This is a genomic window from Yersinia massiliensis CCUG 53443 (assembly GCF_000312485.1).
Taxonomy (GTDB): Bacteria; Pseudomonadota; Gammaproteobacteria; order Enterobacterales; family Enterobacteriaceae; genus Yersinia; species Yersinia massiliensis.
This window is the reverse complement of record NZ_HE997644.1, coordinates 57672-115342: the sequence shown is the minus strand read 5'-3', so window position 1 is coordinate 115342 and position 57671 is coordinate 57672. Positions and strand designations below refer to the sequence as shown.

The window sequence follows — 57671 nt, the reverse complement described above, 5'->3', positions numbered from 1 at the left end:
CGCTGATACGCGGTCAGAGTGTGGCGATCATGGGGGAATCGGGTGCGGGGAAAAGTACGTTGCTCAAAGTGATAGCAGGCTTGATGCCACCTCAGGAAGGGCAAATATTGGTTGATGGCGAGCCGGTTGATTTTCAGCAGGCCCATGCGCTGTTCTTCCTACAAAGTCAGGAAGATATTCTGTTCAACGCCTCCGTCTTGAACAATATCACGCTGTTTGATGGGCATATGGATGCGGATAAACGCCTGCGTATTGAACGCTCACTGCAAGGGCTGCAATTAGCTTCTGTCATCGATAAGTTACCAGGTGGCCTCAGTGCACTGGTGCGTGAAAGCCACGCGGCGCTCTCTTTAGGTCAGCGCCAACGGCTATTACTGGCGCGCGCGATGTACAGCGATTGTCCGGTATTGGTGTTGGATGAACCCACGGCCAATCTGGATGAAGACACTGCCCATCAGGTGATGCAGACCATCGTGTCCCATTGCCGCGAACACCACAAAACGTTGATCACCGTGACGCACAGTGAAACGGTATTGTCGATGTTTGACCGTGTTTTCCGCTTGAACGACGACGGCCAAATAGTACGTTTTGCTCACCCCTTGGTCGCAAACCACCTGACACCCGTGGCGGTGAACTGATGCGTATCAACATGACGAAAAAAACGCGCCGTATCTCGCTGTTTCTGCTGCTTGCCCTGCTCATTGTGGCGGGTATTGGTGTGGCATGGTGGCTATCGGATAGCCAACAAGACGCGCCACCGTTAACGGAAACCATCGGTCGTGGTGATATCGAAAGAACGGTCATGGCGACTGGCAGCTTAAAACCGTCATTGCAGGTCAATGTCGGTGCGCAGGTCAACGGGCAGCTCACCAAGCTATACGTCAAGCAAGGTGATCGGGTGACCCGAGGCCAATTGCTGGCAGAAATTGATCCCACGTTACAACAAACCGAATTACGTAAAACCGAAGCGGAGCTAGAGAGTGCGCAGGCGCAGAAACAAGCCGCGCAGGCATTGCTACGCCAATATTTACTGGAGCTGCGTCGTCAGCAAACCTTAGCCAAAGAACGCTCAGGTGTGCAGAGCACGTTAGAAAAAGCGCAAGCTCAATACGACAGCCAAGTCGCGCAGTTGCGGGTTAATGAAGCCTTAATCGTGCAGAGCCAGATGGCATTAGAGACGGCAAAAGCCAATCTGGGCTTTACCCGCATCATGGCACCGATTGACGGTGAAGTACTGGGCATCGTGACCAAAGAGGGGCAAACCATTGTTTCCTCGCAGACTGCGCCGACCATTTTGGTCTTGGCCAATGTTGATACCATGACGGTGCACACGCGTATTTCTGAAACCGATATTCTCAAAGTCAACGTGGGTCAACCGTTATGGTTCTACGTGGTGGCCGATCCTGAACGTCGCTACGAAAGCCAAATGGATGCCATCCAAGAAGCGTCAGCCGAGAGCTTGCGCGAAGAGACTAGTGGGCAGCAGGCTAACCAACAATCCTCCGCTGTCTATTACAACGGCATGTTCAACATCGCTAACCGCGAGCGGCTATTACGTACCTCGATGACCGCGCAAGTGTTTATCATCACCGCACAGGCCAAAAATGTGTTGCGAGTCCCGTTGTCTGCGCTGGGGAGGCAACAGCCGGATCAACGCTATCAGGTACAGGTGATCAACGGCAATCAGACCGCCACGCGCTGGGTATTGCTTGGTCTGCGCAATGGGCAATATGCCGAAGTCAAAGCGGGGCTGGATCAAGGCGATCAGGTGGTGCTCATGGGCGCACCATCGGGAGTGAAGCATGAGCCATAATGCGCTTCATGCCGATTCGCCTCCGCTGATCGAGCTGAAAGGAATATATCGCCATTTTGCCTCTGGTACGCAGTCGGTCGCGGTACTGAAGAACATTTCACTGTCGATTCGCAGCGGTGAGATGGTGGCGATTATCGGGGCATCAGGTTCCGGTAAATCGACACTCATGAACATCATTGGCTGTTTGGATAAACCAACGCAAGGTGAGATGTCGATTCATCACATCCCCACGCGCGAAGCCAATAGCGAACAACTGGCGCAATTAAGAAGCCAGTACATCGGTTTTATTTTTCAGCGCTACCATTTGATGCCGTACTTATCTGCCACCGAAAATGTGGTGATCCCGGCACTCTATACCGCTATGAGCGCCACCGAACGCCAAGAACGCGCGACTTACCTGTTGCGCCGTTTGGGGCTGGGTCAGCATTTGTTGCACCGACCGGCGCAGTTATCCGGTGGGCAACAACAGCGGGTGAGTATCGCTCGTGCCCTGATGAATGGCGCAGGCATTATTTTGGCCGACGAACCGACCGGTGCTTTGGATAGCGCCAGCGGGCAAGAGCTGATGGGGATCTTGCATGGTCTGCATCAGTCCGGTCACACCATTATCATCGTCACTCATGACCGCAAAATCGCCAATCAGGCACAACGTATTATCGAAATCAGTGACGGTGAGATAGTCGCTGATCGTCATAACGACATCGCTGACGTGGCTGCGGTACATGCCGCATTACCGGCCACCGTGGCGACTGGCCGCCCCCACTGGTGGTTGAGTGTCAAAGAAGCCATCAAAATGGCTTGGCGCTCACTGCTCGGGCACCGTATTCGTGCATTTCTCTCCATGCTCGGCATTATTATCGGCATCTCTTCGGTGGTGTCATCCATGGCGGTAGGCGAGGGCGCGCGCCAACAAATCCTCAGTGAAATCAGTCAGCTTGGCACCAGCACGCTGGATATTCGCCCTGGGTTGGGCTGGGATAAACCGCGCCCTGATTTTGACCGCTCCCTCACGCAGGCCGATGTGGCGCTGCTGAACCAGCAACCTTATACCGACAGCCTGTCGCCAGTGATCAGCAGAATGGTGACCGCAGTACGCGGTGATAAGAAAGTGATGGTCAATCTGGCGGGGGTCAGCAGTGGTTATTTCCGTGCGCAAGGGCTGAATTTTATCAATGGTGAGGGATTAACCCCAAACCATGTGAGCAACAATGAGCCGGTGATTATTCTACAGCCTGAACTCAGTAGCACGCTGTTTGCTTCTGGAGAAAACCCGATTGGCGAGATTGTGCAGCTCGATGGCATCCCATTACGCGTTATTGGCATCGCCAAACGATCAGGCATGCAATTTGGTGGCTTGCTGAATGCATGGATGCCTTATACCTCATTGACGGCACGTATTTCCGGTGAAACTCCGCTGGAATCGATCACCGTGCGTGTCAGTGACGGTTACGAACTGAATGCAGTCCAGCGCGAGGTTGAGGCGCTATTGGATCAATCCCATGGTCAGCGTGACTTCTTTATTCTGAGCAATGACGAGATGAGCAAAGCGATTCAAAAAACCTCTGATTCGATGACGTTGCTGATCACGGCGATCGCCGCCATATCACTGCTGGTTGGCGGAGTAGGGGTGATGAATATCATGCTGGTTTCGGTGACTGAACGTACCCATGAAATCGGGATCCGGCTGTCGGTCGGCGCGCGCCAGAGCGACATCATGCTGCAATTTCTGATTGAAGCGGTGGTGATTTGTACCCTCGGCGGGTTGATCGGTATTGCCGGATCAGCACTGGCAGGGGTGGTTTTCTCGTGGGTAACCCAGACGTTCACCATGATTTTCACTTGGCAGCCGTTAGTGTTGGCTTGCAGTTTCTCTGCGCTTATCGGATTGGGATTTGGCTTTTTCCCTGCTCGCAATGCCGCACGTTTGCACCCAACAGAGGCATTGGCTCGAGAATGAATAAACGGATCCATGCAGGGCCTACCACTCTGCTCTTTATTGCACTGCTGCTAACCGGTTGCGGTTCGCTGCTGAAAAGTGATTATCAGCGGCCGATGTTGTCGGTGCCTGATGAGTGGCGGGTTAAGGACAGCGGCGCAGGCTATCTGCATCACAGCACGCATTGGTGGGAAAATTTCGATGACCCGCAATTGTCTGACAGCATTAATCGTATGCTGGTGAGCAACAATGACTTGGTGACCGCTGGGCTGACGCTACAAAAAGCCCGCTTAACGGCGGGGCTGACCAATACCAATTTAACCCCTGATATCACCTTGACCGGTGCAGGCAGTAATACGCGTTCGCTGAATGAAAATACGCAGCCGCGCGAGAGTTACAGCACCTCACTTGCACTGAGCTATGAATTGGATCTGTGGGGCAAACTGGCCCGCGCCCGTGAGCAATCAGCTTGGGAAGTGAATGCCACCGAACAAGATCGCCAAGAAACGGCGCTCTCGCTGATTGGTACGACGGCTGATCTCTACTGGCAGATCGCCAAATTTAATCAGCAATTGAGCTATCAACAAGCGGCATTGGTCATCTCGCAAGATACGCTCAAGATTTTGCAATCACGGTATGCCGCTGGGGATGCCAGTGAAATTGAACTGTTGCAAGGGCAGCAGTCATTGCTGGAACGTCAAAACCAATACCAAAATCTCGAACAGCAACGGGAAGCAGCACGTAATGCCATGGCATTGCTGTTTAACCGTGCGCCTGATTATCGCCGTGCAGAACGCCAGTCTCTGGATTTGCAGCAACAGGTGCCGATCGCCCAAAGTTTGCCGCTACAAGTGATTGCGCAGCGGCCAGATGTGCAGGCCGCTGAGTGGCGGTTACGTGCAGCATTGGCGGGTTCAGATGTCGCCAAACTCAATTTCTACCCGACGCTGTCGCTGGGCGCCTCGTTGGATGCCGGAAGCGCGGTGTTCTCACAATGGTTTAGTAACCCCAGTCGCACCTTGAGCATCAACAGTGCATTGCCTTTCTTACAGTGGAATACCGTGCAGCTCACCATCGACCAATCAAAGGTAGATGTGCAATTAGCCGCCGTCGATTTTCGCCGCAAAGTCTATAGCGCGCTCAAAGATGTGGATGACGCAATGACACAGCGGCTGAGTTACCAGCAGCAAAAACAGAATCAATGGCAGAACCTGCAACTGAGCCAACGCCGGCTGAGTTTGGCTAACAGCCAATATCAAGCGGGTTCCGTCTCATTTCAAACGTTGCTGGATGCGCAGGATGCCTTGCTAACCAGCGAAACCAGCTTACTCGAACTTCAATATAACTACCTGAATGCCACCATGAAATTATGGCTAGCTCTCGGCGGCGGGGTGGCTAACGCTGACGTGGATAACAGTAAGGACAGTCAAGGAATCAAATCATGACCAATACAGATAAACAGCGCCGGGTTGTCGTCACCGGTTACGGTAGTGTGACCCCGATGGGCATGACAGCGGATGAGAGTTGGGCTGCCATTATGGATTACCAATTGGGTTACCGTTATTACGATAAGTCTGAGCAAGGCGTTAAGTCGCGCTTTTTTGGCTTGCTTGATGCTGAACCCAATCTGAAATCGGTCCCTGCGGCGATCCGTCGCCGTTTACCGCGCTATGCACGACTGGCCTTGGCGGCTGCTCGTGAAGCGATGGGGATGGCGTTCGGTGAACAATCGCCAGAAGATTATTATGATTTGCTCGATTGCGGCACCATCATCGGTAGCGGCTGGGCGGGTCAGGATGAAACCCACGATAACTACGAAGGTTATTTAGAAACAGGGCTAGGCACACCTTTTGGTTGTTTCCTGTCGATGCCAAACGCGGGGACTGCCGCATGCAGCTTGTACTGGGGATTACGAGGTTACCAAAACTCACCGATTGCGGCTTGCGCCACCGGTACCATTGCCATTGGTGATGCCTTCGAAATTATCCGCAGTGGCCGCGCCGCGATGATGCTGGCCGGTGCCGGTGAATCATTGCGCAGCGATGCGGCGATATGGAATATCGATATTTTAGGGGCATTGGCGCGTGAGCAAGATGATGTCACCAAAGCCAGTTGCCCGTTTAGTTTGGATCGTAACGGTTTTGTGTTGTCTGAGGGCGCGGCTGTGTTGTGCCTCGAAGAGCGCGAAGGTGCCATTGCGCGCGGTGCTAACATCCTCGGCGAGATCAAAGGCTACGGTAATTATTCCGATGCGTTTGATTTTACTGCGCCAGCAGAAGACAAAGTGGCACGAGTGAAAACCATTCGTCACGCCTTGCTGCAGGCGGGGTTGAGTGCCGATGATATCGACTACGTCAACTTGCACGGCACCTCGACTCAACTTAACGATCTCAATGAAACGCAATCGATCAAGCTCGCATTTGGTGATGCAGCCTATTCCACACCCCTGTCGAGCACGAAATCTTACTCGGGTCATTTGATTGCGGCGGCGGGCAGTTTTGAATCGATTATCTGTCTACAAGCATTGAAGCATCAGATTATGCCGGCGACCTGTAACCTGAAAAACGCTGATCCAGAGTGCGATCTGGATTACATCAGCGAAGGGCATCGCCCCAAAGCGCTGCGCAATACGCTCAACCTTAGCTTCGGTTTTGGTGGGGCCAATGCGGCATTGGTTATCGGGCTGGATTGAGCATGATATTCAACTACACCGTTAACGATGCGGAACGTTGGGCGAAGTTTTCCGGCGACTACAACCCGATTCATTTTGATTTGCGCCATGCGCAACATCTGGGTCAGGAACAACTGACTGTTCACGGTATGCGGGCGATGCTGGATATTAAATATCAGCTCAGTGCGGCACTTTTATCCGCGATGCCCCAAGCCGATTTTCTGCGCTTTAACGTGCGTTTGCGCCAGCCGGTGTTGTGCCACACCGCCTATCAGTTACAGCTTAACCAAGCGGTGGGATTGGTCAGCGGTGAATTGCGGGATATGGCCAACGGTGAAAGCTGCTTTAACAGCAAACTACGCAGCGGGCCGACGCTAGAACCGGTTGAGAGTAGGAAATGGGTGACGCTATCGGCAGCAGAGGTTTATCAGTCTAGTCAGCAATTCCCCGGCAATGCCGCTGAACCCACTGAGTGCTGGGGGTTTTTCGACGCGTTACTGTTCAAGCAGCTCGTGGCTGCGCCTGAAACCTTGGCATCGGCCAAGCAAGTGTTACCGGGTATTCAAGCGGACTCTTTGATTGATATTTTCAAGCACGTGCCCGTTATTCAAACCCATCACGACGTGCATTTTAGTGCGGATTTACTGCGCACTGACGCGCATTTATTTATCCGTCGTGGGCTGCAATACACCATCGAACCGACATTAATCGTCGGCAATGCCGAAGACGGCTGGGTATTGCGTGCCGCTATTCAGGCTCGGTCAGACGCTGGGCCATTAATCACCACCGCCGTAACATTAAAAACGTGGCCGTTAGCCACGCACTAACTAAGGATTTGACCATGGAAAAGTATCAACACGTTTATGACACCGTTTGCGAAATGCTGTGTGACGCCAAAGATTTGGAAATGTCAGCATTATCGCCTGAGATGCCACTACATCAGCTAAAACTCGATAGCTTGGATTACGTCGAACTGATGGTGCTGGCAAAACGCGAGTTTGGTGCCACGATGAATGCCGAAATGTTTATGGAAAACCCCGATATGACCTTAGGCGAGTTATGTCAGAAACTGGCTGAACAGAAGAAGTAATATGATGAGCAGGAAGTGGGTATTAATTACCGGCGGTAGTCGCGGCATTGGCCGCGCATTGGTCGAAGAACTCGCTAAAGAGTGGGATGTGGTCTTTACCTGGCGCAGTGGCGAGCAACAGAGCAACGAGGTTATCAAAAGTTGCGAAGGGCTGGCCGGTTCGGTCACTGGCTACCGTTGTGATGGCAGTAATGAAGCGGATGTTGACCAACTGGCACCGCTGCTGCTGGAGAAGTACGGCCCACCAGGGGCGGTTATCCATAACGCGGGCATAACTGGTGATAGCTTACACATTCAGCAGAATGGCGATAACTGGCGCAATGTGCTGGAGACCAATCTGAATGCGGTTTTCTACTGGAATAAGCATGTGCTGCCGTCAATGATGATGCAGGGTGAGGGCGCAGTGCTACTGATGTCGTCGGTCACTGCCATCAAAGGCAACATTGGGCAGAGTGCCTATGGTGCCAGTAAAGCCGCCATGATTGGCCTTGGCCGTTCGCTATCGCTAGAGATGGGGCGTTTTGGCATTCGGGTGAACTGCCTATTGCCGGGGATCATCGACAGCGACATGACGCGTGCAATGCCTACCGACGCCTTAAAAGCACTGCGTAAACAGATCCCGTTACGTCGCTTAGGGGATGCACAAGAAGTGGCGCGCGTGAGTGCCTTTATGATTGGCGATGACAGCCGTTATATGACCGGCCAGACACTGGTGCTAGACGGTGGGTTAACGGCTTAAGTGAGATGCCAATCAATCACGGTTTTTTCATTCAATAGAAAAATCGGTTATGGGGAGTTCATCGGCAACAGACGGATCTTTGAGATAGCGATCTGAAATCCCCTTTTTTTACTTGGTCGAGACCCACTAAAAAAGGCAGTATATATTATACGTAAAAACGTATAATATGGACAAGGAATGACCAAGCCGATCAGTTTTGTTGAAAATAGTCTGGATGATTTACGTCAGTTTCCTGACGATGCCAGAAAGGAAGCTGGTTACCAGCTCGATAAAGTGCAGCATGGACTGGAGCCTAATGATTGGAAGCCTTTTACGTCGATCGGTTTCGGGGTGAAAGAAATTCGAATCAGGGATAAAAACGGTATTTATCGTGTGATGTATGTTGCCAGATTTGAAGAAGCGGTTTATGTGCTTCATTGCTTTCAGAAGAAAACGGAAACGACCAGTAAGAAAGACGTGGATCTAGCCAAGGTGAGGTTCAAAACACTTATTCAGGAGAGGAATAAATGAACATTCAGACTTTTGACAGTGTATGGGATGCCATCAGTGAAACCCCTGAGCAAGCTGAAAATATGAAGGTGCGCTCATTACTAATTCAGGCATTGAATGCTTGGATTGAGCGGAAAGGGTTAACCCCAACAGAAGCGGCTGACGCACTCGGGCTGACCCAGCCCCGAGTGTCTGAACTTATGCACGGCAAAATACAGCTTTTCAGTATCGATAAGTTGATTTCTATTATGGCAAGGGCCGGCCTACATATTGGTCGTATCGAGATCAACGAGTCTGCTGCCGCTTGATTTAACTCGTGATACTTTTCTCTCGCACTACTTTTATCTCGTGCTACTCAGAGATCTGCCACTGATGGGCGAGGGTAGATTTTGTCTCCCCACTTAGCCACTGGTTCACTTGCTCTAACAGTGGCTGGTTATCTTTCGCCATCATATAAACTTTGTAGCTGCCCGTGCCGGGTAAAATTTCCGGTGTCGCTACGCAAAATACACCGGGCTCTTTGCTCTGGTAATAATCCCCTTCAATCAAATCGGTGAACATAATATCTGCGCTTTGATCTCGGACACCCTGCAAGTTCGCGACGTTATCTTTGGTGCGGATAATTTGCGCTTTTTTGATATTGGCATCGACAAATGATTGGTTGGTGCCACCAGGGTTGACAATGACTTTGACGGTTTCACGGTCAATGGCATCCAGCGTGGGGAATTTTTTGGCTTGCTGGCAGTTGGCTAAAGCAATTTTGCCGTTCTTAACCACGGGGCTGGATAACGCAAACTGCGCCGCACGTCCCGCCGTCTCGGTCACTCCACCCATAGCGATATCAAACTTATCAGCCACTAAATCTTCCGATAGCGTCGGCCAACTGGTTGCCACGAAGGTGACGTTAAGTTTCAAACTATCCGCCAGCGATTTTGCCATATCAACGTCATAGCCCACCAATTGGCCCTGTTTATCGTGGAAGGCTAAAGGTGCGTAATCCCCCGGAACGCCGATACGTAGCTCTCCGCTTTGTTTAATGTCTTGCCAGCTTTTAGCGAAGGCGTGCTGACTGCTGATTAATGCCAATGCCATGATACCCAGTGATAATTTCTTCATAGCCATTCCTATTATTGTTATTAACCTATGCGTAGGGCGCGTAGGGCCATTTGGGAGGAGATTACCCCTCCCACTCACTTATTTTTCGACTTTATCAATCAAATGCCACCACGGCAGGCGCTTACACCCAGCCTTTGCTGCGGAACATTTTTAACACGGTGACAAAGGCGGTCATCTCTTCTGGCGTACCCAACGTTAGGCGGTTCCAACCGACAGCAGGTGGGAACTCACGGCCAACAAACACGTGATATTGCTTCATCCGGTTTTGGTAGGTTTTCACATCGCCAGTCACTTGGTGGAAGACAAAGTTTGCCTGAGACGGCACATAAGCCAATTGCAGTTGATCCAGTGCTTCGGTCACGATACGGCGTGCATGATCGGTAGACTGGCGGCTGTAATGCACAAAAGGTTTATCTTGTAATGAGGCCAATGCGGCCACTGCCCCAGCAGTATTGGTGTTATCCAGTGAGACAAAGTTTTCGACTTGGGCGATCAGGGCCGGATGAGCGATACCATAGCCCACTCTCAGCCCTGCCAGTGCGAATATTTTCGAGAAAGTACGGGTCACCAACAGATTTTTATGGCCCGCCTGAACCAGTTCAATCGCGCTGCGGAACGCAGGATCACTGACAAACTCCGCGTAGGCTTCATCAATAATAAACAGCGTATCCGGTGAGGCACTTTTAACCCATGCATCAATAAGATTGGCGGGGGTGATGGTCGCCGTTGGGTTATTGGGATTGCACAGATAGACGATCGACCGCCCGTTAAAATTCGCCACTTTCTGCTTCATGGCTGGCAGATCGAACGTCATTTCTGGGGTGAGAACCACTTTCTCAATGGGGATACCAAAGGGCTTGGCATACAGTTCGGCATAGTTAAATGTCGGGTCCGGTACCACCAGTTGAATCGGCGTATGGTCTTGTTCAGCTTGGCGAATCACCGCTTGGATCACCGCCTGAATGGTCTCAGATGACCCATTCCCCAGAGAAACATTTTCGGCTTTGAGTTGATACTCGGCGGCGATATCGTTAATCAACTGTTCACGAGCGGCATCAGGGTAGCGAAAGGCGGTAGGCAGGGCATCAATAATGGCTTGATGGGCTTTCGGCGACATCCCTAACGAGTTTTCATTAAAATTGAGGAGCAAAGGTTGTTGCTCACTCGGTGTCATTTTTGGGGGGATAATCTCAATACTTTTTGCTTGAGCCCGAGAAACCAAGCCACCAAAAGTTAAACCACCCAGTAATAACCCTGACGATTTTAAAAGTGTACGACGATCCATGCTCATTTCCTCGGTCTCTCCCGCCGATTCAAGGGATGAAACGGCGAGAGAAACCTATTCGCTGCCGTCCAATGGCTTGAAATCTGTGGGGGGAGAGAACCTCTGTTACATTTTGTTATAAGTGAGATTGAGCATAGCCCGAGGTCTTATTTGTAATCAATATCTTTTAGCCTAAATCCATTCTTTTCCAGTGACTTACAAGATAATTCTTATCTGCCTGATATCCGCGCAGTGCGGTTTTATCCTTTGACGGATCACTGCACTCATACCGCCTTGTGTGATGGCAAAGCCTAGTTTTAAACCACCGTTGAGGTACTCGCGGCGCGGCCGTGTTTTGTGACGTCCGACACTCTCCGCCAAATTCATCGTGATACTGCTCACAATAAACTGGGCGTTTGCCTAAAAAAGTGCGTCTTTATTACTGCTTTTGCAGCGATTCTCCTAATGACTATTAGATGGTTATCTTCAATACTGAGTAAGTGAAATAACATTCCATTTTAAAAGATCCGACGTTCTAGTATTTGAAGTGGATAAATCATTAATAAAAATAAGGGATTAGTCTTTCTTGTGCCGAATGAAAAAAAACCTGGCATCAGAATAGGCTAACGATTGACCCCGTTTCGATTGCAAACGAGATGAACCATAAAGGCAGGTAATCAGGTGAAAATAATTTCAGTAGAGGTAACCGTTTTTTCTCATCCCACTCGGCGCGTGTCTGATACCGCAGGGCACTCGCATCCCGGTGAGGAATCGCAGGCCAAAATGGCCATGCTGACCTTGACCACCGACGAAGGTGATTGCGGTTATGCTTTCGCGCCCCCTGAAGTGATCCGTCCGCACATTATTAATAGCTTCTTTAAAAAAGTCCTGATTGGGCAGAATCCTTTTGATCGCGAGCGGCTGTGGAATGATTTAGTGCATTGGCAACGGGGCAGTGCGAATCAACTCACTGACCGAGCACTGGCCATTGCAGAACAAGCTATCTGGGATCTGCTGGGGCGCAAGTTAGGTCAGCCAGTCTATAAATTACTCGGTGGCTACCGCGATAAAGTATTGGCCTACGGCAGCACCATGTGTGGGGACGAATTGGCTGGTGGTTTATCCACGCCAGATGAATACGCCCGCTTTGCCGAGCAGCTGGTCGCCAGAGGCTATAAGGGGATTAAGCTGCATACTTGGATGCCACCGGTGTCCTTCGCACCTAGTCCACAGATGGATGTCCGTGCTTGCGCTGCCGTCCGTGAAGCGGTAGGGCCAGATGTCGCGTTGATGCTTGATGGCTACCACTGGTATAGCCGCAGTGACGCACTCTATATTGGCCGCGAGCTACAAAAACTGAACTTCAGTTGGTTTGAAGAGCCGATGGAAGAGCAGAGCATGGCCTCTTATTGCTGGCTGCGTGAAAACCTACAGATTGACATCATCGGGCCTGAAAGTTTGGCGGGTAAATACTTTAGCCGTGCCGACTGGGTGAAAGCCGGTGCCTGCGATATTTTACGCGCTGGTGTGCAAGGGGTGGGCGGCATTACACCTTGCCTGAAAGTGGCTCATTTGGCGGAATCTTTCGGCATGGACTGCGAGATTCATGGCAATGGCGCGCCTAACTTGGCGGTGGTCGGTGCTATCCGCAACTGCCGCTGGTATGAACGCGGGTTGCTGCATCCGTTCCTTGATTACGATGAACCTGCTGCCTACCTCAACAGCATTATCGACCCGATGGACAGTGAAGGTTATGTCTCACTGCCGACTCGCCCAGGTTTAGGTGAGGATATTAATTTCGATTATATCCAAGCACATACCTTACGCGCTGAATAACGTTTAGCTTGCTTGCTAACTGACAACACCAATGTCTTTGGGTCATGATAACCCGTTGTATCGACTATAAAAACAAGCATTCAGATCTAGCCTTTTCTTACCGGAGATGGTCCATGAACGCGATAATAATAGTTAGAACACTCCTCCTTACCCTTATGGTCACCCTGACGTCAGCTGGCGTCAGTGTGGCTAAAACACCCGATGACCAACTGATTGTTGGCATGAACATGAATAACCTGCTGTCCCTCGATCCTGCCGCCATGACCGGCAATGATGCGGTGGCTATCATCGTTAACCTGTATGACTCCTTGGTCGAACTGGACCCGCATACTCCGAGTAAAGTGCTGCCCGGCGCAGCCACGGAATGGAAAATCAGCGATGACGGCAAATTAATTACTTTCACCTTGCGTGATGGCATGAAATTCCACTCCGGTAATCCGGTGACGGCCGCCGACTTTGCTTGGTCGATGAATCGCCTGATGAACCTCAATCTGGCGCAAGCCACGACATGGAAATCCTACGGTTTCACCGCTGATAACGTGGCGCAACTGATTCGTGCCAAAGACCCCTTAACGGTGGAAATTGAACTGCCAAAACCGACCGACCCCAAACTGGTGATCTACTCACTGGGCACCTTGGGCAGTGGTTCGATTTTGGACCAAGCCACCGTGATGCAACATGAGAAAAATGGCGACTGGGGTAACGGTTGGCTAACCACCAACGAAGCGGGTTCTGGCCCCTTCAAACTTGATGTCTGGCAGGCAAAAGATGTCTTGCGGATGAGCCGAGTCGAGAATTACTGGCAAGGCGATGCCAAAATTAAGCGGGCGATATTCCGCCATATGACAGAGTCGCAAGCACTGCGCTTAATGATCGAAAAAGGGGATATTGATATTGCCAGTGGCATGTCAGTGCCAGATATCAATGCGCTGAAAAACAACCCTGATATCAAGGTCGATGAAGTTCAGCGTGGCACCATTTACTATGTTGCTATGAGCCTGAAAGAGCCGCATTTTGCTCATCCAAAAGTGCGCGAAGCGGTGCGTTATCTGATTGATTATGCTGGTATCAATAACACCATCATGCCGGGCTATGGCATTTTCCATCAGCGCCCGATTCAGAAAGGCATGGATGTCACGCTACCTGATCCCGGCTATCAGCTGGATGTGGCGAAAGCCAAGGCGCTGTTAGCCGAGGCTGGCTATCCAGACGGTTTCACTACCACATTGCGTGTTCTGTCTGATCCTCCGTTCATCAATGTAGCCACATCGGTGCAATCCACACTGGCACAGGCAGGAATACAAGCCAAGATTCTGACCGGTACAGGGAATCAGGTTTATGGCGCGATGCGTGACCGCCAATTCGACATGTTGGTTGGCCGTGGTGGTGGTGGTGTCGACCCGCACCCACACTCTAGCCTGCGTTCGGTAGCCTACAACCCTGATAACAGTGATGCCGCCAAACTGACCAACTTCCAAGGCTGGCGCACCTCTTTCTACGATAAAGAACTTAACGATCTGATTGATAATGCATTAATCGAAAAAGATCCGGTTAAGCAAAAGCAAATGTACGTGGCCGTTCAGGAACGCTACGACGCGCTTTACCCGGCCATTTTACCTATCTCACAAATGGTTGACTCCGTTGTGGTGCGCAAGGACGTCATGGATTACGTGCCGCATCCGTCCACCACCACCCGCCTGCTACAGGTGTATAAGCAGCGATAAATTCACTGCACGCAACCTAACGGGCGGGGCATGAGCATGCCTTGCCCATGACGGGAGGATAGCATGAAGGTTTCAGACTGGTTTGCCCCCCATGGCATTGCACGGCGCTTATCCAAGCGCCTGCTGCAAGTGGCGGTGACGTTATTCGGCTTATTGATTCTGACGTTCATAATTGGGCGAGTGATGCCCATCGACCCTGTTTTGGCGATAGTGGGCCAAGATGCGGACCAAAGCACCTATCAGCAGGTTTACTTGCAATTGGGGCTGGATAAGCCGTTATGGACACAATTTTTTATCTATTTCAACTCGCTCATTCACGGTGATCTCGGCAATGCCTTGCTCACTGGACGGCCGGTAGTGGATGACATCATTCGCGTCTTCCCTGCCACTATTGAGCTTGCCACCATGGCCATTTTGGTCGGGGCCGGTTTGGGTATCCCACTGGGGGTGATGGCGGCGGCCCGCCGTGGCAAATTTGCTGACTATATAGTGCGTTTCATTAGCTTGGCAGGCTACTCAACCCCGATCTTCTGGGTCGGCATGATGGGGCTGCTGGTGTTCTACGCTTGGTTAAACTGGGTTGGCGGCGCAGGTCGAGTGGATATGGCCTATGACGGTTTGGTTGATCGCCGCACGGGCTTATTGCTGATTGACTCCGCACTGGCCGGTGAGTGGGAAGTGTTCCGCAGTGCGGTTAATCACTTGCTGCTACCGGCGACGATCCTCGGCTTCCATTCGCTGGCGTACATCAGTCGTATGACCCGCAGCTTTATGCTGGCGCAACTGTCGCAGGAATACATTATCACCGCCAAAGTGAAGGGATTATCCGAGTTTCAGGTGCTATGGGGACATGCATTCCGCAATATTCTGGTGCAATTACTGACGGTGGTCGCACTGGCCTACGGCTCACTACTTGAAGGGGCGGTATTGATTGAAACCGTCTTCTCATGGCCGGGGTTTGGCTCCTATCTCACCGGCAGCTTATTACTCGGTGATATGAATGCGGTGATGGGGTGCGTGTTGCTGGTGGGGCTGATCTTCGTTTCACTGAATTTACTGTCTGACATGCTGTATCAGATCTTTGACCCGAGGACGAATCAATGATGCTTTCCTCTGAACCTGATAACACCGTGGCACGCCCTGAGCGCAACAGTCAGGGCTGGAAACGCGGCCTACGGCGGGTGCTGAACTTTATGCGCACCTTAATGAAAAACCCGCTGACGGCGATCGGCGTCGCGATTATTGGCTTGCTACTGGTGGTGGCTTTCTTTGCCCCTTGGTTAGCCACGCACAACCCATTGACGCAAGATCTGGGCAATGCTTTACAGGCACCGAGCAGCCAACACTGGTTTGGTACCGATGAATTCGGCCGCGACCAATATAGCCGGTTAATTTATGGCGCGCGCACCACCTTATACATCGTGGCACTGGTATCGGTGACGGTGGGGCCAATCGGGCTGTTACTGGGCGTGGTCGCGGGCTATTTCGGCGGCAAAGTCGATAGCGTGCTGATGCGCATCACCGATATTTTCATCTCCTTCCCCAGCTTAGTTCTGGCGCTGGCGTTCGTGGCAGCTTTAGGCCCCGGTTTAGAGCATGTGGTTATCGCGATCACCTTGACGGCGTGGCCGCCCATTGCCCGTTTAGCAAGGGCTGAAACCCTTTCATTACGCAACGCCGATTTTGTCTCAGCGGTGAAATTACAAGGTGCCTCGCCACTGCGTATTTTGTCACGTCACATCGTGCCGCTGTGCCTGCCCTCGGTGATCATCCGTATCACTATGAATATGGCCGGTATCATTTTGACTGCGGCGGGGTTGGGTTTCCTCGGTTTAGGTTCTCAGCCACCGGACCCAGAATGGGGAGCGATGATCTCCAGTGGCCGACGTTACATGATGGAGTGCTGGTGGCTGGTGACTATCCCCGGTTTGGCGATTTTGCTCAACAGTCTGGCGTTTAACTTCCTAGGAGATGGCCTACGTGACATCCTCGATCCCAGAACAGAATAAAGCAGTGCCCTTGCTGGAAGTGGACGACCTGCGGGTCAGCTTCGTCAATGGTAAACAGGTGACGGATGCGGTGCGCGGTGTCTCCTTTGCACTGGGCAAAGAGAAGCTCGCCATCGTCGGTGAATCCGGCTCAGGTAAATCCACCGTCGGCAGAGCGTTACTCAAACTACATCCAAACAGCGCGCAAATACATGCCAACACGCTACGTTTTGCTGAAGTGGACTTGTTGCGCGCCAGCGAAGCCAAAATGCGCGAGGTACGCGGCAAACGGATGTCGATGATTATGCAGGATCCGAAATACTCATTGAATCCGGTGGTGTGTGTCGGTGATCAGGTAGCGGAAGCCTATTTGGCCCACCATAAAGTCTCACGCCAAGAGGCAAGGGAGCGAGTGTTATCCATGTTTGAGGTGGTGCGTATCCGCCAGCCGCAACGGGTCTATCATCTCTATCCCCATGAAGTCTCTGGCGGCCAAGGGCAGCGCATCATGATCGCCATGATGTTGATCACCGGCCCAGAAATGGTGATTGCCGATGAGCCAACGTCTGCGCTGGATGTTTCGGTACGCTTACAGGTGTTGGCGATGCTGGATGATTTGGTGCAGGAGCGCGGTCTGGGGCTGATTTTTATCAGCCATGATATCAACCTCGTACGCAGCTTCTGCGATCGGGTGCTGGTGATGTATGCCGGACGTGTGGTGGAGTCCATTGCGGCTTGCGACCTCGACCATGCGCAGCACCCCTATACCCGTGGCTTGCTCAACGCATTGCCTGATCTGAATAATCGCCGAGATCGCTTGCCCGTCATGGTGCGTGATCCCGCTTGGATGAATGGTTAAGGAGCCTGCTATGTCTGCAAATGCGATGATTGAAATCAACAACCTTAACCTGATCTTTGGCGAGGGTAGCCAGCAAAACCAGGTGCTATTTGATGTCAATCTGGCGGTCAACGATGGCGAAATATTCGGTTTAGTGGGGGAGTCGGGTTCTGGTAAAACCACCGTATTGAAATGCCTTGCGGGGCTGTTTAACCACTGGACGGGGCAGCTCACGCTCAATCAAATTCCATTGGCACACCGCATTGAGCGCGATCGTTGCCGCCACGTTCAAATGGTCTTCCAAGACCCCTATGGCTCGCTGCATCCGCGCCACACCATCGAATATATTCTTTCGGAACCCTTGAGTATTCATGGCATCGGGGATCGCGATCAACGGATTGACAGTATTTTGGAAAAGGTGGGCCTCAACAATCAGTTTCGTCAGCGTTATCCGCATCAACTTTCTGGTGGTCAGCGCCAACGCGTGGCGATAGCTCGGGCGCTCATTTTAGAGCCGCGTGTTTTACTGCTGGATGAACCCACGTCGGCGCTGGATGTGTCGGTACAGGCTGAAATTCTGAATCTGTTGGCAGAGCTGCAACAGCGGGAGAAGCTCACCTATCTGATGGTGACCCATGATTTAGGCGTGATTGCGCATCTTTGCCATCGTGTGGCGGTGATGCAACATGGCCGAATTCTGGAAACGCTGAACACCGCAGACCTCACCACTGACTGCGAGAAAACTGCCTATACCCACATGCTGGTGGATGCCAGCCGCCAATACAGCCGTGATTTAGCCCAAAAAGCGGCGCAAATGGCGTGATGCTCGGGCGCGTCTAACAGGAAGTGCTTGAGATAGCTGACAAGGTGCTCATTGCGGAGAGGACAAGCAGATCGTAAAGACGCCGTGAATCCATCCATGGAGGCTCGAGCCGCGCCATCCTTGGCGCGGACGCTTTACTCTTCTGCCTGTCCTCACCGTTTCCGATCGAGTCATCGGTGTTTGTTGGCCGTCAGGGCAATTCGACAGAAAGCGCTTCTTACTCAGTTCTCCTGCGCCATCTTCTTGAGCCACTGGATAAACGCATTTATTTTCGGCCATTGCCGGTCAGACAGAGTGGAGATGTAATAACGCTGCTCACATCTGATTTCCATTCCGGGGAACGGCATAATCAACTCCTGATTCTCCAGCCGTTTGGTCACCAACCTCTTACGTCCCATGGCGACGCCAACATGATTAATGGCTGCAATGATCGCCAAGTCGGAGCGATCAAACCCCATACTGCGCTGCAAAGGGTCGATATCAAAACCCACTTGCTGGCTCCATGTATTCCACTCACTGCTATCGGAATCATAGCTCCAAGCTTGGCGGTCATGCAGCAAGGTGCATTGCCGTAGATTGATCAAGTTGCCATGAAGCTGATGTTTTTCTGCATATTCTGGGCTACAGACCGGCACCATCGATTCATCCATTAGATGTTGATAGGACAATTTCTCCGGTGTTTTATCGTCAAAATAGATCGCTAAATCAATGCCGCCGCCTTGGAAGTTGACGTTCTCATTGCCGGTGAGAATATTCAAACTGATGGCAGGGTAGTGATGGGCGAAATCGGCCAATTTGGGCACCAGCCAGCACTGGGCAATGGAGGGGCGAGAATAGACGGTCAGGGTGCCCGACAGCTCCTGATTCTTGATCTCCAATATTTCCTGATTCAGGTATTCCAGTGAGGATTTCAATACCCAAAATACCCGCTCCCCTTCGCTGGTTAGCGTCACCTTACGATGAAATCGCTGGAACAGCTTGAAGCCTAATTCTTCTTCGAGGCTATTGATGCGGTGGCTAACGGCACTGGGACTGATCGATAACTCGTCGGCAGCCAGTGCAAATGAGCGATGCCGTGCCGCAATTTCAAAGGTATACAGCTTAGAAAGTTGATAGCCATTCAACAATTTATTGCGGGTGATATAGCTTTTTTCAGGGTACATGGCGCTCACTCAGGCAATCGATACAATGCCAATAGCATACCGCAGCCACCCATAAAATCTGTCATTAGGGTGAATCAGTGTGATGCAAATCAGACTCAATAATAAAACTATGACGAATATTACCTATTTGGTTCAATCTGGTTCATCTAACGGGCGTTTTTTATCATTTGTCAGCATCGGCCAATTCTTATTCAATATGAACAGAACTTATTATTAGAAGAGGTTGGCTATGGACTCACAAATATGGGTAGTGGGGACGTTATTAACGAGCATCATTATTATTATTTTCACCATCGTAAAACTGAAAATACATCCTTTCCTCGCACTGTTATTAGCCAGTTTTTACGTCGGGCTATTGATGGGAATGAATCCGTTGGAAATGGTGAATGCCATTGAAGGTGGCATAGGCGGCACATTAGGTTTCTTAGCCGCAGTCATTGGACTGGGGACGATTTTAGGGAAAATGATGGAGGTCTCCGGCGCGGCAGAACGCATCGGTATCACCTTACAGCGTTGTCGCTGGCTATCACCTGATGTCACCATGGTGCTGGTCGGATTAATCTGCGGTATTACCCTTTTTGTCGAAGTGGGCGTGGTCTTATTGATTCCATTAGCCTTCTCCATCGCCAGAAAAACCAATACCTCGTTGCTGAAATTGGCTATCCCGCTGTGTACCGCGTTGATGGCTGTTCATTGCGTGGTGCCGCCTCATCCGGCAGCCATGTATGTCACTAATACACTTGGGGCTGATGTTGGTACCGTTATTGTGTATGGGTTGGTGGTGGGATTAGCCGCTTCATTAATCGGTGGGCCGTTGTTCCTGCGTATTGTCGGTAAACGCTTGCCCTTTAAAGTGGTGCCGCCCGCTTTTTCTGAACTGAAAGTGCGTCATGAAGACGAATTACCGTCCCTCAAAGCCACCCTATTCACGATATTGCTGCCGATTATTTTGATGTTAATGAAGACCGCCGCAGAGCTGAATATGACTAAAGGCACGACGCTTTATTCATTCTTCGAGTTTATCGGCAATCCGATTACGGCCATGTTTATCGCGGTGTTTGTGGCTTATTACACCTTGGGTATTCGGCAGAATATGGGCATGGGGACACTGCTGGCGAAAACGGAAGAAGGCTTTTCCTCTATCGCCAATATTCTGTTAATCATCGGTGCCGGTGGGGCCTTTAACGGCATCTTAAAAGCCAGCGGCTTGGCGGATTCACTGGCCGTCATTTTGTCTAACTTGGATATGCACCCGATTTTACTGGCATGGCTGGTGGCACTGATACTCCATGCTGCGGTGGGGTCGGCGACGGTGGCGATGATGGGCGCAACCGCCATTGTTTCACCGATATTACCGATGTACCCCAACGTCAGCCCTGAAATTATTACGCTGGCGATTGGCTCTGGCGCCATTGGTTTCACCATTGTCACTGACTCACTATTTTGGCTGGTTAAGCAATACTGTGGTGCGACGTTGAGTGAAACATTCAAATATTATACGACCGCGACCTTTATCGCGTCGGTGATTGCCTTAGGGACGACTTTCCTACTTTCTTACATCATATGATTGAAAAGAGACATTCTATGAAAAGCACTGAAATTGATAAATTAATTACCGATTATCCTTTGGTCAAAAAGCTTATCAATTTAGAAGAGGTATCCTGGTTTAACCCGCAAGCCACCACCGTTGAAGTCGGCTTACCTTACGTCGGATTATTGCGACAGGATGTTGACGATGCCGAGGCTCGGTTACAGCGCTTTGCCCCTTACTTATGCCAAGCCTTTGTCGAGACACAAAAGACCCAAGGCATTATCGAGTCTGATATTGTCGCGATACCGGCTATGCAGCAAGCGCTGCAACAGCGCTACGGGGTGGCTATCACCGGCCGCTTGCTGTTAAAGCTAGACAGTCATTTGCCCATTTCTGGCTCGATTAAAGCTCGTGGCGGCATTTATGAAGTCTTAACGCATGCTGAAAAACTGGCGATACAGGCCGGTTTATTGGCGGAAACCGATGACTACAGCAAGCTGTTTTCAGATGATTTCCGCCAGTTCTTTAGCCAGTACAGCATTGCCGTCGGCTCTACCGGTAACTTGGGCATGTCGATTGGCATCATGAGTGCCAAATTGGGGTTCAGTGTCAGCGTGCATATGTCAGCGGATGCCCGAGAGTGGAAAAAACGTAAACTGCGCGAACACGGCGTGAAGGTGGTGGAGTATGCGCAGGACTATGGCGTCGCCGTGGCACAAGGGCGCAAGCAGGCAGAATCTGACCCGAAATGCTTCTTTATCGACGATGAAAACTCGCACACCTTATTCTTGGGGTATTCAGTAGCCGGCAATCGCTTGAAAAAGCAGTTTGCCGAACAACGAATCTTGGTTGATGAAAATCATCCTTTATTTGTCTACCTTCCTTGTGGGGTTGGGGGCGGCCCTGGCGGTGTTGCTTTCGGGTTGAAGCTGGCCTTTGGTGACCATGTACATTGTATTTTTGCTGAGCCGACACACTCGCCGTGCATGTTATTGGGGGTCTATACCGGCCTGCATGATGAAATTTCTGTACAAGATATCGGGATTGATAATATTACCGCCGCTGATGGTCTGGCTGTTGGCCGCGCATCGGGCTTTGTTGGCCGTGCAATGGCACGTTTGCTGGACGGTTTCTACACCTTAAGTGATGCCGAAATGTATGACTTACTCGGGTTGCTTAACCGGCACGAGGGTATCCAATTGGAGCCATCGGCATTAGCCGGTATGCCTGGCCCCGCAAGAGTCAGCGCCAATGCGGATTATTTGGGCCGTCATCACCTGAGCGCCGAGAAGATGCAAAATGCGACCCATCTGGTTTGGGCGACCGGCGGTGGAATGGTGCCTGCTGAAGAGATGGCGAAATATCTCGCTGCCGCCAAGATCTGATTTTTTGCGGATATCAATCGCGTGGCTGCCGGTCAACCTTGACTGGCGGCTTCATTTAAAATCAAAGTGTGCTGTCATTAAAATCAACCTGTGCTGCTTTTTCCTTCCCTGTATTACCCCAAGATTAATGACCTCTTTAATGATGACGCTGCACAGTAAGCGCGCAATTTTGCACTTTTACTGTGCGTGAAGCCGATAAGCAGGCATCACATTGAATGACTTTCCTGTCATCCCCTTGCTTCTCTCATTGTTGCCATCACACCATTCATCATAAATAGCGCAGCGATAACAGTGTGTTATCCACGTTCATTTTATTTTGCTGTTCACTTTTTTGCGAATGGCACAGTTCATGCTTATGTCATTACATTCAAGTCACTTGAATACACTTCACACCACTTTAAATAGGGCGGCAATCATGACACGACATAAACAGGCGATACCTCTGTGCTGGGCAATGCTTTGTGTTGCCAGCATTTTCTCTGCCAGTGCGCATAGCGCGGATTTATTGGAACGCATTAAAGCGGATAAGGCGATAACGATCGCCACTGAAGCGCGTTATGCACCCTTTGAATCGGTAGAGAATGGCAAGATAGTGGGTTATGACGTTGATTTAATGAATCATATCTTGAGCAAGAATCTGCCGGGTGTGGAGGTCAAACAGCTCGACCTGCCTTTCCAAGGCATCTTGCCCGGTTTGGATGCCAAAAAATTCGATTTTGTGGTGACGGCGGTCACCGTGAATAAGCAGCGCATGGACCACTTTGCTTTTACGGTGCCGATCGCCGAATCAACGGTCGCGCTGCTTAAACGTGATAACGATAGCACGATCAACACCCTCGAAGATCTGAGTGGCAAAGTGGTGGGCTCGCAAGCAGGTTCCGGCCAACTCCAAGTGCTACAAGCATTCGATGAAAAACTGAAAGCCAGCGGTAAGCCCGGAATCAAAGAGATCAAACAGTACGTCTCTTTCGATGAGGCTTATGCCGATTTAGCCAACAAACGCTTGGATGGCGTCGCTCAATCACTTGCCAACCTTGGCCCCTTAATCAAAACCCGTCCGGGTGTCTTTACCACCTTGAAACCGATGTTAGGGCCAACCACCTATTTTGGCTGGGTCGGCCGTCAAGGTGATGACAGCGCCACGTTAGTCAAACTGTTCAGCGACGGTATCAGTGAGGCCAACCGTGACGGCACCATGAAAGCGTTACAGCAGAAATGGTTTGGGTTCGTGATGGATGTGCCTGCTGATCAGATGCCAGCACCTAGCTTGTAAGAGGTAAGACGATGGGGGATTTCTTTCAATTGCTGATGGGCTGGCTGCCGATGTTGATAGACGGCGCGGTAACGACTGCCTCGCTGTGCGCCGTTGCCATTGTGGCTGGCTTTTTTATCGGTGTCGTGATTGACCGGATGGAAAGTGGCCGCTCACGCTTTAGCAGAGGATTCGCCCGTGTCTATATCAGCTTATTTCGTGGTACCCCCGTGCTGGCTCAGGTGTTGTTGTGCTACTACCTGCCCGGCGAATTGGGGTTGTCATTGCCGGGTTATGTTGCCGCGGTATTGGCGCTGACGCTCAATACCGCCGCCTATCAATCACAAATTTTACGCAGCGGCTTTGCGGCAATCTCCGCAGGGCAGCTAGAAGCCGCGGCCATGTGCGGATTAAGTGCGCGCCAGACGCTATGGCATATCCAGATCCCACAAGTGCTGCGGTTAACGTTGCCGTCATTGATTTCAGAATTAATTGACGTGATTAAAGCCTCCGCCGTGGTGTCGGTGATAGCCATAACCGATCTGATGCGAGTCGGACAGCAATTAGCCTCGGCGACCTATCGACCATTAGAGGTGTATATCGCCATTGCACTGTCGTATTTGGTGCTGACCAGCTTATTGGCACTGCTCGGTAGCTATGTTGAACGGCGCTGGCATAAGGAGAGCCGATGAACGATTTTTTCCTTTATTTGCCGGATTATGCCCGAGCTTTAGGCGTCACGCTGGGTATCAGCATGAGTGCCGCCGTCGTTGGGGCCATCGCTGGGTTTATTTTGCAGGCGCTATGTCGACATTACCTTTGGTTGTATTGGCCGTGGCGAACTTACGTGTGGATTATCCGAGGCACGCCTTATCTGGCGCAACTGGCAGTGTTCTACTTTGGTCTGCCGGCGATTGGCGTGACGTTAACCGCCATTGAAGCCACGGTGTTATCACTGGCTATCTACAGCTCTGCCTATTTTGGCGAGATCTTCCGTACCGCTTGGAAAAGCATCGGGCAAGGGCAGTTAGAAGCGGCGCAAGTACATGATATCTCAGCGTGGAAATGCTTTTGGCACATTCAAACGCCACAAGCCCTGCGCTTTAGCCTACCGCTACTGGGCAACCAATTTATTTTGACCATTAAAGAGAGTGCGGTGGCATCCATTATCACCGTGCCTGAACTGACCATGACCACTGGGCAGATAGTGGCGAATACCTATACCTACATCGTGCCTTATACCTTGTTGATCCTCAGTTATTGGCTGTTGGCGCAGGGTATCAGTGTGAGTGTGCGTTTACTCAGCCGTCAGGCCATAGAGGGATAACATGATGAATACCGGACCCATTATTGAATTACGCAACGTCGGCAAATCTTTTGCCCATCATCGGGTACTGGCAGGGATTAATTTGACGGTGAATGCCGGTGAAATTGTCACCTTAATTGGCCCATCCGGATCAGGAAAAACCACCGCGTTACGCTGCATGAATTTCCTCGAAGCCTATGACGAAGGGGAAGTCTTGATCAAAGGGCAACTACTGGGCTACAGCGGGGCAGGGCGTGAGGTAAAACATCGTGATAGCGCCGCCTTGATTGCTGAGGTGCGCCGCCCACTGGCGATGGTATTCCAGCAATTTAACCTGTGGCCGCACATGACCGTGCTGGAAAATGTTTGTGCGCCCTTGGTATTAGGGAAAAAGTGGTCACGAGATCAGGCGCACCAAAAAGCGCAAGCGGTGCTGGCGCAAGTTGGGATGTCAGACAAAGCACAAGCGCGTCCATCCCGCCTCTCTGGCGGGCAGCAACAACGGGTTGGGATCGCCAGAGCATTAGCGCTTGAGCCGGAACTCCTGTTGCTCGATGAGCCGACTTCCGCACTTGATCCTGAGCGCGTAGAAGAGGTGCTCGACGTCATAAAAGCCTTGGCTAACGAGGGAATGACCATGGTGATGGTGACCCATGAGATGTCATTTGCCGCCAAAATTTCGTCCCGAGTGGTGTTTATGGCAGACGGCGGCATCGTAGAAAGTGGTGCCCCCGCCACGATGTTCCGCCAGCCGCAGACTGCTCGCCTGCAAGCATTTTTAGCGCCGTGGTTTAAACGCCCGCTGCAATTGGATGAGTCGGAGGTCGGGCATGCTTAAGGGCGTAGGCGTACAGGTCGCCGACTATATCAGCCAGCCACGCTTAATGGCGCGACTGGCACAACTGGCCGAATTTGGTGCATTACCTCACGGGGGTGTCAATCGTCAGGCCTTGTCAGGCGAAGAGTTAGCCGCCAGAGCCTGGTTGATTGATTGGGCTTTCGCATTAGGTTGCGAAGTGATCACCGATGATTGCGCCAACCTGTTTATCCGCCGTGCTGGCCGCGAAGATTTACCACCGGTTGTCACCGGCAGCCATATTGATACGCAACCCTGCGGTGGCAATCTTGATGGTTGTTATGGCGTGATTGCCGGTATGGAATGTTTAAGTGCCTTAGCTCATGCCGAGATCACTACGCTGCGCCCCATTGAAGTGGCTATCTGGATGAATGAAGAGGGCAGCCGTTTTTCACCCGGCGCGATGGGGTCGAGTGCCTTTGTTCAGCCGCAGCGCTTGGCTGATTATCGGCATCATCAGGATGCGCAGGGGGTTACGCTCCAGCAAGCGTTAGCGCGCTGTCACCAGCGCTTCCCGCATCTGCCTCGGCGCGGAACAGTGCCGATGGCCGCTTTTGTCGAGTTACATATTGAGCAAGGGCCAGTGCTCGAGAAAGCGAATCAACCCTTGGCCGTGGTGCAGGGCATTCAGGGCGTTCGCTGGTATCAAGTGAGCTGCTTGGGGCAGTCTGCCCATGCTGGCACCACGCCAATGGGCGATCGTAAAGATGCGATGTCACTGGCTCGCCAGATGGCTCAACAGTTAGAAGAACAGGCGGCAACGCTGCCCGCTGACCAATTAAGGTTGACCTTTGGCCGCTGGGAAGTGGAGCCGAATGCCATCAATACGATTGCCAGTCGTGCCACTTTTACACTGGATTTTCGCCACGAAGATCCTGCGGTTTTAGCGCAGTTTGATGACTGGATGCAGCAAATTGCCGCTGACAATGTGTTGGTCGAGTGCGTTTTTAGCCACCCGCCGGTGGCGTTCAATGCTCAATTACTGGCGCAGCAATATGCCTGTACGCAGGCGCTACAAATCGATACCACCACCCTGACCTCTGGGGCATTCCATGATGCGATGCATCTGGCCAGCCATTGCCCCACCAGTATGTTTTTTGTTCCTAGCCATAACGGCATCAGCCATAACCCGGCTGAATACACCGACCCTCAGTATCTGTACCTCGGCGCGAAGGCATTAGCCTGCTGCCTGACAGAACTGGCAAACCAACCCATAGGAGTTCCTCATGAGCATCCACACTTATCCTGCTTGCTGTGACAAAGACAATGGTAGCGCGCTGGGCACGAATGCCACGTTATCTTCCCCCATCTCTGCCGACGGTACGCCGGTATTCGGTGAGGTGTATACCGTGCCTGCCCGCTGTGGTCGGGCGGTGAAGCTGAGTCAAGGACAGGTTATCCGCATTACCAACACCCCAGGCAGTCAGGTGTGTGACACATGGCTGTTTAATAGCGCAGATCTCAGTGAGTTCTCATCAATGGAACACACGCGCGCATTTATTGATAAAATCATTCCGCAACCGGGAGATGCATTAGTCACCAACCAGCGTCGTGCGATTGGGACACTGATAACGGATACTTCACCGGGCGTACACGATACGCTGATTGCCGCCTGTGACCTTTATCGCTATAGCAATATGGGGATCACTGAATACCACGACAGTTGCGCCGATAATATGCGGTTGGCGCTCAATGCGATCGGGTTACGGGCGCGTGAAGTTCCGCAACCGTTGAATTTGTGGATGAATACGCCGGTTAATCCGGATTACACCATCTCGTGGTTACCGACGGTGAGCAAAGCGGGGGATTACGTTGAGATCCGCGCCGAGCTGGATTGTATTGTCGTCATGTCAGCTTGCCCACAAGACATTGTGCCTATTAATGGCTGTAACCCGCAGGATGTGCATTTTAGTGTGACGGCATAAGCGGCTATTTTGGCGGCCAGTACCGATGTGATAAATATTGCCCGGCACGGACACGCTGGGCGTTTGAGCCTCTTTCAGTAGCAGATACCAACTTATGAAAAAAAACGGTGATAACGGCGGTTTTGTTTTGTCTGATTTAGGGATGCGTTTACGTCATGCTCGTTTGGCGCAGGACATCACGCTCAAACAGTTGGCGCAGAAAGTCGGGTGCTCTGAGAGTTTGCTGTCCAAACTGGAGAACGAAGTCGCGTCACCCTCCTTGGCGATGTTGCACAGGTTAGCGAGCGCGCTGGAAACCAATATTTCAGATTTGATGGCCGAGAGCTGGGTGGCTGATTCACCGGTCCTGAAGCCAGAACAACGCGTTCGTAAGCGTTTTGTTCACCGCAGTAAAAAGGGCGGTATTGAGCTGGAGAATCTCACCCATCATCACAAAGGTGGGCTGCTACAAGGAAACATTCATATCATCGAACCTGGCGTCGCCAGTGATGGGCAAATCGAACATCATGGTGAGGAGATGGGCTATGTGCTTGAGGGGGAAATTGCGCTGTATTTAGGTGAGGAGACTTATCTGCTCAATGTGGGGGATTCTTTTTATTTCCCCAGCCATGTACCCCATGGTTACCGTAATATTGGCGAGTCCACCGCGAGGGTGTTATGGGTCAATACGCCAGTGACTTTTTAGCCGGTTTAGCTGAGGTTTTTTTCAAATCATCGCTAGCGCTTTTACAGTCAGTGATGAATTTGGGCAAAATGCCATGTCATGTGAAACCGAATAAAACAATAGTTGAATTGTAGCTACGTCGTGGCTACACTGTGGCTACAGTAATTGTAATCTATTGGAGGTCAATATGACGGATACTGTCGTTCGTGCCAGAGTTTCACCCGCATCAAAAGCCGCTGCCATGGCGAATGCTAAAGCCCTCGGACTTGATCTGTCTACCGTGATCCGCATGGTCGTCAATCGCTTAGCTGTTAATGCTGAGTTACCGATCGATTTGCTGCAACCCAATCAGGAAACCTTGCAGGCTATCCGTGACCTAGAAAACGGGGTGGAAGTTTACCGTGCTGATACAGTCGATGCGCTTAAACGTGACCTTGGTTGGTAACAATGTTAACCATTGTTTATCAGAGCCGAACATCCATTGATAGGGAACTATATCGGTTACCTTGAATGTCATGGTATGCCAGATTTATTGTTAATTTATCAACGTACTAAAGAAGAGATTAAGCTGTACCGTGTCGGCAGTCATTCTGATTTATTTTGATCCCATAAAAACGATCTATTCCTTACAAACTCTCTACCCCAGATAAACCATCTAGCCCATAAAAAAACCGCCGGTCAATATCTACCGGCGGTCTTGTGTGATGAAGCTAACTGTGTGATGAAGTTAACTGTTTGATGAAGCTAACTGCGGGCTAAAGCGAATTAACCTTTATTACCGCGAGCGGCAATAATCGCATCAGCAACATTGCGCGGTGCTTCGGCGTAATGTTTGAACTCCATGGTGTAGGTTGCTCGGCCTTGGGACATCGAGCGCAGCGTGGTGGAGTAACCGAACATTTCGGATAACGGCACTTCTGCGCGGATAATCTTCCCGCCACCAATCATCTCTTCCATTCCTTGCACCATGCCACGGCGAGACGAGAGATCCCCCATCACGTTACCGGCGTACTCTTCTGGTGTTTCCACCTCAACGCTCATGACAGGCTCCAAAATCACCGGTGATGCACGCTTAACCGCTTCTTTGAAACCAAAGATGGCGGCCATTTTAAACGCCAGCTCAGAGGAGTCGACCTCGTGATAGGAACCGAACGTCAGCGTCACTTTCACATCCACCACCGGATAACCGGCCAGCACACCGGTGTTGGTGGCTTCAAGCACCCCTTTTTCAACTGCGCCGATAAACTCACGGGGGACCACGCCGCCTTTTGTCGCATCGACAAAGGCAAAGCCGCTGCCTGCTTCCTGTGGTTCAAGAGTAAAGACCACATGGCCGTATTGCCCTTTACCGCCGGATTGGCGAACAAATTTACCTTCCACATCCGTCACGGTTTTGCGCACAGTTTCACGGTAGGTCACTTGCGGCTTACCGATATTGGCTTCGACGCCAAACTCACGCTTCATGCGGTCGACAATGATCTCCAGATGCAACTCACCCATACCGGAAATAATGGTCTGACCGGATTCTTCGTCCGTGCGAATTCGGAATGAGGGATCTTCCGAAGCCAGTCGTTGCAGCGCGAGGCTCATTTTCTCCTGATCCGCTTTCGTTTTAGGCTCAATGGCTTGCGAAATCACCGGCTCAGGGAATTCCATGCGCACCAGCGTAATTACCGCGTCTGGATCACACAGCGTTTCCCCCGTCGTGACATCTTTCAAACCGACGCAAGCGGCGATATCACCGGCGCGTATTTCGTCCACTTCAATGCGGTTATTGGCATGCATCTGGACAATACGACCAATGCGCTCTTTCTTGCCGCGAATCGGGTTATACACGCTGTCGCCTTTACGCAGAACGCCCGAATAGACGCGCACGAAAGTCAGTTGGCCGACGTAGGGGTCGGTCATCAGTTTGAACGCCAGCGCCGAGAATTTTTCATTATCATCGGCCTGACGACTGACTTCGTTGCCGTCTTCATCGGTGCCACTGACCGGCGGAATATCGACCGGTGATGGCATCAGCTCTACGACGGCGTCCAACATGCGTTGCACCCCTTTGTTTTTAAAGGCGCTACCGCACATCATCGGCTGGATTTCACCGGCAATGGTGCGGATACGCAGACCTTCAGTGATCTCCTCTACCGTCAGATCGCCCGTTTCCAGATATTCTGTCATCAACGCTTCAGAGGCTTCAGCCGCCTCGGACACCATCTTCTCGCGCCACTCATTGGCGGTCGCCAGCAGGTTTTCTGGAATCGGCGCATAGCTGAACGTCATGCCCTGAGAGGCTTCATCCCAGATAATGGCGCGCATTAACCGCAGATCCACCACGCCGGTGAAACTATCTTCACTGCCAATCGGGATCACGATCGGCACCGGATTCGCTTTCAAACGGTCGATCATCATCTGCCGCACGCGGAAGAAATCAGCACCCGGGCGGTCCATCTTGTTAACGAATGCCAAGCGCGGCACACGATATTTATTGGCCTGACGCCACACCGTTTCAGACTGTGGCTGTACGCCACCCACTGCGTCGTACACCATGACTGCACCGTCGAGTACCCGCATAGAACGTTCCACCTCAATGGTGAAATCCACATGCCCAGGGGTATCGATAATATTAATACGGTGCTCCGGCAAGGTATGATCCATACCTTTCCAGAAACAGGTCACGGCAGCCGATGTAATGGTAATGCCACGTTCCTGCTCCTGAGCCATCCAGTCAGTTGTCGCGCCGCCATCATGCACTTCACCCAGCTTATGACTAACGCCGGTGTAGAACAAAATACGCTCAGTAGTGGTAGTTTTACCGGCGTCGATGTGGGCGGAGATACCGATGTTGCGATAGCGCTCGATAGGAGTTTTACGTGCCATATGAAGTCCTTAGTAGATAATGGCAATTTCGGGGCGGGCGATTTGACGCGCCACCGGGAAGTTGTTTGGTTAAATGTCCTGTGACCTCGAATGGTCACCTGATCGCGATCAGTATAGGCTTATTGTACGAATATACACGTACAATTTAATTATTTGTTCTTAAACTATGCAATAATGGCGATGAATCGGGTTTGAGGGGGGGCTGTTCAACACGTACTCGCTTAACAGCATTGCACTAGAATGAGAGTAGACTCGGAATTTAGTCGTAGGGTCGAGATGAAGTATAGGCTATATTGCCGCCCGCGAAGGATCAGTTGAGATGGCTCGATCAGGTAGTTTGTCGGGCAATTGGCACGGGAACGGCTGTTTATTGATAGGAACGCTATGATTGCAAATCACCCCGAACGTGAGCAGATCAGGTTGGAAAATGTGCTGACGGCGCTAGGAAACCCGCTGCGATTAGCGGTGGTTCGTCGATTGGCGGCAGGGGGGGAACATGCCTGCGGCACCTTGGTGCACGGGTTATCTAAGTCAACCCTGACCCATCATTGGCGCGTATTACGTGAAAGTGGGGTTATCTGGCAGCGGCCCTGCGGGCGCGAAAGCCTATTATCGCTGCGGCGCGAGGATATTGATGCCCGCTTCCCCGGCTTGCTGGATGTGTTGCTCAGTGCTGTCGAGAACGATGCCACCACTGATGAGTCAACGGCGAAGCATTTGCCGGAAGATAAAGAAGATAAAGAGATCGCGTGAAGGGCGCAGGGGAAGCGCGATAACCGTTGGTTTCCCCTGCGTTTTTGATGCGGAAAAATTAAATCTCGGGGGCGTAAGCCAACACGAAATCTTCAGCCTCTTTCGACCACAACCCCTCCGTTTTACGCAAAATAGTCTGTAACTCCTGCAATAATGGCAAAGTTTGTGGCTGGCTCATTAACTCACTCAATGACGTCAGCGGGATATTTTTGCCGGTATACACCAGTTTTTTACCGCCGATAATTTTGGGTAAATTCAGTGTGGTGTCTGCGGCATCATTGAGCCCCAAAATATGGGACACCACTTTGCCCGCATTCACTTTCTTCGCTTCAATCAAACTCACCGCTTCGCGCATATCGTCAGTATTACCGCCGGAGGTACCGACATAGTGGGTAAATGAATAATGAATATCGTAGAAATTAACTGACGCCATAAAATGCTTATCCTGCGGACCGGCAAAGAAATTAAAGCAGCCATCCGGTGCCAGCAGACTTGATGCCAACGTCACCAATTCCGCTGACGGCACGAAAACAAAAATATCGTCGTAACCTTTGCCATCAGTCAGCGCCATTAAGCGCTCAAATTGGTCCTCGGTGTGCTGCGTATTGAGGTAATGCACTTGCGTTTGCGGCTCACTCGGGTAGAGGCGAGCGGCATAATCGAGTTTTTGCTGGTGGCGGTCAGTGATGACCAATAAAGCCGGATTCACTGGCCCATGCAAGGCATAATCGATGGCCAATAACCCCATCGGGCCTGTACCGCCTAGAATCAACACATGGCCGTTGGGCTTGATGCCCATTTTATGTTGGTAAGTACCGGGAACCAGATGGTAATTGGCGTTAAATGCGCCGATAACGCAAGAAAGTGGCTCCACCAGTGACCCTTCGAAATAGCTCTCGCCTTCATAAGGCAGCAGGCAATCTTGCGCCATCACCTCATTGGGGATCACCACGTGAGTGGCTTCACCACCGATATAAGGGAATGAGTACCCAGGGCAATCGGGGCGGTCAGGTAACTGCAAATTGGCCTGAATCACATAACGGCTGCCAGGCTTAAATTTGTGCTGCCAGTGCTTGCCGACTTGCAAAATATCGCCGCAAAACTCATGGCCGATAATAATCGGGTTTTCTGCCACATCATCGGGCACCTTTTTATGGTCCGCGCCCAAATTGGCCTCCTTCCATGACGAGAGGCAAATACTGTCGGTCACCACGGTCGCCAAAATCTCATCATCGCCGATTTCCGGTAAAGTAAAACTCTCCAGACGTAAGTCATTTTTGCCATATAAACGTAACGCTTTCGTTTTCATGCGGAACCACCTCAATCATCATGAATAATTAAAACAACAGTGCGAATAAAAAAACTCCCCGGCATTAATTAGGAAAGAATGCCAAGCCATGAGCCTACAATTCCGAGGCCAAACAGGGAGAAAATAAGCCAAATAGGGTTAACTTTGCGTTTGAGTAAACGCATCATTAACAGGGTGAGCGCCAGTGCCAGCAAGCCGGGGCAGAGTTGATCCAGAATGTTCTGCACGGTCATGGTCACGGTGGTGCCGTCCTGTGCTGGCGTTTTCGAAATCACCAGCGGCACATTGATACTGGTCCATTTGGTGACCAATACCCCCATGATAAACAGGCCCAGAATAGACGCCCCTTCGGTCAGTTTTTGCAGCAGGTTACCGCCGAGGTCTTTCACGATATTGACCCCTTTGGCGAAACCGTATTGCAAGCCAAACCATTTCAGCGCCAGACGGACAGAGTTGAACGACAGGAAGAACAGAATCGGCCCCAATACATTGCCATTCAGCGCTAATGAAGCCCCTAATGCCGCAGTGATGGGGCGTAATGTCCCCCAAATTAATGGGTCACCCACACCTGCCAAAGGCCCCATCAGCCCCACTTTCAGGCTATTAATCGCGCCTTCATCAATGTCGGCACCATTGGCACGCGCTTCTTCCATCGCGGCGGTCACACCAATCACTGGGCCGCAGACGGCAGGTGTGGTGTTGAAGAACACTAAGTGACGTTTTAACGCGGCAATCTGGTCTTCTTTCAGCGGATACAAGCGCTTAATCGCGGGCACCATGTCATAGCAGAAGCCCAGACCATGGATACGCTCATAGTTAAAAGAGGCTTGTTGCAAGTTGCTGCGTAAAAACATTTTAAACAGGTCAGAGCGGGTGATTTGTTTGCTTGGTGTGCTCATGTCGGCGTCTCCTAGTCTTCTAATTCATCGAGTTTGGCGTGATTGCCTTGGGCTGCTGGGGCCGCCGGTTTCTGATAAAGAGGATTTAACTGGATATACAGCAGGGCGATAATCAGGCCGATACCACCGAACGCGAGCAGGCTGAAACCGAGGTAGCTGCCGACAATAAAACCGAGGAAGAAGAAGGGCATCAGGTACTTCACGCCCATCATGTTGAGCACCATGGCGTAACCAACCACCACGATAAACCCGCCCGCGATTTGTAGCCCGTGAGTGACCACGGTTGGAATGGCATTGAGCATGTGAGTGACGGTGTCAGCACTGACAAAAATAGAGACGATCAGCACAGGTATGGCGACGCGCAACGCCTGAACCAGCAGGGCGGAGACATGCATTAAATCAATCATCGCAAAATTGGCACTTTCTGCCGCGCGGTCTGCCGCATGTTGGAAAGCCACGGTGATGGTGCGCGCAAAGACAGTGAGAACCTGACCGGCTACCGCCACTGGCAAGGCGATAGCAATCCCTGTGGCAATATTTTGGTGAGCAACAATGACTAAGATGGTGGAAATGATACTGGCCAGCGCAGAATCGGGGGATTGTGCCGCGCCCACGTTCATCCAGCCCAAGGCGATGAGCTCCAGCGTCCCGCCGAGGATCACGCCAGTCGTCATATCACCGAGGATCAGGCCGGTAATGGTACAAGCGATTAATGGCCGATGCGTTTGGAATTCATCCAGCACACTGCCGATACCGGCGATGCAGGCGAAAATAAATATTAAGATAATCTGTAGTAAACTGATTTCCATGGTGGACCCCTTTCGGCAATATGCCCCTATTTCCCCTTGGCTGAGATGGCCATGGAGTCATATTAAATAGTGTCATTGCCCAGGTTAAGTAATCGGATTTAAATGTTTATTAAGACCTGAGTGATTAATATTTGCTGATACTTATTTTTGATATTTAGTTTCGCTCTTTAGACTCCAGTTCTTTTAATTTTTTAATCACATCCACTTGTGGATCGGAAGTGACTACCCGCAAATCTAAATGAACACCGCGTTCACCTAAGGCATAAAAAGCATTAATATCATTTTGATCAACAGAAACGGCTTTTGTTAATTGCCGTTTTCCCTGTTTAAACGCCATACCACCAATATTAATGACATTAATTTTCACCCCTTCATCCACTAACCGTAAAACATCGGTTGGATTGGTGAATAAATAGAAAACGGTGTCATTGCTATAATTGGGGTTGTGATAAACAGCGACGGCTTTTTCAATATTGACCACATTCACTTTGATGCCCGGAGGCGCGGCTTGCTTTAATAGCGTCTTACGGATGTCATCGTTATAGACTTCATCACTACAGATAATAATGCGCTCGGCCTTGGCCTCTTTCGCCCAGACGGTGGTGACCTGGCCATGAATCAGCCGGTCGTCAATTCTTGCCAGATTGATTTTCATATAAAGTCTGCCTCTTCTTCTGCAATATTCTGTTGATGGCGGAATGACTGCACGCATTGCGCGCCGATTTCCAGTAAATAATCCGTCAGTTCTTCTGCGGCCATGCTGTGTTGGTTATCGGCAATTTCCAGCGCCAGCGGCAGTGATAAGCCACTGACGACCTGAATGCGGCTGTCACCAAAGGCTAGCCGAGCGGCGGCGTTATAGGGGCTGCCACCTTGCAAATCGACTGCAATCAGCCACGCGTTTTCTTCACTCTTCGCCATGACATCCTGCATTCTCATGACCAAATCCTCAGCATTCTCACCACGGTTAAACAGCAGCGGAGTAATATTCTGTGTCTCGCCATACACCATATTGACGGAATTTAGCATTGAAACGGCTAAATCACCGTGAGCACAAAAAATGACATTTACCATGTTATTTCCCCCGCATTAACGTGACCGTTAAAATTAAGCCAATCATTCATTCGATACTCTTTTTTATTCAAATTTCGTTTGTGGTTAGCCACACGCCAATCGGCGTGATTAATACTATTTTCATCATGCTTATGCCGTGAGCTTGAGTATCTCCTCGGCGGTTTCTTTCGTCGTCACCAAGCTATTAATGTATTTTCCTTTGATGGCACCAATAATTCCGCTAATTTTGTCATGTGAGTGGGCAATACCAATGGAATAACGGGCTTTTTTAATTTTATCTAACTCGATAGTAATAGTTTTATCGGAAATATAGGTTTCAACAGGATTACCCTGTAAATCATAAAAGCGTGAACAGATATCCCCAGCAACCTGCCTTTCATTAAAGTGGTCAATCACATCACTGCCATAAAATGCACGCCAAGTAGAATTACCGGAAATATTCGGGGAACCAATACCGAATATAGCAATATCTAATCGCTGCCAATAATCGGCGATCGCCTGATAATGCTGAGATTGCACGATACCGTCACGAATAACACTTTTCTCCAGAATCGCGGGGAAATCAATCAGCAGTGATTCACCTTTTAATTTCATGGCGGCGCTGTAAACCAAGGTATTCACATGGTAGCGACTCTCTAATTTACCTGACGGGCCACCGACCATCGGGATACAGGTTAATTGGCGTGATACCGCTGACATGTCCATTTGCTCAACTAAGGTGGCAATCGCACTGCCCCAAGAGAAGCCCAGAATATCGCCATTCTCAATAATACGGTTCAGCAGTGCGCAGCAATGTTTTGCCATTAATTGGAGTTGATGTTCTGGCGACTGATCTTCTTCTGAAGAAACCACAATCGCCTCGCGTAATTTAAAGCGCGATTTCAATTGCTGTTCCAGCAACAAATTCTCGTTATAGTTGTAATTAATTGAAATCGTCACGATGCCTTGTTCGCGGACTTTTTTTAGCATTCGGCTGATGCTGGTACGGTAAATCCCCAGCGCCCGCGCTATCTCAGCTTGCGTGAAATCTTGCTCGTAATACATTTGTGCAATTTTCACCATCAGGCGTAGATCATCGCTCTTTTCCATTTCAGCCTCTTGCACATTTGTGCAAATGTCATTAGGTTATCTATGACTTGATATAATCACTTTCCATTTTTTAAGTCAAAAGCATGAAATAACGCATCCTGCCTTTATCTCGCCTAATTAATCTAAAACAAACGCCCTAATACAGAATGGATATTGCACAGATGTGCCAAAATACTTAATGGGTTGATTTATATTAAATAAATGAAAATCGGTATTTTGTGTTGGCGAGGATTATTCCGAACAAATTTTGGATTGTGATCACATTTTTATTTTGCGTAATGTGGTGGGTTTTGCACATATGTGCAGATGAGGTGGTGTTTTCGCCTCAACCCCAGCCAACATCACTGGGATTGAGTGCGTTTTGGGCCTTCACTTAGTAGCAATTTAAGTCAGTAGCAACTTAACTCAGTAGCAACTTATAGTGATGCGGCTGGCGCATGGCAACGAGGTCTTTGCGGCGCACCACATTGGTGGGATAGGCGCTACCCACCAGAGAACGGGTATCAATGGTTTGAGTGACCGCTTGTGATGTCTGCCACAGCACTTGTTCTTGCCGTGGGAAAGTGAAGGTTTCAGGCCCAAAGATACCGCTAAACCCACCTTGCTCATGAGTTTCATCAACCGCATTTGCAAAGGCAAAATACAGATTATTTTCCCCCGCTCGGGTTCGGAATAAGTGCCAGTGCAGCGGATCGGCCCCTGTCGGGATAGGGTAATTTTGCTGGACAGTACTGCCGGCATGGGCGGCGGTAAAACCGGCGGGTAGGGCGGCAGAACAGGCAATGATATCGCAGCCCATCAATGCCAAAATACGGCCCGATTCCGGTAATAAGGCATCATGGCCTAACAGTAATCCCACTCTGCCCAGTGCGGTATCGAAGACACTCCACTGCTCGCCAGCGCTGGCCCACTGTTGATGCGCCTGAGAAAGTTGCATTTGCCGGTAAGTGCCGACAATCCCTTCGGGGCCAAACAGCACTTGCGTGTTGTAGTCTCTATCCTGCTGCTGTTCGGCCATCCCCACCACCAGATAGACCCGCAATCTCATGGCGAGGCGAGTCAGCGCTTGCACGGCGGGGCTGTCGAGTGTTTGAGCCTGAGCCGCGCCCGCGAGATAACCCGTTAAGGCTAATTCAGGGAACACAATCAGTTCACTGCCTTGCTGCAACACCGCATCTTCGGCCATGGCGGTTATCGCCGCCAGATTGGCTTCCACTTGCTCAACGGAGGGGAACTGCGCTACCGTCAGGCGGCTTTGCTTACCCGCAGGTAACGGTTTTTGCCCGTAAAGACCAAAGAAATCTTGTGGATTCCACAGGAAACTGTCGCAGAGTAGCGCGTGATAATCGGCAGGGCGGCGCTGATCAAAAACCGGTTCCCCCAAGACTTGGCGCTGGCGGCTGCGGCGAATGTCGACTTCGGCGTAGGCAATACCGTCCCCGCCATCGACCACGGCGGCAATAGATCCATCAGGTTCAATGATGCAACTGCCCCCGCTAAATTGGACACCACGCTCCAGCCCCCAGCGATTGCTTTCAATCAAATAACAACTATTCTCCATGGCGCGGCTGATCCAATAGGGGGCAGGCGTGCGTTCTGCCAGCCAATTGCTGATATGGCAGATGATATCGGCTCCCTCCAGTGCCAGTAAACGGGCAGTTTCTGGGAAATGGATATCCATACACACCAGCATTCCGATGCGCCCCAGTGGGGTTTCAAACACTTGATGCCCAACGTCACCCGCGGCCGCCCACTTAGGTTCAGAAATATAGGGGTGGCTTTTGCGATGGCAACCGATCACGCCTTGCGGCCCAATCAACACGGCGCTGTTGTAATAGAGCGAAGTGGCAGGGTCTACTTCCGGCATACCCAAGACGATATGGCATTGATAACGTTGTGCTAATTCAGTAAAACGGGCTGTGCTTTCACCGGGAACGGTTTCGACCATCGGCGCAACTTCCTGTCGATCAAACCAACAGTAGCCGGTGGTTGCCATTTCTGGCGTGGTAATCAGGCGTGCACCTTGTTGCGCCGCCTGCTCGACCAGTGCCAGTAATTGACGGACATTTGCCTCTTTGGCAAACATTAAGGGTTCAAACTGAATGGCGGCCGCAGTAAAAGGGGCTATCGACATGATTATCCTCGCAATTAGGCAATGTTAGGCTCGAAAAAGTCATATTAGGCTCGGCGCTTGACCGAGCGATCCGTGTTCAGTTCTTTCGGTTATGGGGGGCGGTGGGTGTCGTCCAAGAGAAAATGTCATTGGCCTGAATTAATGCGCATGAGATCTCCTCAACGGTGATGCGCTTGTCCATGGCTTGATGACGTAAGATCTCGTAGGCTTGCTCTTCGCCAATACTGTGCATCCGCATCAAGATGGCTTTGGCTTCACTGACTTGGCGGACCCCCAGCACCTTTTTTTCTAGCCGTTCTATTTGATCGCGCATTTGCCGTTGCTGTTGGGCATGGTGTAAGGCAAAGACCATGGCCGAGAGCAGTCCTGAGGCACGAAGCGGGGTGGTTATCGTGGCCCCCGCCCCCATGCTGAGCGCTTGGTCAATAAACGTCGGGTTCTCATACGCGATAACCGCAATCAGGGCGTGTTTGTGGGGGTTAAGCCATGACACATCCGGTTCGGGGTTATCAGACTGTAATGCATAGAAAATCAGGTCCGTATCCGCGGGGAGTTGCTCAGGGATGGGCCAGAAGGCTTGTACCTTAAACCCCATACGGCGTAAATGATTGGTGAGCGTTTCACCGTCCTCGTCGTCGGGGTGCAAGACCACGCAACGAATCCCTCGGCTGAGTAATAACGCGGTGGCGCTGATTCTGCTGTCGCTAGGTCGCATGGGGATACCCCACTGTCGTGAGTTTCGTGACCCAATCTCCCTGAATCTGGTTCGTCATATACGGGTCGGGTTCGACAATCCGGCGTGACTCCTGCACCACGGTAAATTGCCCCTGTTCATTCGCCATCCCAATCCGAGGGTAGAGTCCGGTGTGCTGATTCAGAGGATCAATTCGAATACGGCCTTGTGGCGCATCAAATTGGCTTCCTCGCAGGGCGGCAGACAATGGATAGATATGGTCACTGCCACATTCGGCCATGGCCTTGGCAAACAAATGCACTTGGCTGTAAGTGGCTTCCCAATTCATGTCCGTGGTGAGTTCCGGCCCGAATTGCTGATGGAACTGTTTCAGTGCCGCTTGATTCGCCTTGGTGCTGACACTTTGGAAATAGGGGGCGGAGCTGAAATGCCCTTGCGCCACTTCTGCCCCCATAATGGCAATCTCAGTTTCTGATGTATTCAGGCTGCCAATGGGCATACGGGCGGGATCTAAACCTGCCGCCTGATAAGCCTGATACAAGAACGGAACGGTTTGTCCCACCACGGTACTGAAAATGAAGTCCGGCTGCTTTTTGGCGATCTCCTCGATGATGGGCAAAAACGCTTCATAGGGCGCATTCAGGTCAAGGTAGCGCTCGCCAATCACCGCGCCGTCATGGCGTTGCAGGATAAGTTCCTGCATGTTGCGATTACATTCATACGGGTAGATATAACGCGAGCCAATTAAATACACTCGTGCGCCAAATTGCCCCGTCAGGTAATCCGCCAACTGGACACAATTTTGGTTGGGCGCGGCCCCGCCATAGAAAATATTTTCTGAAAACTCAAAGCCTTCATACAGTTGCGAATAGAACAGTAACCGCCGATATTTCTCCACCACCGGCGACATGGCTTTACGGCTACTGGAGGTGTAACCGCCAAAGATCACATTCACGTCGTGCTCGACGATTAACTGCTCTGCCAATGCACGGAACTGCACATCATCAGATTGTGGATCAAAATGAATGGCATGCAGTGGCCTGCCGTTGATACCGCCATTTTGGTTTATTTCGGCAATAGCTTGCATCGCGCCACGCCATTGTGATCGCTCTTGTGCCGCTGTCACTCCACTGAAGGAGTACAGTAAGCCAATATTGACTGGGGTATCGGATCCCATATGCACCTGCTTATGCGTCTGAATTGGGTGAAAAAGCGTGATAATCAGTACTCAGTTCCTCCCCCGACCGAGATCAGGGGAGAATAACGACGTGCGCCGTGGTTATTGGGCAAACAGTGTTTTGTTTAACATGGCACCGACGGTGTATTTAGGGTCGACCATGTTGCCTAAGCGCACCTTGCCGCATTGGCTCAGGAGCATATAAGCGTCCCATTGCTCGAAGCCAAAATCGGCCACCAACCAATAAATAAGGTCACGGTAGGCAATGCGGGTCGCATCCTCTAACGGCCGTGCGCTGCCGATACTCATGATGTTTTCGGCGTTTTCCATCCTCGGCCAAGCGAGCTGCCAGTTTTTGATTAAATCCACTTTGATGGTGGTGATTGAGGCAAATTCCACGGCGGTGCCGCAAATCTCCCCATCGCCCTGACAAGCATGCGCATCGCCGATAAACAAACGGCCACCGGGCGCGCGCACCGGCAGATAAGTGATGCTGCCTGGCCCGATATCCGGCACGTCCATATTCCCGCCGTGATTATCCGGTGTCAGTGAATTGATCGAGTCAATCTCTGGCGACACGCTCAACGTGCCAATATGGGGTTTGTAGGGCAGGGTATGGCGCTTGCTCCAGTAGACCTTTTCGCTGTCGAGCTTAATCATGCGCACTTTCTCAGGCAGCGGGTCATTGAGCATGGCGGTCAAGTCGGTACCGGTCAGTCCACCAAAATGCGGGATCATGGCGCAGATACCGTGGGGGTTAGCGCCGCGCGGCAACATGGACTCGATATAAACCGCAATCACATCGCCTTTCTCGGCACCGTTGACCATGATGGGGCCGTTTTGCGGGTTGAGAAACGGCATTTTGAGCAGTTGGCTTGGAATGTCTTGCTCTGAATTGATCGCCCCTTCAAAGGCATCCCGCGTATCGACAATCACCCGATCGCCCGGTTCAATGGTCAGCACCGGCGTCGAGTAGGGGCCGATGGTGTAGTGAAACTCTTTTTGCATCTCTTCCGTCAGATGGTGGGTCACCGGTTTACGCCCAGCACCCACACCGCGTTTGACCATGATTGATTCTTCGAGCCATTTCATTAGCAATTCTCCACGTATTAAGGGCATCCGGTCACAGAGCCAGATGACGGCGCATTAAAAGATCATCGGAAAGTTGTTGTTGTGTCAGGGTTTCCACCACTTGGCCTTTATCCATCACGGCGCAACGTTGTGCGGCGCGCTGGATCATGGCGATATCCTGCTCGACCAGAATCACGGCAACATGCAGTTCGCGAGCAATGCGCACCAAGGTATCGGCAATGATGTTGACGATAGAGGGTTGAACGCCTTCAGAGGGTTCATCCAGCAGTAAGACTTTGGGCGAACCGACTAATGCGCGGGCAATCGCCAATTGCTGTTGTTCGCCGCCACTCATGGTGCCGGCTTTTTGTTTGAGCCGTTGGCGCAAAATCGGAAAGTAATCCAGTACGCGCTCCAGCAAGTCTTTGGCGAATTCGCGATGTTCACGGACAAATTGCATCCCGACTTGCAGATTCTCAGCCACGGTTAAACCGGCAAACACTTCACGCCCTTGCGGAACGTAACCGACGCCTAAGCGGGCGCGGCGCTGCGGTGAAGCTTGTGTGATGTCGATTTCCCCTAATAAAATGCTGCCGTGTTTGCTCGGTACGGCCCCAATCAAGGTACGCATCAGCGTGGTTTTCCCCACGCCATTACGGCCAATTAAGCCCAGCACTTCCGCTGCATGCAGTTGCAGCGTGACGCCATTGAGTACTTGGCCGCCGCCATAACCCCCTGTCAGCTCTTCTATTTGCAACACCACGCTATTCATACTGATTTCCCCAAATAGATATCGGCCACATCCTCACGGGCGAGCACCTCGGCGGCATTGCCATCGGCGAACACTTTCCCTCCATGTAGCACTGTGACTTGCGAGGCAATTTGGCGCACAAATGTCATGTCGTGCTCCACCACCATGAGCGTCAGGCCGTCGTCTTGCATCTGCTTAATCAGTTCACCGGTGAGGTAGGTTTCATCGATAGATAAGCCCGCAACCGGTTCGTCCAGCATCAATAAAGTCGGTTGTAGCGACACCGCCATGGCAATTTCTAGCCACTGCTTTTTGCCGTGAGATAAATTGCCGGCCAACTGATGGTATTCCGTGGTGAGCTTAAAGCGCTCTAACAGGGCATCGACGCTCATGGCCTGCGAACGCACTTCTGGGCGCAAGTGACTGAGCGACAATTGCAAATGCTGCTCAACGGTCAGCTCAGGGAAGATGCCGGGGATCTGGAACTTAATGCTCATCCCCATCCGAATGCGCTGAAAGGGAGCCAAGGTATTTAACCGCCGATCAAAGAAACGGATATCGCCATCGCTCGGGGCATGCTCGCCAGTGAGTAACTTGAAAAAGGTACTTTTACCGGCCCCATTGGGGCCAATGACGCAGCGCACTTCACCGCGACGAATTTGCATATCGACTTGATTGATCACCTGAATGCCGCCAAAGCGTTTGCTCAGTCCACGGGTTTCAAGGATCAGTTCTTGCGATGCCTGACTCATAGTGATGCCCCTTTTTTCTGGCGCGCGGCAGATAAGCGGGTGAATTTCTCCGCTAACCAAGGTAGTAAGCCATTAGGCGCGGCAAGCACCACAAACAGCAGAATGGCACCAAGCAGGATCATGGCGTATTCACTGCCATAAATAGCCAACCATTGGGATAACCAGACCAATAAGGCAGTGATGACCACGGTGCCAAAGATATTCTTACGCCCAGCGGTGGCGACCCAGATAACCGGCATGGCGGCGGCGGTCAGCCCCATCGAAGATGGCGTGATGTAAGAGCCCCACAGGGTATAAAGTGCGCCAGATAAACCGGAGAGCACCCCCCCCAACACAAACACCAACAGTTGGTAGCGGCGAATATCAATTCCCAGCATTTCTGCCCGACGTGGATTCTCACGGATGGAAGCCAATGTGAGGCCAAAATCAGAGCGTAATAACCGCCGAACGCCCCAATACACACCGGCCAGCAGCACAATAATCAGGTAGTAGAAGCTATTGCCTTCGAGTGTCAGTAACTGGCCATCAAACCACGGCAAAGAGAGCGGCGGCATGCCGGACATCCCATTAAAACCATTCAATCGCGCACTGCCGATAGCCCATTGCGGCCCCGCGGTTTGCGACATAAAGGTTTCTAATACCAGCGTGAACGATAAAGTCACAATGCCGATAAAAATGCCGGTCACCCCACCGTAGAACATCAGATAGCCCAGTGCTGCCGCCACGGCTGCGGCCACCAGCAATGCCATCACTAAGCCGGACCACGTGGAGAGCACGCCGTCGCCAAAATTGAGCGTCATCACGCCGTAGGTATAACCGGCAAGGCCAAAGAACGCGGTCTGCCCGAATGATAAAATGCCGCCATGGCCCCACATGGCCGCTAACCCAATGGCGCAGAATGTCCACAGTAGGAAGTAGGAGAGGTCACCGACCATGGCGCTGTCTATCACCAGTGGCAGAGCTAGGGCTACCGCCAGCACCAACAGGGCTATTAGTCGAGTCTGGGATAGCGAGCGTTTCTTCGCGCTATCCGCCGATACATTAAGAGAGGTCGTTGTCACATGCGGCTCCTAGCGGTTACGGGTAAACAGGCTGCCAACACCGTTTGGCAGTAAGCGGATAACCAGTACAGCGGTGACCAGTAAGCCAATTTGACCCGCCAGTTGCCCATACCAAGAATTCAGCCCCGTTTGTATTGCGCCTAACGCCACTGCTGCAGGAATGGTGCCAACCAGAACATTTGCGCCACCAACAACTACCGAAACAAAGGCTTGCACAATAAAACTGCTGCCCATGGTGGGGACGGCGGTCAATGTTGGGGCATAAATGGCCCCTGCTAATCCGGCCAAGCCTGCGCCGAGTGCAAATGTCAGGGTATAAATTCGGTCGGTTTCCAACCCCAGACAGGATGCCATGCGCGCATTCTGGATAGTGGCTCGGGCGCAGACGCCGTAATTGGTGTGGAAGAACAACCAATAGAGCACCATTAGGATGGCGATCGCAAAGAAGGGCAGTAAGGCGCGATACGTGGCAAACGAGTATTCACCGAGGGTGAAAGAACCGAAGGGGGTCGACAGACCTTCCAGTGAGGGGCCAGCGATCAGCAGCATACTTTGCTGTACAATCAAACTGATTGCCCAGGTTGCGACCACCGAATCATATAAGCGGCCATAGAGATGGCGCACGACAAGACGCTCAACCACACCGCCGAAAAATGCCGCCGCTAAAGTACCCGCCAACATGGCAAAAGGCAGTGGTAAGCCTGCTTTATTCATTAAAATGGTGACGTAAGCGCCACACATAATGAATTCGCCATGTGCCAGATTAATCACGCCCATCATGCCAAAGATAACCGCCAGCCCCAGCGCTGCCAGCACCAGATAGGCGAAGTTATCGCCAAACTGGTAAATCACCGAATAGAGAAAGGAGAGCGTTAACATCGTTTGGCAATCCTCGGTGTCCTGATGGACACCCTTGAAAGGGGATAACACAGGGAAGCGTGCCAGCGGCGGTCACTTCCCTCCAAGGTCGCCAAAGTTAAGCTTTTTTAGGCGGAGATGACGGCGTGTACTGGCTGTTATCCGGTTTTACCGGCAAGTTACAACCGGCTTCACCTAACCAATAGGGTTTAATGTCCGTCCACACTTTCGGGATCTCGATGGAGTGGTCATCCTTCACATGAGCCAGATAGATGGTGTGGCTCAAATGGTGGCTCTTCGGATCGATACAGACTTTGCCGGAAGGACCATCGGTACAGATATCACCGCTTTCCAGTGATTTACGCACGGCCTCCATATCGGTGCTGCCGGCTTTCTCGACGGCCGCTTTGTACAGATAAACTGCATCGTAAGCATTCGCGGCTTCCTGATTGATATAAGGCTCATCCGGGAATTTGGCGTGGAAACGCTGTTTGAAGTCGTTACTGGCTGGGGTATCCACCTCTTCAATGTAGTTAGCGGTGATATACATATCTTTCAGTGCAGGCGCTTTAAAGCGTTTGTGCTCATAGGCTTGACCCACGTTGACGGAGCTACCCATCGGTAAATTGAGTTTTGCAGCGGCTTGTTGCTCGTAATAAGACGATTGGTTTGCACCCACCAGCAGCGTCATCACGAAGTCTGGTTTGGCTTTTTGGATGTTCTGAATGGTTTGACCGAATTGCGAGACACTCAGCGGAATAAACTCTTCACCCACCATGGTGCCGCCATTCTCTTCCACAATTTTGCGCACCCATTCAGCCGAGATTTGACCAAAGTTATAGTCGGCGGCAATGGTGTAAACTTTTTTGCCGTACTTCTCCATCATCCAAGGAATCAAGGTTGAGAACTGTTGTTCTGGCACTGCGCCAGTGACGAACACATTGGAGTCACATACGCCGCCTTCATATTGGTTGTTGTACCAATAGAGCTGTTTTTCGCGATCCATAATCGGGCGAATAGCTTCGCGTGAGGCACTGGAGAACGCGCCGAATATCACATCCACTTTGTCGTTTTTAATTAAGCGGCGTGCCATTTGTTGGAAACGGGTGTTATCGGATTGCGTATCGTATTTGACTAACTCGATTTGGCGTCCGAGTATGCCGCCTTTGGCATTTATCTCTTCAACAGCCAGCTCTGTGGCATGAATTTTGGGGATAACGGGCAGGGCAAAGTTGCCTGATGCATCTTCCAGCAAACCAATTTTGACCGGATTTTCTGCCGCTATCGACATCCCCGAGTAGGTGACGGCAAAGGCAGCGGCCAGCGCGATAGGGAGCGTGGCGTAATGACATTTAATTTTGGACCATTTCATTCTGGACATAAGTACCCCTGGCATTGGTTAAAAGGTGGGTCTGAAAAAAAGCCAAAAAAAAAGCCCAGCAAAGTCTGAAAGACATTGCGAGGGCTCTATTGCCATAACCACAAGCCGACAACGTTGGCGTTCTTGCGGAGAAGTCAGGGTCACTATAAAAAGCAATTCGCGTTGTTGTCAACGAAGAATTTTCAATAAAAATCAAATAGTAAAATTGAAAATCGTTGCACTAAATCGGGGCTTTCGGTTGCACAAAAATAGCTCATTAACTCGGCGGCTGGCGATCGGCGCTCACGGCGGGCGAAAAAAGGGGAGAGGATAAAATCATCGGCAAAGGCATGACGGAAGTGGGCATGAGAGGTTAATGAATTGCACCAACGGAGTGCTTAAAAAATATTCAAAATTTTAGCGGAAATAACCCTCCGGTGAGGACACCGGAGGGTGACTGAGATTAACCGCAGCGATTACATTTTGCCGCTTGAATCTGCTGGAAGAAATCATTGCCTTTATCATCAACCAAAATAAAGGCGGGGAAGTCCTCCACTTCAATCTTCCAGATGGCTTCCATACCCAACTCTGGATACTCGATGCACTCCAGGCTCTTAATACTGTTTTGTGCCAATACCGCCGCAGGGCCACCGATGCTGCCCAGATAGAAGCCGCCGTGTTTGTGGCAGGCGTCGGTCACCTGCTGGCTGCGGTTGCCTTTCGCCAGCATGATCATGCTGCCACCGTGGGATTGCAGCAGATCGACGTAAGAGTCCATGCGGCCCGCCGTGGTGGGACCCAGTGATCCTGACGCATAACCTTCTGGTGTTTTGGCGGGGCCAGCGTAGTAGATCGGATGATCTTTAATGTATTGCGGCAAGCCTTCGCCATTATCCAGCCGCTCTTTTAATTTGGCATGGGCAATGTCACGGCCAACAATAATGGTGCCGGTCAGCGACAGACGAGTTGATACCGGATATTGCGACAGCTCTTTTAATATCTCCGGCATTGGGCGGTTAAGGTCAATATGAACCACTTTGCCTTCTGTGCTCTGGCGCAGGTGCTCTGGGATATATTTGCCCGGATTTTGCTCCAGTTTCTCGAGCCAAATGCCTTTGCGGTTAATCTTGCCCTTGATATTACGGTCAGCGGAGCAAGACACGCCCATCCCCACTGGGCAGGATGCACCGTGGCGGGGGAGACGAACGACACGCACATCATGAGCAAAGTATTTGCCGCCAAATTGCGCGCCCAGACCTAAGTCTTGTGCAGCTTCCAACAGCTCTTGTTCCAGCGCGATATCGCGGAAAGCTTGCCCGTGCTCATTCCCTTGCGTCGGCAGGCCATCATAATATTTGGTGGAGGCCAGTTTGACGGTTTTTAGGGTGCTTTCGGCAGAGGTGCCACCGATAACAAACGCAATATGATAAGGCGGGCAAGCGGCTGTGCCCAAGGTGCGCATTTTCTCAACCAAATAGTCTTTCAGTTTACCCGGCGTGAGCAGTGCCTTGGTTTCTTGATACAGATAGGTTTTGTTCGCAGAGCCGCCACCTTTAGTGACGAACAGGAATTTATAATCTTCCCCTTCGGTGCTGTAGAGGTCGATTTGCGCCGGTAAGTTTGTGCCGGTATTCACTTCTTTGTACATATCCAGCGCCGCATTTTGCGAGTAGCGCAGATTATCTTCGATAAAGGTGTTGTACACGCCACGGGATAGCGCTTCGGCATCATTACCGCCCGTCCAAACACGCTGACCTTTTTTCCCCACGATAATGGCCGTGCCGGTATCCTGACAGGTCGGTAAAATCCCTTTCGCAGAGATTTCTGAATTGCGCAGGAATTGCAGTGCTACGTATTTATCGTTCTCGCTGGCTTCTGGGTCATCCAAAATGGCAGCAACTTGTTTTTGGTGCGCGGGGCGAAGTAAAAATGAGGCGTCGTGGAAAGCGTGTTGGGCGAGGAGGGTCAAGGCTTCAGGCTCGACTTTCAGTATGTCGTGGCCTTCAAACTGCGTCACCGAGACGTGATGATCACTGACAAGGTAATACTCAGTATCGTCTTCCTTTAGCGGAAAGGGATCCTGATAGTGGAACGGTTTATTTGACATATTTTTCTCACATTCAACATCAGTTAGCGAAAGCGTTCGATAACAGAAACAATCATTAGCAAAACCAAGTCGGTCTATTTTTAGCAATGCCCCAAAAAGCGGGGTCAATGACTTTGGTCATGATCTTACTATAAATTGTCCGGGCTAAGCGACGGCTCCACCCTCTTTATAAAGGGTGGATCTCATTTTCCGCACTTATCGATGGCTCTAGCAGCATTGCGGTGGGAGACTGTCCGACCGCCCAATATATTTCACTGCGATCTGCCTGCTTATCACGGCTAAATGCTGAATGTTGTGTAACTACATGACCGCGCTGAGCGCGTCGGCGATGTGTTTAAACTGGTCAAAACGTGCTCGTAGAATCTGATGTTTTTCGGCATTGGGTAGCAGGCGCGTGATGGGTGGCTCAGAGGCGAGGATAGCCTCTTCGAAACCGGCGTAATAGCCGCTACCGACCGCGGCGCACAGTGCGGCAGCACGGCAGCCCGATTGCTGAATATCGACGATATCCAAAGGTAGATTGCTGGCATCGCAAAACATCTGCATCCAGATAGCTGAATGCGTGGGGCCACCGGTAAAGCGGATACTGTCAGTACCGCCACCCAGCGCCAGAATTTTGTCCTGATGCAACAGATGGGAAAACACGATCCCCTGATACACCGCGTAAACAATATCCTCGATGCGATGATGGCCACTCAACCCCAGCAGGCCGCCGCTAAGATTGGCGCTGTAATTTGAGCCATACAACCACGGGAAGAACAGAATACTGTCTGACTTTTCATAGCCAAGCGCGGCCCATTGATTGAGTGTTTGATAGCTGTCTGGCAAATCCGGCAAGAATTGCTTCACAAACCAAGCCAAATTGCTGGCAGAGGTGGGGCTACCTTCGTGGACAAAATAGCGGTTGGGGATGCAATATTTCCCCCACACATAGGGGTAGTCAGAGGCTCGGACCTCATCGAATACGCGCGTGGCAATTGACCAAGTGCCCGCCACGGCACTGAGCTGGTGGCTGTCATGTAAACCTGAGGTTAAGGCCGCACCCACGACATCAAACATCCCGCCGAATACCGGTAGACCGGCCTTTAAGCCGCAAGCTGTCGCCGCTTGTTCGCTGACATAACCGGCCAAATCAGCCGACCCAATGATCGGCGCGGTTTTATCCGCCACTTCCTCAATGGCAAAAATCTTCATCAACTGTGCGTCAAAATCCCCGCTGTACTGGTTATAAAGATTGCTACCCGAGATATTGGTTGCCTCAATAGTGAACTCACCCGTTAAGCGGTAGCGAATATAGTCATGGACCATGAGGACATAACCGCTCCGGTGATAATTTTCGGGTTCGTGCTCTTTTAGCCAACGCAACAGGGCCGCTGGGTGAGAAGGCCACAATTGTTGCAAGCTGCGTGCATAGGCTTGCTGAGCTTTCCCCTCTTTTTGCCAGCGGCTCACCAGTGCTTGAGCGCGGGAGTCAGAGGAGACAATTCCGTGCCGGACCGGCTGGCCCTGTTTATCCACCAAATACAGTCCTTTGCCGTGAGCCGAAAAGCTGATGCCTCGCAGTTGGTCTGCTGACATCTTAGCCACGTCATGGGCATGCTGGAGCGTTTGGCGAATAACCTGACAAGTTGCCGCCCACAACGCCTCCATATCGCGCTCACAAAATCCCGCCTGTGGGCATAGCACCGGCAATGCCTGTTCGGTGACCGCAATCTCGCGGCCATCGGCGGTGTAAATACCGGCTTTGGTCACGGTGCCGCCCAGATCAATGCCGAGGAAATAGTGGCTCATGATGGCTCCTTAACGTGCCGCCGGTAAGACGTCTTGACCCCAACCCGCCAGCCGCATTTTGTCTTCGATCCAGTGACGGGCCTGAATAATTTCTAACAAGGGTTCCGCTGATTTTTCCGTCCACATTTCAATCAGGAAGGTGCCCCGATAATTCAGGCGGCGCAGGGTTTTAAACAGACTCACAAAGTCGACGCAACCCTCACCAAAAGGCACATCGCGAAATTGCCCCGGGCAATCAGCAGTGACCGCGAAGGTATCTTTCAGGTGAATCGCCGCAATACGATCAATACCGCTTGCCAGCTCAGCATCGACCTCATTGCCCCACGCCGTGAGGTTGCCAATGTCGGGATACAAGGTAAACCACGGTGAACCAATCTTGCGGTCTAACGCCTTCCATTTGCTGATGGAATTCATAAATTGGGTATCCATGATTTCCACCGCGCACATCACTTGTGCCGCCGCCGCTTGCTGCACTGCCCAGGCCATGCCTTCTTCGAAACGGGCGATGGTTTCGCTGTCTTGCGGCTCATAGTAGACATCGTATCCGGCCAATTGAATGGTGCGGATCCCGAGGTCTTGCGCCAATCGAATCGCTTGCAACATGATCGTGCGTGCGTGCTCACGGATAGCGGGATCACGGCTGCCAAACGGGTAACGCCGGTGTGCTGACAGGCAAAGAGTCGGAATTCTCACGCCGGTTTGCTGGATGGCATCAATCACACTCATGCGCACTTCACGCGACCACGCCAAGCGGGCTAACCGCTCGTCACTCTCATCAACTGACATTTCGACAAAGTCGAAACCACAGGATTTTGCTATTGCCAGCTTTTCAACCCAACTGGTGCCTGCTGGCAGCGCTTTTTCATAAATTCCCAAGGGGTGAATTCGCATTATTTGGCTCTCCCTGTTTCCCTGACGACTTGACGTTTTAGCGGTGCTCTCGCACCTGATTCACTCACGGTGACGCCAATTACTTTGGGTAACATTTATTTAGATGTTTTAATCGATTCTGTTTCATGGCGCGTTTGGCTTTCCATTTCTCTTTGAAGAACTTAAAGGCCAGCGCGAAGATGAGCGTGATCCCCCAAACCGCGAGATTAAAGTGCAAGCTGACACCCAATAGGCTCAGGCCTGTGGCGATCACTTGCAAAACCAGCAAGGCACAGAACACATGACTGACTTTACCCACGCCACCGAAGGGGTTGGTGCCACCGAGCACGATAGCCAACACCGTCAACAGCAAGTAAGAGTCGCCATAACCCATTCGTGCTGAGTTAAAGCGCGACATCATGATCAGTCCTGCCAACACACACAGCAGGCTGGAGATGGAGTAAATAGCCATCATCACGCGATCGGTGCGAATGCCGCTAAACCAGGTGGCGTTGATGTTGCTGCCACACATATAAATGGTTTTCCCCAGCCGAGTTCTCCCTAACAGCAGGGCGAGCAGCAGTGAAGCAACGATAAAAATGATCATCGGAATGGGGATACCCATCACCACCTCGGAACCGATGCTGCGCACAATGGGCGGCATGCCACTGAGCGCCGCCCCTTTGGTCAGATAAACACCGATACCGCTAATAATGGTCATACTGCCCAGCGTCACCAAAATAGGGTGAGCACCGATGCGAGAGATCATCAACCCCGTCAACGTGCCGATGATGACGGCAATCACCGCCGCGCCAAGTAGGGCAAGCACCAGCCACAGCAGTTGCGTGGCGGTGCTGGCATCTGCCGGCACATATTGGATAAGCAGCCAAGCCATAAACAGGCCGGTGAGGTTAGCGGTGCCGATAATCGACAGATTTAACCCGCCACTGAGCATGGGGACGAACATGGCAAAGGTCAGCAGCCCGAGCTCTGGCAATTGGAAGGCGATGCTCAGAAAGGTGTTCTCGGTTAAAAAGCGGCCGGGCATCGCCAAACTGAACGCCAGTGTGGCAAGAATGCAAATGCCCAATAAGCCAGAGATGGTGCCGTCGAAATGGAAGAACGCGTTCTTTTTCATAAAATGCCCCTGTCAGACAAAGCCAACATCAGTTTCTTTGCGTTTTTTGTAATGGGTGACGCAAATGGCGGCGACGATCACCATGCCAATCACAATGTTGACGAAGTAACTGGACACGCCGATCAAGTTGAGGCCATTTTTCAGGATGCCGATCAGGAAAACGCCCATCAAGGTGCCCACCACCGAGCCACGCCCACCGGACAAACTTGCGCCCCCTAACACGGCGGCGGCCAGCACATCTAACTCGCCCCCCACTAAGGCACTCGGCACCACTTCACTCATGCGATAGGTCTGCAACATGCCACCAATGGCCGCGGCTGCGCCTAAATAGCCGTAAGCGAACAGATAGATAAGCGAGACACGAATACCGATGCGGCGGGCAGATTCAGGGCTACCTCCAACGGCATATAATTGGCGGCCAATATGGGTTTTATTCAGCAATAGCCATGTCAGTAGCGCGATAGCGAGCATCACCACCAATGGCAAGCCAATCTGGTAACTCTCGCCATTAAAGGTAAAAGGCAGAATGGAGCGTTGGGTTATCCACCAGTCCGGCAAGTCATAAATGCTGTGGCCGTTAGTTATCCACATCAACATGCCGAATAGCAGTGACTGCATACTGATGGTGATAATGATGGAAACAATATTCAGATAGTAAATCAGTACCGCATTGACGAAACCGAGTAGCACCCCAATGGAGATGGCGATGACCAGACACAATATCGGGCTGGCAATCACCTCATTGAGTAGCAGCGAAGCCACCACGTATTGCACCACGGAAGCCACGGCGGCAAAGGAGATATCAATACCGCCCGTCACCAAAACCACAAACAGCCCGAGTGCAAACACCCCGGTGACGGCATAGCTTTCCGTCAGGTCCAGCAGGTTTTGGATGGAGAGAAACTCACTGCTCAGCAGCGAGAACAGGGCCAACATCATGACGATAACCCACGCCAGCCACCCTTCAACGGATTGCGGTTTGAGTCTGCTTAGATTAGCCATTGATGACCTCCGCAAGCTGTTGTTCAGTCATTTGATTTGGGATCAGTTCGTTGACGATGCGGCCCTGTTTCATGTGCAGGATGCGATCGCAGTTGTAATAGGCTTCAGGCACTTCATCGGAGATAAGCAAGACAGAGATGCCGACACCAGACAGGCGGTGGATCAGCTTATAAATGCTGTCTTTCGCGCCGATATCGACCCCGACGGTTGGCGAGTCAAGGATCAGGACTTTCGGTTTGGTGAGGATCCATTTTGCCAGCACCACTTTTTGCTGATTACCGCCGGATAAGGTCGACAGCGGGTTATCGGGATCGGTGACTTTGATGTCTAAATCCTTCACCCACTCTTGCACCAACGCTGCTTGTTTGGCTTCATCAATCAGGTAAAGCGGTGTGCGGATCCGTTGCAGAATCGACAGCATCATGTTGTCGCCCACCGATTGCGGTAACACCGCACCCAGCGTCAAACGGTCCTCAGAGACATAGCCAATGCCCAAATCAATCGCATGGGTGTTGTTTTTTATGTGCACGGTATTGCCATCGATGGCCATCTCGCCACGATCAGGATGCGTGATGCCAAACAGACTCAAGGCCAACTCAGTACGCCCTGAACCCAGTAGGCCGCATAACCCCAACACTTCACCGCGATGCAAACTAAAGGAGATATTCTCAAATTGACCCTTACGGCTCAGATTATCGAGTTGCAGTACCACTTTACCCAGCTCGGCATTGGGTAATTTCTGTTCGTGGGTGATGGTGAGGCCGGTCATTAATTCGGTAATTTTACCCACTGAAAGGGTGTCGGCAGGCCAAGTCCCCACTTTCTCACCATCACGGATTACGGTGATACGATCTGAGATTTCTTTCACCTCATCGAGCCGATGGCTAACAAACACTACGGTGATATTTTTATCGCGCAGATAAGTGACGGTACGCAGCAGTTGGTTCACTTCGGTGCGGGTCAGCGAAGCGGTCGGCTCATCCATGATCACCAGCCGTGCATCCGCCACCAAGGCACGGCAAATAGCGACCTGTTGACGTTGAGCTATCGGGAGGTTTTGTACCAGTGCGTCGGGATCGAGGGTAAAAGCCAACTCTTGTAATATCTGATTCGCTTTCTGTTTGATTTTGCGTTGACTAAACCAGCCGAAATAGCCTTTCAGGTTGTATTCGAAGGCGATGTTTTCTGCCACGGTCAGGTTAGGGAACAGCGACAAATCTTGATAGATCACTTGTACCCCTAAATCGCGAGCGCGATCGGGTGTCAAACGGGTGTGTGATTTGCCATCGATAATAATTTCACTGCCATCATCAGGGGCATAAACACCACTGATGGTTTTAATGAGCGTACTCTTGCCGCAGCCATTGGCACCGGCCAGACAGTGCACTTCGCCTTTATTCAACGTCAGAGTGATATTTTTGAGTGCCTGATGTCCGCCAAAGCTTTTCGAAAGCGTATTCAGCGTGATGAGCGGCACGTCTCTATCAGCATCAGAAATATAAGTCATCGTGCAGTTCCCCGGAAAACGGCCTCACATTGCGGGCCGAAATAAGTGCCGGGCAGGTCATGACCCGGCTTATTCCTTGCTTTTTATCGCTGGGCTTGGCTTACAGGCCGAGCTTGACTAGACGCTTGGTATTTTCGACGTCCAGTTTTTCTGGGTTATCACTGAGAATGGTATTGCCTTTGGTTTTGATCTCACCCATATCGCCCAGTTTCACGCCGTCTTTAATCGGCTCGCCATTCATCATGGCGGTTGCGACTTGCACAAAGACCTTACCGGCCACCATTGGGTTGGAAATATAGCCGCCGTCAATGGCCCCTTTTTCCAGCAGTTTGATGCCTTGGCCCGGTGTGAAAGTACCGAATACGCAGGTGGTATCGTTTTTCTTACGTTTATCAATGGCGCGACCAGCACCAATCGGACCTTGCGAACCGAACGACATAATGCCTTTCAGATCTTTATGTTTAGAGAGCAAGTCGTTGGCGGTACGCATGGAGTCATCCACGGATTCCGCGACGCCGAAACGATCTTCAACCAGCACCATTTTCGGGTAATTGGCTTTCTGGTAGGCAATGGCGGCATCCGCCCACTCATTGACTAATGGTACGGTGAGGCTGCCGACGAACATGGCGTATTTGCCTTCTTCGCCCATGCATTGCGCCATATCTTTCATGTGGTTGGCACCCATGCTTTGGGTATCGAGCAATTCAAAGTCCCAGTCAGCATTGGTTTGGCCTGGTGATTCATGGGTAATGACTTTAATGCCCGCTTCCTGCGCCCGTTTCAGCACCGGCTCCAGCACTTTGGCATCATTCGGGACGACCCCAATCACATCGACTTTCTTGGCAATCAAGTCTTCGATGGCACGAACTTGCTCAGCAGGGTCTGCGGTGGTTGGGCCGACTTGCCACGCATTGACGCCCAGCGCTTGGCCTTCTTCTTTAATGCCTTGTTCCATCACGTTGAACCAAGGAATACCGCCCACTTTCACCACCACCCCCATCGTGAAAGGTTTATTGGCTTTTTGTGGGACTTTGCTGTCATCAGCCCAAGCGGCATGAGAAGCAATTAATGTCGTGATTAAACAGGGTAAGATTAACTTTTTCATTATTAGGTCCTCAGAAAAAACGATTAGCAAGCAGCACCCGTTATCTTTCAAATAACAGGGGTATTGGCTATTCGCCGCTTTCCTGTTCTCGGAAATAGATAGGGGTGGATACATTTATTGTTATTGTGTGGCTCTTTCTCTGGTATTGGCGCTATTATTCAGATGAATAATTCTGTTATTTGTCCGATTCAATAATGCTTAATTTAGGATTATCACTGCGATAATTTTGTGACACTAATCTATTTGTAATCAGAATATCCACTTCATCCAACATGCATATTTTGCAAAATGCATATTGGTCAAATTTACTGGAGTCCGCTAAAAGTATTTTTTGCCCCGAGACTTGTAACATCACTTGTTTTAATTTCGCATTAATATCATTGCCATCGCGAACACCACTTTCCTGATTAATCCCCTGACAGGAGAAGAAAAAGGTATTTATTTGGAAATTACGAATGGCATTTTCCGCGACCGGGCCATGAAAATCATCGTGACGCGCTGAGTATTCTCCCCCGATACCGATAATCCGAACCTTATCGCGACAGGCCAGTGCTTGAATGATCTTGACCGAATTGGTCACAACGGTTATCTCAATATCGGGGATTTGCCGTGCCAAAAACCAACAAGAACTGCTGTTATCCATCAATATACAGTCGCCCGGATGAATAAATTGTAAGGCAGCTTTAGCGATTTTCATTTTCGTATCAGGGTGTTCCTCCGTCCGCTTACGGAAAGACTCGGCACGGTCAATGGCATTCAAACTGTAGTGGGTTTCTTTGATGTCGATGACGGACAAGTCTGGGCCATCCAGTGCGACGGCACCGCCAAAACTGCGAATCAGCTTTTGCTTTTTCTCCAGTACGGTCAGGTCACGGCGAATGGTCTCTTGCGAGACTTGGCATAAGACCGAGAGCTCAGTCACCAGCGCCGATCCTTGCTGCTGTACATGGCTACAAATGATTTTATAGCGTTCGGCTTGTAACATGCTGACCTCAATCTTCGTCTTCGCGTTTATCGTAAAACGCACCCATACCATTCATGCTGCTATATTGGTATTTATCTGCTGTTTATACAGTG

Annotated in this window: 53 protein-coding genes and 2 pseudogenes (1 of these 55 only partly in view); 28 read left to right on the top strand and 27 right to left on the bottom strand. The window is 51.2% G+C overall.

Annotated elements, in window-relative coordinates:
• From BN68_RS09620 to BN68_RS09575, 10 genes and pseudogenes are all read left to right on the top strand, one after another.
• A pseudogene (locus tag BN68_RS09620) lies at positions 1–638 on the top strand (peptidase domain-containing ABC transporter) (it extends 1518 nt beyond the left edge of the window).
• Positions 638–1813, top strand: coding sequence for an efflux RND transporter periplasmic adaptor subunit (locus BN68_RS09615; RefSeq protein ID WP_019210960.1), 1176 nt, complete (start codon positions 638–640; stop codon positions 1811–1813). Before BN68_RS09620 ends, BN68_RS09615 begins: the two are co-directional and overlap by 1 nt.
• Positions 1803–3770 (top strand): MacB family efflux pump subunit, encoded by a 1968-nt coding sequence (locus BN68_RS09610; RefSeq protein ID WP_019210959.1) that lies wholly within the window; start codon positions 1803–1805, stop codon positions 3768–3770. The genes BN68_RS09615 and BN68_RS09610 overlap by 11 nt, the downstream gene beginning before the upstream one ends.
• A complete protein-coding gene (locus BN68_RS09605) occupies positions 3767–5194 on the top strand; it encodes an efflux transporter outer membrane subunit (RefSeq protein ID WP_019210958.1) in 1428 nt (475 codons plus the stop codon). The genes BN68_RS09610 and BN68_RS09605 overlap by 4 nt, the downstream gene beginning before the upstream one ends.
• Positions 5191–6441: a beta-ketoacyl-[acyl-carrier-protein] synthase family protein gene (locus BN68_RS09600; RefSeq protein ID WP_019210957.1), complete on the top strand. Its 1251-nt coding sequence runs from the start codon at positions 5191–5193 to the stop codon at positions 6439–6441. Before BN68_RS09605 ends, BN68_RS09600 begins: the two co-directional genes overlap by 4 nt.
• 2 nt (positions 6442–6443) lie before the next feature.
• Positions 6444–7247: a MaoC/PaaZ C-terminal domain-containing protein gene (locus BN68_RS09595; RefSeq protein ID WP_019210956.1), complete on the top strand. Its 804-nt coding sequence runs from the start codon at positions 6444–6446 to the stop codon at positions 7245–7247.
• A gap of 14 nt (positions 7248–7261) precedes the next feature.
• Positions 7262–7510, top strand: coding sequence for an acyl carrier protein (locus BN68_RS09590; RefSeq protein ID WP_019210955.1), 249 nt, complete (start codon positions 7262–7264; stop codon positions 7508–7510).
• Between the two features lie 4 nt (positions 7511–7514).
• Positions 7515–8249 (top strand): SDR family NAD(P)-dependent oxidoreductase, encoded by a 735-nt coding sequence (locus BN68_RS09585; protein ID WP_042806675.1) that lies wholly within the window; start codon positions 7515–7517, stop codon positions 8247–8249.
• Between the two features lie 177 nt (positions 8250–8426).
• Positions 8427–8759 carry a type II toxin-antitoxin system RelE/ParE family toxin gene (locus tag BN68_RS09580; RefSeq protein ID WP_019210953.1) on the top strand — a complete coding sequence of 111 codons (333 nt, stop codon included), beginning with the start codon at positions 8427–8429 and terminating at the stop codon, positions 8757–8759.
• On the top strand, positions 8756–9046 hold the full coding sequence (locus BN68_RS09575) for a helix-turn-helix domain-containing protein (RefSeq protein ID WP_019210952.1): 291 nt from the start codon (positions 8756–8758) through the stop codon (positions 9044–9046). The genes BN68_RS09580 and BN68_RS09575 overlap by 4 nt, the downstream gene beginning before the upstream one ends.
• Before the next feature lie 43 nt (positions 9047–9089).
• Here BN68_RS09575 and BN68_RS09570 read toward each other — a convergent pair whose 3' ends face one another.
• Both BN68_RS09570 and BN68_RS09565 read right to left on the bottom strand, forming a co-directional pair.
• On the bottom strand, positions 9090–9854 hold the full coding sequence (locus tag BN68_RS09570; protein ID WP_019210951.1) for a transporter substrate-binding domain-containing protein: 765 nt from the start codon (positions 9852–9854) through the stop codon (positions 9090–9092).
• Positions 9855–9975: 121 nt separating this feature from the next.
• Entirely contained in the window at positions 9976–11139 is a 1164-nt protein-coding gene (locus BN68_RS09565; RefSeq protein WP_019210950.1) for a pyridoxal phosphate-dependent aminotransferase, read from the bottom strand.
• Positions 11140–11799: 660 nt separating this feature from the next.
• On the opposite strand from BN68_RS09565, the gene BN68_RS09560 reads away from it, so the two are divergent.
• From BN68_RS09560 to BN68_RS09535, 6 genes are all read left to right on the top strand, one after another.
• On the top strand, positions 11800–12954 hold the full coding sequence (locus BN68_RS09560; RefSeq protein WP_042806617.1) for a mandelate racemase family protein: 1155 nt from the start codon (positions 11800–11802) through the stop codon (positions 12952–12954).
• A gap of 113 nt (positions 12955–13067) precedes the next feature.
• A complete protein-coding gene (locus BN68_RS09555) occupies positions 13068–14678 on the top strand; it encodes an ABC transporter substrate-binding protein (RefSeq protein WP_042806616.1) in 1611 nt (536 codons plus the stop codon).
• Positions 14679–14741: 63 nt separating this feature from the next.
• A complete protein-coding gene (locus BN68_RS09550) occupies positions 14742–15782 on the top strand; it encodes an ABC transporter permease (protein ID WP_019210947.1) in 1041 nt (346 codons plus the stop codon).
• Between the two features lie 89 nt (positions 15783–15871).
• Positions 15872–16687 carry an ABC transporter permease gene (locus BN68_RS09545; RefSeq protein WP_391592288.1) on the top strand — a complete coding sequence of 272 codons (816 nt, stop codon included), beginning with the start codon at positions 15872–15874 and terminating at the stop codon, positions 16685–16687.
• Complete coding sequence (locus BN68_RS09540; RefSeq protein ID WP_081578802.1) at positions 16650–17525, top strand: ABC transporter ATP-binding protein; 876 nt, start codon at positions 16650–16652, stop codon at positions 17523–17525. The genes BN68_RS09545 and BN68_RS09540 overlap by 38 nt, the downstream gene beginning before the upstream one ends.
• 25 nt (positions 17526–17550) lie before the next feature.
• Complete coding sequence (locus tag BN68_RS09535) at positions 17551–18327, top strand: ABC transporter ATP-binding protein (RefSeq protein ID WP_042806674.1); 777 nt, start codon at positions 17551–17553, stop codon at positions 18325–18327.
• A 221-nt stretch (positions 18328–18548) separates the two neighbouring features.
• On the opposite strand, the gene dsdC is transcribed toward BN68_RS09535, so the two are convergent.
• Positions 18549–19490, bottom strand: coding sequence for a DNA-binding transcriptional regulator DsdC (dsdC, locus tag BN68_RS09530; RefSeq protein WP_019210945.1), 942 nt, complete (start codon positions 19488–19490; stop codon positions 18549–18551).
• Between the two features lie 229 nt (positions 19491–19719).
• Between dsdC and dsdX the strand changes: the two genes are divergently transcribed.
• The 11 genes and pseudogenes from dsdX to BN68_RS24325 all read left to right on the top strand — a co-directional run.
• Positions 19720–21057, top strand: a complete 1338-nt coding sequence (dsdX, locus tag BN68_RS09525; protein WP_019210943.1) for a D-serine transporter DsdX — start codon at positions 19720–19722, stop codon at positions 21055–21057.
• 17 nt (positions 21058–21074) lie between these two features.
• Positions 21075–22406: a D-serine ammonia-lyase gene (locus BN68_RS09520; protein WP_019210942.1), complete on the top strand. Its 1332-nt coding sequence runs from the start codon at positions 21075–21077 to the stop codon at positions 22404–22406.
• Between the two features lie 415 nt (positions 22407–22821).
• Positions 22822–23679, top strand: a complete 858-nt coding sequence (locus BN68_RS09515; RefSeq protein WP_042806614.1) for a transporter substrate-binding domain-containing protein — start codon at positions 22822–22824, stop codon at positions 23677–23679.
• Positions 23680–23690: 11 nt separating this feature from the next.
• Complete coding sequence (locus tag BN68_RS09510) at positions 23691–24350, top strand: amino acid ABC transporter permease (protein WP_019210940.1); 660 nt, start codon at positions 23691–23693, stop codon at positions 24348–24350.
• On the top strand, positions 24347–24985 hold the full coding sequence (locus BN68_RS09505) for an amino acid ABC transporter permease (RefSeq protein ID WP_019210939.1): 639 nt from the start codon (positions 24347–24349) through the stop codon (positions 24983–24985). Before BN68_RS09510 ends, BN68_RS09505 begins: the two co-directional genes overlap by 4 nt.
• 1 nt (position 24986) lies before the next feature.
• A complete protein-coding gene (locus BN68_RS09500) occupies positions 24987–25802 on the top strand; it encodes an amino acid ABC transporter ATP-binding protein (RefSeq protein ID WP_042806613.1) in 816 nt (271 codons plus the stop codon).
• On the top strand, positions 25795–27078 hold the full coding sequence (locus BN68_RS09495; protein WP_019210937.1) for a M20 family metallo-hydrolase: 1284 nt from the start codon (positions 25795–25797) through the stop codon (positions 27076–27078). The genes BN68_RS09500 and BN68_RS09495 overlap by 8 nt, the downstream gene beginning before the upstream one ends.
• Positions 27047–27745 carry a DUF1989 domain-containing protein gene (locus tag BN68_RS09490; protein ID WP_019210936.1) on the top strand — a complete coding sequence of 233 codons (699 nt, stop codon included), beginning with the start codon at positions 27047–27049 and terminating at the stop codon, positions 27743–27745. Before BN68_RS09495 ends, BN68_RS09490 begins: the two co-directional genes overlap by 32 nt.
• 94 nt (positions 27746–27839) lie before the next feature.
• Positions 27840–28430, top strand: coding sequence for a cupin domain-containing protein (locus tag BN68_RS09485; RefSeq protein ID WP_019210935.1), 591 nt, complete (start codon positions 27840–27842; stop codon positions 28428–28430).
• A gap of 166 nt (positions 28431–28596) precedes the next feature.
• A complete protein-coding gene (locus BN68_RS09480; RefSeq protein WP_019210934.1) occupies positions 28597–28854 on the top strand; it encodes a type II toxin-antitoxin system RelB/DinJ family antitoxin in 258 nt (85 codons plus the stop codon).
• Positions 28855–28881: 27 nt separating this feature from the next.
• Positions 28882–29013 (top strand): annotated as a pseudogene (locus BN68_RS24325) (type II toxin-antitoxin system RelE/ParE family toxin); the annotation flags it as partial.
• A 161-nt stretch (positions 29014–29174) separates the two neighbouring features.
• On the opposite strand, the gene fusA reads toward BN68_RS24325, so the two are convergent.
• Positions 29175–31283 carry an elongation factor G gene (fusA, locus tag BN68_RS09470; RefSeq protein WP_019210933.1) on the bottom strand — a complete coding sequence of 703 codons (2109 nt, stop codon included), beginning with the start codon at positions 31281–31283 and terminating at the stop codon, positions 29175–29177.
• A 384-nt stretch (positions 31284–31667) separates the two neighbouring features.
• Between fusA and BN68_RS09465 the strand changes: the two genes are divergently transcribed.
• Positions 31668–32036, top strand: a complete 369-nt coding sequence (locus BN68_RS09465; RefSeq protein ID WP_019210932.1) for an ArsR/SmtB family transcription factor — start codon at positions 31668–31670, stop codon at positions 32034–32036.
• 58 nt (positions 32037–32094) lie between these two features.
• On the opposite strand, the gene BN68_RS09460 is transcribed toward BN68_RS09465, so the two are convergent.
• From BN68_RS09460 to BN68_RS09350, 23 genes are all read right to left on the bottom strand, one after another.
• On the bottom strand, positions 32095–33345 hold the full coding sequence (locus BN68_RS09460) for a zinc-binding dehydrogenase (RefSeq protein ID WP_019210931.1): 1251 nt from the start codon (positions 33343–33345) through the stop codon (positions 32095–32097).
• A 68-nt stretch (positions 33346–33413) separates the two neighbouring features.
• A complete protein-coding gene (locus BN68_RS09455; RefSeq protein WP_019210930.1) occupies positions 33414–34244 on the bottom strand; it encodes a PTS system mannose/fructose/sorbose family transporter subunit IID in 831 nt (276 codons plus the stop codon).
• 11 nt (positions 34245–34255) lie between these two features.
• Positions 34256–35053, bottom strand: a complete 798-nt coding sequence (locus BN68_RS09450; protein WP_019210929.1) for a PTS mannose/fructose/sorbose transporter subunit IIC — start codon at positions 35051–35053, stop codon at positions 34256–34258.
• A gap of 154 nt (positions 35054–35207) precedes the next feature.
• Positions 35208–35708 carry a mannose/fructose/sorbose PTS transporter subunit IIB gene (locus BN68_RS09445; protein ID WP_042806612.1) on the bottom strand — a complete coding sequence of 167 codons (501 nt, stop codon included), beginning with the start codon at positions 35706–35708 and terminating at the stop codon, positions 35208–35210.
• Positions 35705–36127, bottom strand: coding sequence for a mannose/fructose/sorbose PTS transporter subunit IIA (locus BN68_RS09440; protein ID WP_042806611.1), 423 nt, complete (start codon positions 36125–36127; stop codon positions 35705–35707). Before BN68_RS09440 ends, BN68_RS09445 begins: the two co-directional genes overlap by 4 nt.
• A gap of 129 nt (positions 36128–36256) precedes the next feature.
• Complete coding sequence (locus BN68_RS09435) at positions 36257–37216, bottom strand: sugar-binding transcriptional regulator (RefSeq protein ID WP_019210928.1); 960 nt, start codon at positions 37214–37216, stop codon at positions 36257–36259.
• A gap of 400 nt (positions 37217–37616) precedes the next feature.
• Positions 37617–39350 carry a nitrilase-related carbon-nitrogen hydrolase gene (locus BN68_RS09430; RefSeq protein WP_019210927.1) on the bottom strand — a complete coding sequence of 578 codons (1734 nt, stop codon included), beginning with the start codon at positions 39348–39350 and terminating at the stop codon, positions 37617–37619.
• Positions 39351–39426: 76 nt separating this feature from the next.
• Positions 39427–40065 (bottom strand): ANTAR domain-containing response regulator, encoded by a 639-nt coding sequence (locus BN68_RS09425; RefSeq protein ID WP_019210926.1) that lies wholly within the window; start codon positions 40063–40065, stop codon positions 39427–39429.
• Positions 40055–41221, bottom strand: a complete 1167-nt coding sequence (locus BN68_RS09420) for a transporter substrate-binding domain-containing protein (RefSeq protein ID WP_019210925.1) — start codon at positions 41219–41221, stop codon at positions 40055–40057. The genes BN68_RS09425 and BN68_RS09420 overlap by 11 nt, the downstream gene beginning before the upstream one ends.
• Before the next feature lie 102 nt (positions 41222–41323).
• On the bottom strand, positions 41324–42313 hold the full coding sequence (locus BN68_RS09415) for an acetamidase/formamidase family protein (RefSeq protein WP_019210924.1): 990 nt from the start codon (positions 42311–42313) through the stop codon (positions 41324–41326).
• Positions 42314–42344: 31 nt separating this feature from the next.
• On the bottom strand, positions 42345–43064 hold the full coding sequence (locus tag BN68_RS09410; protein WP_019210923.1) for an ABC transporter ATP-binding protein: 720 nt from the start codon (positions 43062–43064) through the stop codon (positions 42345–42347).
• Entirely contained in the window at positions 43061–43795 is a 735-nt protein-coding gene (locus BN68_RS09405) for an ABC transporter ATP-binding protein (RefSeq protein ID WP_019210922.1), read from the bottom strand. Before BN68_RS09405 ends, BN68_RS09410 begins: the two co-directional genes overlap by 4 nt.
• Positions 43792–44856, bottom strand: a complete 1065-nt coding sequence (locus BN68_RS09400) for an ABC transporter permease subunit (RefSeq protein WP_042806610.1) — start codon at positions 44854–44856, stop codon at positions 43792–43794. The genes BN68_RS09405 and BN68_RS09400 overlap by 4 nt, the downstream gene beginning before the upstream one ends.
• 9 nt (positions 44857–44865) lie before the next feature.
• Positions 44866–45735 (bottom strand): ABC transporter permease subunit, encoded by an 870-nt coding sequence (locus BN68_RS09395; protein ID WP_019210920.1) that lies wholly within the window; start codon positions 45733–45735, stop codon positions 44866–44868.
• A 97-nt stretch (positions 45736–45832) separates the two neighbouring features.
• Positions 45833–46999, bottom strand: coding sequence for an urea ABC transporter substrate-binding protein (locus BN68_RS09390; RefSeq protein WP_176396474.1), 1167 nt, complete (start codon positions 46997–46999; stop codon positions 45833–45835).
• Positions 47000–47537: 538 nt separating this feature from the next.
• A complete protein-coding gene (gene fumA / locus BN68_RS09385; protein ID WP_019210918.1) occupies positions 47538–49181 on the bottom strand; it encodes a class I fumarate hydratase FumA in 1644 nt (547 codons plus the stop codon).
• Positions 49182–49481: 300 nt separating this feature from the next.
• A complete protein-coding gene (locus tag BN68_RS09380) occupies positions 49482–50972 on the bottom strand; it encodes an FGGY-family carbohydrate kinase (protein ID WP_019210917.1) in 1491 nt (496 codons plus the stop codon).
• Between the two features lie 9 nt (positions 50973–50981).
• Entirely contained in the window at positions 50982–51863 is an 882-nt protein-coding gene (locus BN68_RS09375) for an L-ribulose-5-phosphate 3-epimerase (RefSeq protein WP_019210916.1), read from the bottom strand.
• Positions 51864–51942: 79 nt separating this feature from the next.
• Positions 51943–52980 (bottom strand): ABC transporter permease, encoded by a 1038-nt coding sequence (locus tag BN68_RS09370; protein WP_019210915.1) that lies wholly within the window; start codon positions 52978–52980, stop codon positions 51943–51945.
• Between the two features lie 12 nt (positions 52981–52992).
• A complete protein-coding gene (locus tag BN68_RS09365; protein WP_019210914.1) occupies positions 52993–53982 on the bottom strand; it encodes an ABC transporter permease in 990 nt (329 codons plus the stop codon).
• Positions 53975–55489: a sugar ABC transporter ATP-binding protein gene (locus BN68_RS09360; protein ID WP_019210913.1), complete on the bottom strand. Its 1515-nt coding sequence runs from the start codon at positions 55487–55489 to the stop codon at positions 53975–53977. Before BN68_RS09360 ends, BN68_RS09365 begins: the two co-directional genes overlap by 8 nt.
• A gap of 100 nt (positions 55490–55589) precedes the next feature.
• Complete coding sequence (locus tag BN68_RS09355; RefSeq protein ID WP_019210912.1) at positions 55590–56594, bottom strand: substrate-binding domain-containing protein; 1005 nt, start codon at positions 56592–56594, stop codon at positions 55590–55592.
• Positions 56595–56769: 175 nt separating this feature from the next.
• A complete protein-coding gene (locus tag BN68_RS09350; RefSeq protein WP_019210911.1) occupies positions 56770–57579 on the bottom strand; it encodes a DeoR/GlpR family DNA-binding transcription regulator in 810 nt (269 codons plus the stop codon).
• Positions 57580–57671: the final 92 nt, after the last annotated feature.

What these genes read in the sequence shown, in the direction of transcription:
- BN68_RS09515 (WP_042806614.1), top strand. Translation starts at nt 22,822, where the DNA reads ATGACACGACATAAACAGGCGATACCTCTGTGCTGGGCAATGCTTTGT.
- BN68_RS09600 (WP_019210957.1), top strand. Translation starts at nt 5,191, where the DNA reads ATGACCAATACAGATAAACAGCGCCGGGTTGTCGTCACCGGTTACGGT.
- BN68_RS09395 (WP_019210920.1), bottom strand. Translation starts at nt 45,735, where the DNA reads ATGTTAACGCTCTCCTTTCTCTATTCGGTGATTTACCAGTTTGGCGAT.
- BN68_RS09580 (WP_019210953.1), top strand. Translation starts at nt 8,427, where the DNA reads ATGACCAAGCCGATCAGTTTTGTTGAAAATAGTCTGGATGATTTACGT.
- BN68_RS09610 (WP_019210959.1), top strand. Translation starts at nt 1,803, where the DNA reads ATGAGCCATAATGCGCTTCATGCCGATTCGCCTCCGCTGATCGAGCTG.
- BN68_RS09540 (WP_081578802.1), top strand. Translation starts at nt 16,650, where the DNA reads ATGGCCTACGTGACATCCTCGATCCCAGAACAGAATAAAGCAGTGCCC.
- BN68_RS09485 (WP_019210935.1), top strand. Translation starts at nt 27,840, where the DNA reads ATGAAAAAAAACGGTGATAACGGCGGTTTTGTTTTGTCTGATTTAGGG.
- BN68_RS09465 (WP_019210932.1), top strand. Translation starts at nt 31,668, where the DNA reads ATGATTGCAAATCACCCCGAACGTGAGCAGATCAGGTTGGAAAATGTG.
- BN68_RS09510 (WP_019210940.1), top strand. Translation starts at nt 23,691, where the DNA reads ATGGGGGATTTCTTTCAATTGCTGATGGGCTGGCTGCCGATGTTGATA.
- BN68_RS09590 (WP_019210955.1), top strand. Translation starts at nt 7,262, where the DNA reads ATGGAAAAGTATCAACACGTTTATGACACCGTTTGCGAAATGCTGTGT.
- BN68_RS09505 (WP_019210939.1), top strand. Translation starts at nt 24,347, where the DNA reads ATGAACGATTTTTTCCTTTATTTGCCGGATTATGCCCGAGCTTTAGGC.
- BN68_RS09490 (WP_019210936.1), top strand. Translation starts at nt 27,047, where the DNA reads ATGAGCATCCACACTTATCCTGCTTGCTGTGACAAAGACAATGGTAGC.
- BN68_RS09410 (WP_019210923.1), bottom strand. Translation starts at nt 43,064, where the DNA reads ATGAATAGCGTGGTGTTGCAAATAGAAGAGCTGACAGGGGGTTATGGC.
- BN68_RS09460 (WP_019210931.1), bottom strand. Translation starts at nt 33,345, where the DNA reads ATGAAAACGAAAGCGTTACGTTTATATGGCAAAAATGACTTACGTCTG.
- fumA (WP_019210918.1), bottom strand. Translation starts at nt 49,181, where the DNA reads ATGTCAAATAAACCGTTCCACTATCAGGATCCCTTTCCGCTAAAGGAA.
- BN68_RS09575 (WP_019210952.1), top strand. Translation starts at nt 8,756, where the DNA reads ATGAACATTCAGACTTTTGACAGTGTATGGGATGCCATCAGTGAAACC.
- BN68_RS09555 (WP_042806616.1), top strand. Translation starts at nt 13,068, where the DNA reads ATGAACGCGATAATAATAGTTAGAACACTCCTCCTTACCCTTATGGTC.
- fusA (WP_019210933.1), bottom strand. Translation starts at nt 31,283, where the DNA reads ATGGCACGTAAAACTCCTATCGAGCGCTATCGCAACATCGGTATCTCC.
- BN68_RS09440 (WP_042806611.1), bottom strand. Translation starts at nt 36,127, where the DNA reads ATGGTAAATGTCATTTTTTGTGCTCACGGTGATTTAGCCGTTTCAATG.
- BN68_RS09375 (WP_019210916.1), bottom strand. Translation starts at nt 51,863, where the DNA reads ATGCGAATTCACCCCTTGGGAATTTATGAAAAAGCGCTGCCAGCAGGC.
- dsdX (WP_019210943.1), top strand. Translation starts at nt 19,720, where the DNA reads ATGGACTCACAAATATGGGTAGTGGGGACGTTATTAACGAGCATCATT.
- BN68_RS09405 (WP_019210922.1), bottom strand. Translation starts at nt 43,795, where the DNA reads ATGAGTCAGGCATCGCAAGAACTGATCCTTGAAACCCGTGGACTGAGC.
- BN68_RS09535 (WP_042806674.1), top strand. Translation starts at nt 17,551, where the DNA reads ATGATTGAAATCAACAACCTTAACCTGATCTTTGGCGAGGGTAGCCAG.
- BN68_RS09455 (WP_019210930.1), bottom strand. Translation starts at nt 34,244, where the DNA reads ATGAGCACACCAAGCAAACAAATCACCCGCTCTGACCTGTTTAAAATG.
- BN68_RS09500 (WP_042806613.1), top strand. Translation starts at nt 24,987, where the DNA reads ATGATGAATACCGGACCCATTATTGAATTACGCAACGTCGGCAAATCT.
- BN68_RS09435 (WP_019210928.1), bottom strand. Translation starts at nt 37,216, where the DNA reads ATGGAAAAGAGCGATGATCTACGCCTGATGGTGAAAATTGCACAAATG.
- BN68_RS09355 (WP_019210912.1), bottom strand. Translation starts at nt 56,594, where the DNA reads ATGAAAAAGTTAATCTTACCCTGTTTAATCACGACATTAATTGCTTCT.
- BN68_RS09415 (WP_019210924.1), bottom strand. Translation starts at nt 42,313, where the DNA reads ATGAAATGGCTCGAAGAATCAATCATGGTCAAACGCGGTGTGGGTGCT.
- BN68_RS09420 (WP_019210925.1), bottom strand. Translation starts at nt 41,221, where the DNA reads ATGGGATCCGATACCCCAGTCAATATTGGCTTACTGTACTCCTTCAGT.
- BN68_RS09615 (WP_019210960.1), top strand. Translation starts at nt 638, where the DNA reads ATGCGTATCAACATGACGAAAAAAACGCGCCGTATCTCGCTGTTTCTG.
- BN68_RS09520 (WP_019210942.1), top strand. Translation starts at nt 21,075, where the DNA reads ATGAAAAGCACTGAAATTGATAAATTAATTACCGATTATCCTTTGGTC.
- BN68_RS09495 (WP_019210937.1), top strand. Translation starts at nt 25,795, where the DNA reads ATGCTTAAGGGCGTAGGCGTACAGGTCGCCGACTATATCAGCCAGCCA.
- BN68_RS09570 (WP_019210951.1), bottom strand. Translation starts at nt 9,854, where the DNA reads ATGAAGAAATTATCACTGGGTATCATGGCATTGGCATTAATCAGCAGT.
- BN68_RS09595 (WP_019210956.1), top strand. Translation starts at nt 6,444, where the DNA reads ATGATATTCAACTACACCGTTAACGATGCGGAACGTTGGGCGAAGTTT.
- dsdC (WP_019210945.1), bottom strand. Translation starts at nt 19,490, where the DNA reads ATGTACCCTGAAAAAAGCTATATCACCCGCAATAAATTGTTGAATGGC.
- BN68_RS09380 (WP_019210917.1), bottom strand. Translation starts at nt 50,972, where the DNA reads ATGAGCCACTATTTCCTCGGCATTGATCTGGGCGGCACCGTGACCAAA.
- BN68_RS09445 (WP_042806612.1), bottom strand. Translation starts at nt 35,708, where the DNA reads ATGAAAATCAATCTGGCAAGAATTGACGACCGGCTGATTCATGGCCAG.
- BN68_RS09565 (WP_019210950.1), bottom strand. Translation starts at nt 11,139, where the DNA reads ATGGATCGTCGTACACTTTTAAAATCGTCAGGGTTATTACTGGGTGGT.
- BN68_RS09350 (WP_019210911.1), bottom strand. Translation starts at nt 57,579, where the DNA reads ATGTTACAAGCCGAACGCTATAAAATCATTTGTAGCCATGTACAGCAG.
- BN68_RS09370 (WP_019210915.1), bottom strand. Translation starts at nt 52,980, where the DNA reads ATGAAAAAGAACGCGTTCTTCCATTTCGACGGCACCATCTCTGGCTTA.
- BN68_RS09365 (WP_019210914.1), bottom strand. Translation starts at nt 53,982, where the DNA reads ATGGCTAATCTAAGCAGACTCAAACCGCAATCCGTTGAAGGGTGGCTG.
- BN68_RS09545 (WP_391592288.1), top strand. Translation starts at nt 15,872, where the DNA reads ATGCGCACCTTAATGAAAAACCCGCTGACGGCGATCGGCGTCGCGATT.
- BN68_RS09480 (WP_019210934.1), top strand. Translation starts at nt 28,597, where the DNA reads ATGACGGATACTGTCGTTCGTGCCAGAGTTTCACCCGCATCAAAAGCC.
- BN68_RS09605 (WP_019210958.1), top strand. Translation starts at nt 3,767, where the DNA reads ATGAATAAACGGATCCATGCAGGGCCTACCACTCTGCTCTTTATTGCA.
- BN68_RS09360 (WP_019210913.1), bottom strand. Translation starts at nt 55,489, where the DNA reads ATGACTTATATTTCTGATGCTGATAGAGACGTGCCGCTCATCACGCTG.
- BN68_RS09450 (WP_019210929.1), bottom strand. Translation starts at nt 35,053, where the DNA reads ATGGAAATCAGTTTACTACAGATTATCTTAATATTTATTTTCGCCTGC.
- BN68_RS09550 (WP_019210947.1), top strand. Translation starts at nt 14,742, where the DNA reads ATGAAGGTTTCAGACTGGTTTGCCCCCCATGGCATTGCACGGCGCTTA.
- BN68_RS09425 (WP_019210926.1), bottom strand. Translation starts at nt 40,065, where the DNA reads ATGCGACCTAGCGACAGCAGAATCAGCGCCACCGCGTTATTACTCAGC.
- BN68_RS09430 (WP_019210927.1), bottom strand. Translation starts at nt 39,350, where the DNA reads ATGTCGATAGCCCCTTTTACTGCGGCCGCCATTCAGTTTGAACCCTTA.
- BN68_RS09585 (WP_042806675.1), top strand. Translation starts at nt 7,515, where the DNA reads ATGAGCAGGAAGTGGGTATTAATTACCGGCGGTAGTCGCGGCATTGGC.